The following is a 56,018-nucleotide window of genomic DNA, read 5'->3' on the forward strand; positions in this document are numbered from 1 at the left end:
CCCGCTTTCTCGCAGGTTTTGATCAGCGCGTCCTGCGCCTGATACTGCGCCCACGATGCCGCCATCACGCCCGCGTCTTTTGCGGAGTCGGAATAGCCAATCATCACCATCTGTTTGCCCTGAATAAAGCCGCGATACCAGTCGATATTCAGAAGCTGGCTCATCACGTCGTTGGCGTTGTTCAGGTCGTCGAGGGTTTCGAACAGCGGGGCGACCGGCAGGGCATAGTCGATACCGGCCTCTTTCAGCAGGAGGTGTACGCCCAGCACGTCGGACGGCGTCTTCGCCATGGAGATCACATACGCGGCCACCGATCCTTTTGGCGCATCCACGATCGCTTTACAGGTGTTAAGCACTTCGCGGGTATCGTTGCTTGGTTCCCAGCTGCGCGGCAGCAGCGGACGCTTGGAGTTCAGTTCGCGGATCAGGAACGCCTGCTTGTCGGCTTCGGACCAGCTTTCATAGTCGCCGATGCCCAGATAGCGGGTCATTTCGCCCAGCGCTTCGGTGTGGCGAGTGCTCTCCTGACGCACGTCGATACGCACCAGCGGCACGCCGAAGCACTTCACGCGCCTGAGGGTATCGAGCAGCTCGCCGTTGGCGATAATGCCCATCCCACAGGCCTGGAGCGATTTATAGCAGGCGTACAGCGGCTCCCAGAGCTGTTCGTTCTGGCTCAGCAATCCTTCCGGCTTCGGCAGGCGCTGGCCCTTCAGGCGCGCTTCCAGCCAGGCCTGCGTGGCCATCAGCTGGCCGCGCAGTTTTTTCATCAGGTAGCGATACGGCTCGCTGGCGCCTTCTTCACCGGCCAGCTCGCGCAGTTCCGGCGTGGCTTCGACCATCGACAGCTCGGAGATCAGCACCTGAATATCCTTCAGGAACAGGTCGGTGGCTTTCCAGCGGCTCAGCAGCAGCACGTGGCGGGTAATTTCCGCGGTGACGTTCGGGTTGCCGTCGCGGTCGCCGCCCATCCAGGAGGTGAAGCGTACCGGCACAAAATCAACCGGCAGGCGGTAGCCCAGGTTCTCTTCCAGCTGCTCGTTCAGCTCGCGAAGATAGTTCGGCACGCCTTCCCACAGGCTATTTTCGACGACCGCAAAGCCCCATTTGGCTTCATCGACGGGGCTTGGGCGATGCTTACGAATTTCATCGGTGTGCCAGGACTGGGCAATCAGCTGGCGCAGGCGGCGCATCAGCTGGTTGCGCTCGTAGTCGGCAATGTCCTTGTTATCCAGCTGCTTCAGGCAGTTGTTCACTTCCACCATTTTGTGGATCAGCGTACGACGGGTGATTTCAGTTGGGTGAGCAGTTAATACCAGCTCAAGCGAGAGGGATTCCACCGCTTTTTTGATGGTCGCTTCGTTGAGGTCGGGCTGCTCTTTGAGCTTTCTGAGCGTACGGGCAATCACTTCCGGGTTGCTGGCAGCCTCGCCGTTCGGCGAAATGCTGTGATACTGCTCGGCGGTGTTCGCGAGGTTCAGGAACTGGCTGAACGCGCGGGCGACGGGCAGCAGCTCATCGTTCGACAGGTTCTGCAAGGTGGTAAGCAGCTCCTGACGATTCGCCTCGTTACCGGCACGGGAAGATTTGGACAGCTTGCGGATGGTTTCAACGCGGTCGAGGATATTCTCCCCAAGGGCGTCTTTGATGGTATCTCCAAGCACTTTGCCGAGCATGCTGACATTACTACGCAACGCGGAATATTGTTCGTTCATAAAAACCCAGTCACCCCATCATTTTTGTTTATGCCCAGTCAAAAATCCTTTGGACATTATTTTGTCATCTCCCCTTATAAAGCCACGTAAAACCCCCGTCGTCAATTGCTGCGAAAACGGTTCAGCAATCGAATAAATGCGGGCAATTTACGAAATTTAATTCACTTCGCGCCAGATAAGTAATGCTTATGGAAATGTGATGAAGATCGCGGGGCTGACTGCACATCCTGGCTCCTCCCTTCGAGGAAGGAGCCAGGCTTGCGCTATGGGGAAGGCGAGGATGAAGGCGTAGAAACGACGCCTCCCGTCATTACCTGCTGCACCTGCTGTTTATCCATGTTTACCGCATTCAGCCTGCCGTTAACCGTCGGCTTTAGCGGCGCGCTGGCCTGCACGCTGCCGCTGGCCGTCAGCTGAAGATTGCCATCGCCGCCGATGGGGAGCGCTGGCCATCCCCATTGTTGCAGGACGTTGAGCGGCACGCCGCGGCCGTTCAGGCTGACGGTGGTCTGGCGTTGCGCAAGCTGCGAAACCGTCGCCGTGGCTTCGAGGATCCCCTTCTCGGTAAAGGCGCTCAGCTCGGTGATGTTCACCGTCGCGGCGTTAGCGTTGAGCGCCAGCGACGGTCGGCGCACGTCGACGCGGTTAAACGTCGCCGCCGCGCCGTTCAGCGTCGCGTTGCCGCTCCACACACCCCACTGGCGATCTTTTGCCAGCTGCAGGTTAGCGCCGTATCCGTCCAGAGAGGTGATCTGCCACGGGAATGACGGATCGATGTCGATCACCAGGTTGCGGCTCAGGCCAAATTTTTTCAACGTGACGCTGTTAAGCCATTCGGGAAGCGCGTCCATCCACAGCGTTTTCCAGTTTTCCGGCAGCGTGTATTCCAGCCCGGCGACGGCTACGTCGTCCAGCACCAGCGCCTTGCCGTCGCGCAGCCAGCTGCCGGAAGTGCGCACCATGCCCCCTTCCCAGCGGGAGGTGAACTGGCGCAGCGCAATGCCCTGCGGGGAGAACTCCACGTTGAGGATCGGATCGAAAAGATGCAGCGAACCATAGATAAACTCGCTGGCGTTCATCGACAGCCGCCCTTCGTCGCTCTGCCAGTCGCCTTTGCTGAGCGTGATATTGCGCAGGCTCAGGTCAAGATCGGTCACCGCCCAGTCCGGCCCCTGAAGGCGAGCGTCGGTCACTTCCAGACGGCCAATTTGCAGTGAGGGAACGGTGTTCAGCGGCGCGAAGAAATCCAGCAGCGGCTTATCGCTTTGCAGGCGGATATCGTTCAGGCGCATCGTGTCGATTACCCAGCTTCCGTCGGCGTTGCGCTGGGCCGAACCCGTCAGCGATCCGCGCGCCATGTCGGCGCCGATGGTCTTCAGCACCACCTCTTTGCCGTTCAGCTGGCCTTCAATCAGCACGTTGGTGGCGGGCACGCCGTTGAGCGTCAGTGAACCTGCGCTCATCTGAATTTGCGCATTTTTGCCCAGCACGTTGCCCGCTTCCGGCTGCCATGGGCTCACGCCGCCCGTCACCTTCTGCGCGCTAAGATCCCACTCCGTATTCGGGCTGTTGAAAGCCATGCTGTTGAGCTGGAGACGGTCGGCCTGGAAGGGCAGCGGGGCGGTCTGCGGTGAAAGATTCAGCGTGCCGTCATCGAGAGTGATGGTATCCATATGCAGCGGATCGGTGAGCTGGCGGCTGCTTAAGCCAATATCCACCTTTTTAGCGACCAGCGTGGCGGGCTTGCCGTCGCGCCCAAAGGTGACGTTTTCCAGAATGAGGTGAGATGGTGATGAAAAACGGTGATCCATCAGGTCAAAATTGAGCTCGTAATCGGTATTTACCGTTATCCAGCTGCTGACCTGCGCCGCTCCCCAGCGTGTCTGAATCAGAAAATAGAACGCCAGCACCACGACGAGCAGGGCGATCAGAAGATATACAATAAGCTTTCCAATAAATTTCATGGTCTTCCATCCCGTGAAACGCACATAGGTGAGTTATGCACGATTTATGCGCAATCCTCAAGGCGGGAATGGTGTAAAGAGATGTCGCGGCGGGCATTGACAGCCTGCCGCGATGGCGATCAGCTTTTCTCTGGCGGGAAGACGAGGTTCAGCACGATGGCCGTAATACCGCCAGCGGCGATACCGGAAGAGAGCAGGTTTTTCACCCAGTCAGGGGCAAACTGCAGGATCAGCGGCTGCTGAGACACGCCCAGGCCCACGGCCAGAGACAGCGCGATAATCATGATTGCGCGACGGTTCAGCGGCTCGCGGGAGACGATGCGCACGCCGGACGCGGCGATAGTGCCGAACATGACCAGCGTGGCGCCGCCCAGAACGGGCTCAGGGATGTGCTGCACAAACCCGCTGACCGCCGGGAACAGGCCCAGCACGATCAGCATCAGCGCTACCACAAATCCGACGTAGCGGCTGGCAACGCCGGTCAGCTGGATCACGCCGTTGTTCTGGCCGAAGCACGAGTTCGGGAAGGTGTTGAACACCGCTGAAACAAAGGAGTTCAGGCCGTTTGCCAGCACGCCGCCCTTCAGGCGCTTCATGTAAAGCGGGCCAGATACCGGCTGCTCGGAGACGTCCGACGTGGCCGTGATGTCGCCGATGGTTTCGAGCGAGGTGATCATAAAGACCAGCATCAGCGGCAGCAGCAGGCTCCAGTCGATGCCCAGACCGTAATAGAGCGGCGTGGGAACGGTAATCAGCGCGCCGTTGGTGGGCGCGGTATTTTCCGGCAGCATGCCCAGCGCCCATGCCAGCAGATAGCCTGCCGCCATGGCGATAACCAGAGACGCCACGCGCAGGTAGGGATTGCGCTGGCGGTTAAGCAGGATGATGATCCCCAGCACTACGCCCGCGAGCAGCAGGTTTTTCGGCGCGCCGAAGGTGTGGTCGCTCATCGCCGCATAGCCGCCGCCGATGGACGTTAAGCCGACCTGAATCAGCGACAGGCCGATGATCATCACCACCACGCCGGACACCAGCGGCGTTATCACGCGGCGAGCCAGGTGCAGCACGCGGGAGATGACCATCTCCGTGCAGCTTGCCAGCATCAGGGTGCCGAACAGCGCCGCCATCATGGTCGGAACGTCCGCGCCGCCGGTTTTTAACGCCGTGCCGCCCATGATCAACGGGGCGACAAAGTTAAAGCTGGTGCCCTGAATCGACAGCAGGCCGGAGCCCACCGGCCCCCAGGCTTTGATTTGAATAATAGAGGCAACGCCTGAAGCAAACAGGGACATGCTGATAATGTGCTGCGTATCTTCGGCCGGTAAGCCGAGCGCCTGGCAGATCAGCAGCGCAGGGGTAATAACGGCGACAAACATGGCCAGCAGGTGCTGACACGCGGCGAAAAGCGTTTGAGGAAGCGGCGGGCGGTCTTCAAGGCGGTAAATTAATTCGCTGTTATGCTTCTGCGCAATCGGTTGCGCATCAGAAGACTCGACGATGTTAACGGACATTGGCGGCAATCCCACGGTGGAAAAGCGGGCATTTTAGCTGAGCACCCGGCAAAAGCAAACGATTGCATTTGTAAATTTTACAAATGCCGTTTTCAGCGGTTTTTCAGGCGTTAGAGTAGCGTTCGGTTTCCGGCATCCAGCGCTCAATTAATGCGTTAGCTTGTTCTGGATAGCGTTCATGAATATGGCGGGCAAGGCGCTGAACTTCGGGGATCATGGCCTGATCGCGCAGCAGGTCAGCCACTTTAAATTCGGCGTTGCCCGTCTGGCGCGTGCCCAACAGTTCGCCCGGACCGCGGATCTCGAGATCTTTTTGCGCAATCACAAAGCCGTCGTTGCTGTCGCGCAGCACCTGAAGGCGCATCTGCGCGGTCTTTGACAGCGGCGCTTTGTACAGCAGCACGCAGTGGGAGGCGACCGCGCCGCGTCCTACGCGCCCGCGCAGCTGGTGGAGTTGCGCAAGGCCCAGGCGTTCCGGGTTTTCAATAATCATCAGGCTGGAGTTTGGCACGTCCACGCCCACTTCGATGACCGTTGTCGCAATCAGCAGATGCAACTCGCCCTGCTTAAACGACTGCATAACCGCCTGTTTTTCAGCGGGCTTCATGCGCCCGTGCACCAGGCCAACGTTTAGCTCCGGCAGGGCGATCTTAAGCTCTTCCCACGTCGCTTCGGCGGCCTGGGCTTCCAGCAGCTCAGACTCTTCAATCAGCGTGCAGACCCAGTACGCCTGACGTCCTTCCTGGGTACACGCGTTGCGCACGCGGTCGATGATATCGCTGCGGCGCGTGTCCGGAATGGCAACGGTAGTCACCGGCGTGCGTCCCGGAGGCAGTTCGTCGATGGTGGAGGTATCCAGATCGGCGTAAGCGGTCATGGCCAGCGTGCGCGGGATAGGCGTTGCGGTCATGATCAGCTGATGCGGATGGAAGCCTTGCTGCAGCCCTTTCTCCCACAGCGCCAGGCGCTGGTGGACGCCAAACCGGTGCTGTTCATCGATGATGACCAGCGCCAGACCATTAAACTGTACCTGCTCCTGGAAAATGGCATGCGTACCGACAATCATCTGTACCTGGCCGCTGGCAATCGCCTCCTGCTGGGCGATGCGCGCCTTGCCTTTTTGCTTGCCAGCCAGCCAGCCGACCTCCACGCCGAGCGGGGCAAACCAGCTGCGGAAGTTGTTGGCGTGCTGCTCTGCCAACAGCTCGGTGGGAGCCATCAGCGCCACCTGCTTGCCGTGCGCGATTGCCCGCAGCGCGGCCAGCGCCGCAACCAGCGTTTTGCCTGAGCCGACGTCGCCCTGAACCAGGCGCATCATCGGGACATCCAGCGCCATATCGCGTTCTATCTCTGCGGTCACGCGCGCCTGGGCGCCGGTTGGCTTAAACGGCAGCGAGGCCAGCAGCTTATCCTTGAGCTCGTCACTCGTGCCTAGCGGCTGAGCGTGAAAACGCTGCGCGCCCGCGCGAAGCGCCAGCATGCTCAGGTTATGCGCGAGTAACTCTTCAAGGATAAGCCGCCGCTGGGCCGGATGTTTGCCGCTCTCTAAATCGCTGAGCTGAAGTGACGGCGGCGGGCGGTGCAGGGTACGCAGCGCTTCCGGCAGGCTCATCATGCCCTGCGCCAGCTCGGGTGGCAGCAGCTCGTTGATGGCGCAGGTGTCGAGTAGCTCCAGCGCCTGGTCGGTAAGTTTGCGCAGCGTCGCCTGCTTAATACCTTCGGTCGTTGGGTAAACCGGGGTTAGCGTTTCCTGGAGTTCCGGCATGCTGAGATCGCCCTGCACGCGGTACTCCGGGTGGATCATCTCCGCGCCGTATTTGCCGCGTTTAGCTTCACCATACGCCAGCACGCGGCGCCCGGTAGCAAGACCGTTTTTCATCGCCGCGTTGAAGTTGAAAAAGCGCATCGTGAGAATGCCGGTGCCATCGCTAATCTGGCAGGTCATCATCCGGCGTCCGCCGAAGGTGATGTTGCTGTTCAGCACCTCGCCTTCCACGGTGGCATAAATGCCGGGCAGCAGGTCGCCAATTTTATACAGCTGGGTGCGGTCTTCGTATCGAAGGGGGAGGTGGAGCAGGAGATCCTGCACGGTATGCAGGCCAATTTTAGCGAGCTTGCTGCTTTGCGCCGCGCCCACGCCGGTCAGCGTATTGAGCGGGATGGCATCCAGCAGGCGGCCTTTCATCGCTTATCCTGCGTACTGCATAGTGGCCCACCACGCGGCATCGGCTTCAATCTCGCCCTGCGCGTTCACGTGGGGATACGGCAGTTTTTTCTGCTTCGCAACGCGAGCCAGCACCGGGTAGCCGCCTTCAAACAGCAGGCGCTGCTGCTCATCTTCCGGCAGCATGCTGTTGCTGCGCTCGTACATTCCCGCGTTCTGACGCTGGCGCTGCGCTTCATACAAAATGAGCGCAGAGGCGACCGAAACGTTCAAGGACTGCACCATGCCGATCATGGGGATGATGATATCCCGATCCGCCAGATCCAGCGCTTCCTGCGTGATCCCGGTTTTCTCCTGACCCATCAAAATGCAGGTTGGCCGGGTGTAGTCGATCTCGCGGAAGTCCACGGCTTTATCAGACAGGTTGGTCGCAAGCACCTGCATACCGCGGCCTTTCAGATGCGATACCGCTTCACCGATGGTGTGATGCGTTTTAACAGAAACCCAGCTGTTGCTGCCTGCGGCGGTGGACGCCATGGTGCGCATGCGGGTACCAGGCCAGACGGCGTGCACTTCATGCACGCCGACAGCGTCTGCGGTGCGGACAATGGCAGAGACGTTATGAGGCTTATGGACCTGCTCCATGCAGACCGTCAGGTCAGGCTGGCGCCTGGCGAGCATTTCGCAGATACGTGCATAACGTTGTGCATTCATAAAGCTAGTTTCGGTTTCGGGTGACTTTAATGACGTCCGGCATGACGCGGATTTTGCGCATGATATTCGCCAGATGCACGCGGTCGCGGGCCGTCAGGCGAATAAAGGCGCTGTACACGCGGCCATCTTTTTCTTCCGTATTCAGGCTCTGAATGTTGGACGTGGCCGTGTTGATTGCCGCAGTCAGGTTTGCCAGTGCACCCTGGTGGTTGAACATATCCACTTTGATTTCAGTGATAAATTCCTGCGCCGTCTCTTTATCCCACTCGACCGCCATGAACTTTTCAGGCTCTTTTTGGTAGCCGCGAATGTTGCGGCAGGACTCGTGGTGAATAACCAGGCCTTTGCCCGGACTGACGTGCGCAATAATCGGATCGCCCGGAATCGGACGGCAGCATTTGGCGAAGGTGATAAGCACGCCGTCTGCGCCTTTGATTGGCAGATGGCCATGACCTTGCGCCGCGGCCGGAACGGCGGTTGCCTCGCCCTGCTGCAGGTTCTTAGCAACCACGACGCTCATGGCGTTGCCAAGGCCAATCTCGGCCAGCAGATCGTCCAGCGAGGCGAGCTTCATGCGCTCCAGCTCGTGCTGGATGTTTTCCGGCGGAATCTCTGCCAGCTTGCGGCTGCCGCCCAGCGCGTGGTTGAGCAGTCGACGCCCCAGGCTGACGGAATCATCACGCTTGAGGTTTTTCAGCAGCTGGCGAATTTTGGCGCGCGCTTTTGAGCTGACGACAAAGTTCAGCCAGGCCGCGTTTGGACGTGCGCCCGGCGCGGTAATAATTTCCACCGTTTGACCGCTGGAAAGCGGTTGAGACAGCGGATAAGGCTGTCTGTCGACGCGCGCGCCCACGCAGGCGTGACCGATATCGGTATGCACGGCGTAAGCGAAGTCGACCGGCGTCGCGCCCGCAGGCAGTTCGACGATGCGCCCTTCAGGGGTGAAAACGTAAATCTCATCCGGGAAGAGATCGGATTTTACGCTCTCGATAAATTCAAACGAGCTGCCCGCACTCTGCTGTAGCTCCAGCAGGCTTTGCATCCAGCGCTGGGCGCGGATTTGTGCGGTGGTGCTGCTTTCGCCGCCGTGCTCTTTGTAAGCCCAGTGCGCGGCTACACCCATCTCCGCCATCTGGTCCATGTCTTCGGTGCGAATTTGCACCTCAACGGGCACGCCGTGCGGGCCGATCATCGAGGTGTGTAAAGATTGGTAGCCGTTCGCTTTTGGAATGGCGATGTAATCTTTCACGCGACCTGGACGCGGCTTGTACAGGCTGTGCATCTGGCCCAGTACGCGATAGCAGGTGTCGGAGTCATGAACAATCACGCGGAACGCGTAAATATCCATGATCGAGTGAAAACGCTGCTCTTTAAGCACCATTTTGCAGTAGATCGAGTACAGGTGCTTTTCGCGACCGCTTACGCGGCACGGTATTCCCGCTTCCTGCAAGCGCCCCTCGATTTCAGAGAGGATCTTTTGAATCATCTCTTTACGGTTGCCGCGCGCGGCTTTAACCACCTCTTTAATCACGCGATAGCGGTTCGGGTACAGCGCTTCAAAACCCAGCTCTTCCAGCTCGGTTTTAATGTGATGAATACCTAAACGGTGTGCCAGCGGGCTATAAATTTCGAGGGTTTCACGGGCGATGCGGCGACGTTTATCCGGGCGAAGAGAGCCCAGCGTGCGCATGTTGTGGGTACGGTCAGCGAGTTTGATGAGTATGACGCGGATATCCTGCACCATCGCCATAATCATCTTGCGGAAGTTTTCGGCCTGCGCCTCTTTCTTATCGCGGAATTTCAGCTTATCAAGCTTAGAGACCCCTTCCACCAGTTCGGCAACGCTTTTGCCAAACAGCTGTTCCATATCCTGGTAAGTGGCAGGGGTATCTTCGATCACGTCATGCAGCAGGGCAGCCATCAGCGTTTCGTAGTCGAGTTTCATCTCGGCCAGAATACAGGCCACCGCAACCGGGTGCGTGATATAGGGTTCACCGCTTGAACGTGTTTGGCCCTCGTGAGCGTCACGTGCAACGAGATACGCCTGCTGAAGACGTTTAATCTGGTCTTCAGGCAGGTAGGTTTGAATCAGTTGATTCAGGCTTTCAAACAGATACAAGGGCGACCCGCAGGTTTAATTAACGACGACCTTCAGCAATGGCGGTTACGGCCTGCAGTTCTGCGGCTTCCTGCTCTTGCTGCTCCTGGCGCTCGCGCACGTCGAGGATCTGGTTGTTGATCAGACCTTCTTCGATTTCGCGAAGTGCAATAACGGTGGTTTTATCGTTTTCTTCCGGTACCAGCGGATCTTTGCCGCCTACCTGCATCTGACGAGCGCGACGCGCGGCGACCAGCACCAGGTCAAAACGGTTACCAATTTTCTCTACAGCGTCCTGAACAGTTACGCGTGCCATACTTAAAATGCTCCACAGGTGAAGAAATGACTGGGCATGATACTGAAAGTGGGTTCAGTCTGCCAACAGTTTGGTGATTAATGCGTCATGTCGCTGCTTCTGGCGGCTCATGCGCAGACGTTCTGCACGAAGAATGGTTTTGAGATCGCTCAGCGCGGCATCAAAATCATCGTTCACAATAAGGTAATCATATTCCGCGTAATGGCTCATTTCTGCAACTGCCTGCTCCATACGCTTTGCGATCACTTCTTCGCTGTCCTGACCGCGGCCGCGCAGGCGGCGATCCAGCTCATCTTTCGACGGCGGTAAAATAAAGATACTGCGTGAATCCGGCATTTTCTTACGAATCTGCTGGGCACCCTGCCAGTCAATATCGAGGAACACATTCACGCCGGTTGCCAAAACCTGCTCAATAGTTTCACGCGAGGTTCCGTAGTAATTACCGAAAACTTCCGCGTGCTCAAGAAACGCGTCTCTGCCAATCATCGTCCTAAATTCGTCGTGATCAACAAAGAAATAGTGTTCACCGTGTACTTCACCTGGACGCGGCGCTCGCGTGGTGTGAGAAACAGAAACCTGCGTATCGTACAACGGTTGGGTTTTTAACAGTGCCTGAATAAGGCTGGATTTACCCGCGCCACTAGGGGCAGAAACAATATAAAGCGTGCCTTGAGCCATGAGAGTCTTTTGTATGTGTTAGCGAAGAAGTCCTACATACGGGCTTATTATACACGTCGCCGCTGTGTGACGTAGCCTTTGTCACACTTTTTCCCGTGGATTATTGAATTTTGCGTGCCGTTTTCAGGTTTTACGCGCGGTTTACAGCAACAGAAATAAACCCTGGAAAGCGTCTCGCAGGTCAAAACGTTGCCGTTAGCGCTTTTTCACCCCCCGGCGTATATCTCTTTTAACGCAAAGGAGGGGTAACAATGTGGCGATGGATAAGCGGATTGATGCTGCTGTGGTCTGGGTACGGCGCGGCGGTGTGTCCCGTCTGGTCTCAGGCTAAGGCGGATAAAGAGGTAACGGCGCTAAGCGCACAGATAAAGGGCTGGGACGATAGCTACTGGAAGCAAGGCGTTAGCGAAGTGAGCGACGAGGTTTATGACCAACTCAGCGCCCGGCTGACGCAGTGGCGGCGCTGTTTTGGCCAGGACTCTTCGGGGAATGGTCTTCCGGTTCTGGTGGGCAATATAAAACATCCTATTGCCCATACGGGCGTTAGTAAAGTAGCCAGCAAGGATGCGCTTCGGCAGTGGATGCAGGCGCGCCGCAATCTCTGGGTGCAACCCAAAGTGGACGGCGTTGCGGTCACGCTTATCTACCGTAATGGAACCTTAGCCCAGGCCATCAGCCGCGGCGATGGGATAAAGGGCGAAGACTGGACGGCGCAGGTGCGTTCGATGCCTGCGGTTCCCACTCATCTCAAAGGTATGCTCGGCAATAGCGTGTTGCAGGGGGAGCTTTTCCTCCTGCGCGATAACCATATCCAGCAGCAGATGGGGGGTATGAACGCGCGCGCAAAGGTGGCGGGGGCCATGATGAGGCAAACGGACCGCTCTTTGCTAAGCCAACTAGGCGTGTTTATCTGGGCCTGGCCGGATGGCCCGAAAACCATGGCGCAGCGTCTTGCCGCGCTGTCTGCTGCGGGCTTTGATTTAACGGCCCGCTTCACCCTGCCGGTTCACTCTGTGGATGAGGTCGCAAAGCAGCGCGGGCAGTGGCTAACGTCGCCGTTACCCTTTGTGACGGACGGCATTGTCGTGCGTTCAGAAGACGAGCCCTCAGGAGAACGCTGGCTGCCGGGTGAGGGAAGCTGGGTTGTGGCGTGGAAATATACGCCCGTTTCACAGGTTGCCGAAGTCCGGGACATTCAGTTTGCGGTGGGGCGCACCGGGAAGATTTCCGTTGTGGCGGCGCTTGAACCTGTTCGGCTGGACGATAAGCGCGTGCAGCGGGTCAGCCTGGGATCGGTTGGGCGCTGGCAGCGGCTGGACATTGCGCCGGGCGATCAGGTCATGGTGAGTCTGGCCGGACAGGGGATCCCCCGTCTCGATAAGGTGGTATGGCGAGGGCCCGATCGGCAAAAACCACAGCCTCCGGTATCGCAGTTTCATTCGCTGACCTGTTTTTATGCTTCGCCCGAATGTCTTGAGCAGTTTATTGCCCGCCTGTCGTGGCTAAGCTCAAAACAGGGGCTGGATATCAACGGTCTCGGCGAGTCTGGCTGGAGAGCGCTGCACCAGGCCCACCGTTTCGAGCATATTTTTTCATGGTTACAGCTCTCACAGGAGCAGCTAGCGGCCACGCCGGGTTTTTCTGCGACGCGCGGGCTGGCGCTTTGGCACAGGTTTAACCTGGTTCGCGAGCAGCCGTTTATCCGCTGGATTACGGCGATGGGGATACCGATGACGAAAGCAGCGCTAAGCGCGTCCGGCGCGGAGTCCTGGCAAGCGATGCGCAAGCGTAACAGCGCTGACTGGCAGACCTTACCGGGAACGGGCGAGGAGAAGGCGAGGCAAATTATTAACTGGCTTCAGGATCCTCAAATTGATGCGCTGTCAGCGTGGCTCGCTGAGCAGCACATCAACGGCTTTTAAACTCAGTGGGCGTTGTGCTTGTAGTAAAACACCGGGAGTCCGAGTTTGAGGCGCAGCGCCAGCATACGCGCGGTAAAGCCAAACAGCAGGGTGGAGATGACCACGACGTCGTGGTTGGAAACATAGTGCTGCAGGGCAACGTAGAGCACGGCTGCTGCGAAGGATATGCCTGCATAAAGCTCTTTCTGGAAAACCAGCGGGATGCGTTTGCAAAACATATCCCGCAGCACGCCGCCAAAGACACCGGTAATGACGGCCGCGATGGTGGCGATGACGGGCCCTTCACCCATATCGAGCGCTATCTGTGCGCCGATGATTGAGAAGACGATGAGGCCAAGCGCGTCAAGCACCAGAAACAGGCGTCGCAGGTGAGGCATGACGGGGGCGGCAATCGTGGTTAATACAGCGGCCGTGGCTACGATGATCACGTACTCGGGGTGTTTCACCCATCCGAGCGGATAATGGCCCAGCAGGATATCGCGCACGGAGCCGCCCCCCAGCGCGGTCGCGGTTGCGATAATGATCACGCCAAAGGTGTCCATACGACGACGTCCGGCAGCCAGCGCGCCCGTCATGGCTTCGGCGGTGATGCCAATAAGATACAGAATATGAAGCAGCATATAACCTCCGGTCAGAACGCGGGCAGGTTAGCGATTTGTGCGCAATATCACGATTGAGATTTTCTAAGGCGAGTCAGTTTACCCTATAAATTTTTATCACATAATTCTGGTTGGGCTTGATGGAAGGCGGTTAGAGGGAAAAATGCGTGTCTGAATGGATTAGAAATAATAATGGGTGGCGCAGTCGACACCACCCAAGTGGCATTACTCGATATTCTGGATCTGCTCGCGCATCTGCTCGATCAGAACCTTCAACTCAATCGCAGAGTTAGTCACTTCGGCATTGATAGACTTAGAGGCCAGGGTGTTCGACTCGCGGTTGAACTCCTGCATCATGAAGTCGAGGCGGCGGCCAACGGCCTCTTTTTTCTTCAGGATGTTGTAGGTCTCTTTGACGTGCGCCTCCAGACGATCCAGCTCTTCGGCCACGTCCACGCGCTGCGCCATCAGCACCAGCTCTTGCTCCAGACGGGTGTTTTCCAGCTGAACTTCCGCTTCTTCCAGCTTGGCGACAAGGCGCTCGCGCTGCCATTGCAGCACTTCTGGCATGTGGGTGCGAACTTTCGCCACTTCATTGCTCACGCCCTCAAGACGCTGCTCAATCATCCCTTTCAGCGCCTGGCCTTCGGTTTCGCGGGCGATGATAAAATCGTCCAGCGTGCCGTCGAGAGCGGCCAGGATTTCCGCTGCGATTGCGTCCAGGTCCTGCTCACCGGCCGCCATAACGCCGGGCCAGCGCAGAATATCGACCGGGTTGATTTCACCCTCATCGCTCTGCATTTTGACCCAGTTCGCCGCATTCACGAGCTGTTTAGCCAGTTTCTCGTTGAGGATCAGCTCGCCCTGCGCGCTGGCGTCAGGTTCGAAACGCAGGTTACATTCTACTTTTCCGCGCGTCAGACGAGTACGGATACGCTCGCGTACAACGGGCTCAAGGCTGCGGAACTGCTCCGGCATACGGAAATAAGTTTCCAGATAGCGCTGGTTTACCGAACGCATTTCCCAGGTGGCGCTACCCCAGCTACCTTTGATTTCACGGCGGGCGTAGGCGGTCATACTGCGGATCATAGATGTTCCCGTTTTTAAAGGAGAGATGGAGGGATTATAGCTTTCGGGGGCTTCTCAGGATAGGAATAAGCATCCTTTATCCGTATAATGCGCAGCCACATTCGTTTCAAGCCGGAGAATCATCATGCGTCCAGCAGGTCGTAGCGCCAACCAGGTGCGTCCCGTCACTCTGACCCGTAACTATACAAAACACGCAGAAGGCTCCGTGCTGGTTGAGTTTGGTGACACCAAAGTGCTGTGCACTGCCTCTATCGATGAAGGCGTTCCGCGTTTTCTGAAAGGGCAGGGCCAGGGCTGGATCACCGCCGAATACGGTATGCTGCCGCGCGCCACCCACACCCGTAATGCCCGTGAAGCGGCAAAGGGCAAGCAGGGCGGCCGCACTATGGAAATCCAGCGTTTGATCGCCCGTGCTCTCCGCGCCGCGGTTGACCTGAAGACGCTCGGCGAATTTACCATCACTCTGGACTGCGACGTGATTCAGGCCGACGGCGGTACGCGCACCGCGTCTATCACCGGTGCATGCGTTGCGCTGGCAGATGCCCTGAACAAGCTTGTCGCCGCCGGTAAGCTGAAAACCAACCCGATGAAAGGGATGGTGGCAGCCGTTTCCGTTGGGATCGTTAATGGTGAAGCCCTGTGCGATCTGGAATACGTTGAAGATTCCGCAGCGGAAACGGACATGAACGTGGTGATGACCGAAGACGGGCGCATCATCGAGGTGCAGGGTACGGCAGAAGGCGAGCCGTTCACCCATGAAGAACTCCTCACCCTGCTGGCGCTGGCCCGAGGGGGGATCGAATCCATTGTAACGACGCAGAAGGCGGCGTTAGAAAATTGATTTTAAAGGCGACCAATGAGTCGCCTTTTTTTTGCCTGTAAGACAGAAAAAACAGAGGAGCGAATCCATGAAATCGTATCAGCGCCAGTTTATTGAGTTTGCGCTTAACAAGCAGGTACTTAAGTTTGGCGAATTTACGCTGAAATCCGGGCGCAAGAGCCCCTATTTCTTCAATGCCGGGCTGTTTAATACCGGGCGCGATCTGGCACTGTTAGGCCGCTTCTACGCCGAAGCGCTGGTGGATTCAGGGATTGATTTTGACCTGCTTTTTGGCCCGGCCTACAAAGGCATTCCGATAGCAACGACAACGGCGGTTGCGCTGGCGGAGCATCACGATCGCGATGTGCCGTACTGCTTTAACCGTAAAGAGGCCAAAACGCACGGCGAAGGCGGCAATCTGGTCGGAAGCGAGCTTCAGGGCCGCGTAATGCTGGTGGACGATGTGATCACCGCCGGGACTGCCATTCGGGAATCGATGGAGATTATCCAGGCCAACGGCGCGACGCTGGCGGGCGTGCTCATCTCTTTAGATCGCCAGGAGCGCGGGCGCGGCGAAATTTCCGCGATTCAGGAAGTTGAGCGCGATTACGGCTGCAAGGTGACGTCGATTATTACCCTGAAAGACCTGATTGCCTATCTGGAAGAGAAGCCGGAGAGGGCGGATCATCTGGCGGCGGTACGCGCTTATCGGGAAGCGTTTGGCGTGTGATGTATTTGCCCGGTGGCGCTAGCGCTTACCGGGCCTACGGGATGCGTAGGCCCGGTAAGCCGTCATCCGGCAAAGATTACTGCAGCTGTGCTGCAACCAGCGGCCAGCGGGCGTCAAAATCTTCCGTTGGGCAGTATTTAAATTCGCTGCGCACAAAGCGGGAGAGCATCCCTTCACAAAACGCCAGAATCTGGCTGGCCAGCAGCGTTTCATCAGTAGCGTAACCCTCGCCTTCACGCATTTTCTTCTCACGCAGAACCTGGCGCAGCTGCGCTTCGATCCGTTCGAAAAGCTGGTTAATGCGCCCCTGAAGACGGTCTTGCTCGAACATGAGCGCGTGGCCGGTCAGGATACGGGTCAAGCCGGGATTGCGTTCGCCAAAGCCCAGAATCAACAGCACAATCAGACGCAGACGCGCGGTGGTGTCTTTCTCATCTTTAAGAATCAGGTTGATGCGCGTGATCAGGCTGTCTTCAATAAATTCGATCAGGCTGTCGAACATCCGGGTTTTACTCGGAAAATGACGGTACAGCGCCGCCTCTGACACGCCTACGGAAGCGGCCAGCTTTGCGGTGGTGATGCGCTGACTGCCATCGCTGGATTCAAGCATCAGAGCCAGAGATTGAAGTATTTCTTCGCGACGATTCCTTTTCGCGGTTTGTTTTTCTGCCATGTTACAAAATACCCCTGAAAATAAGCACTGCCAGGCTGGCATCCACACAACGACCGCAAACGACAGTTTGCGGTTTGTTATTGCATTATGGCGCGGTGAGATGCGTGTCTATCGGACGATTATTTGCGTCCGGAATGGCCGAAGCCGCCTTCGCCACGGTCGGTAGCGTCGAAATCTTCTACCAGGTTAAATTCGGCCTGTACCACCGGTACAAAGACCATTTGTGCGATACGCTCGCCGGGCTCAATGGTGAAGCTGTCCTGACCGCGGTTCCATACGGACACCATCAGCTGCCCCTGATAGTCAGAATCGATCAGGCCGACCAGGTTACCCAGCACGATGCCGTGCTTATGGCCCAGCCCAGAGCGAGGCAGGATTACTGCCGCCAGGGACGGGTCAGCAATGTGAATGGCCAGGCCCGTTGGGAGCAGGGTCGTTGCGCCCGGAGCCAGCTCTACGGCGTCATCGAGACAGGCGCGCAGGTCAAGACCGGCAGAGCCGGAGGTGGCATAGGTTGGCAGCGCAAACTGCTTGCCAACGCGCGGGTCCAGAATCTTAACGTCGATTTTTTTCATCATAACGGGTAACGATCTCGTCCAGTAATTGTTGGCCCAGGAGTTCCTTGCGCTCAAGCGGTAAGATTTTATCTCCATCCTGCCAGAAAAGGTGCAGTGCGTTGCTATCGCTGTTAAATCCTTGCGTGGATAGCGATACGTCGTTCGCGCAAATCAAATCGAGGTTTTTGCGGGTACGTTTTTGCCGGGCATATTCTTCCACATTATTCGTTTCGGCGGCAAACCCAACAACGTAAGGCCGGCGGTCTTTCAGTGCGGCAACCCCGGCAACAATATCCGGGTTTTTGACCATTTTTATTGTCAATTCATCGCCTTGCTTTTTGATTTTGGCATCGGCAATGGTTTCGGCACGGTAGTCGGCGACGGCAGCACAACCGATAAAAATGTGCTGTTTTTGAGCATGCGCCTGCACGGCGGCCTCCATCTCCAGCGCAGTGGTGACGTCAATGCGCTGAACGAACGGCGGCGTTGATAGCGAAACCGGGCCGCTTACCAGCGTGACGTTCGCGCCGCGTTTGGCCGCTGCGGCAGCAATGGCGAAGCCCATCTTACCGGAGCTGTGGTTGGTGATATAGCGCACCGGGTCCAGCGGCTCGCGCGTCGGGCCTGCGGTAATCATGATGTTGAGATGTTGCAGATCGTTGACAGGCGAGAAGTGCGAAGCCGCCATGTCAACGATAGTCAGCGGGTCGAGCATACGCCCCGGGCCTACGTCACCACACGCCTGGCTACCGCTGTCCGGCCCCCAAATCAGCAGGCCGCGCGAGGCCAGCGTCTCAAGGTTATGCTGGGTGGCGGCGTTGCGGTACATCTGCTGGTTCATGGCCGGAACAATGGCGACGGGCGCTGGCGTGGCAAGGCAAATGGTAGAGACCAGATCGTTCGCCATACCCGCTGCGACGCGAGCAATCAAATCTGCCGTGGCGGGTGCCAGAATAACCAGATCCGCCCATTTACCCAGCTCGATATGGCCCATTGCGGCCTCTGCCGCGGGATCGAGCAGGCTGTCGGAAACGGGATAGCCCGAAACGGCCTGCAGGCTCAGAGGCGTGATAAAGGCTTTGCCGCCTTCGGTTATTGCCACCCGCACGTCGGCCCCGCGCTCGCGCAAACGGCGCACCAGGTCAGGCGTTTTATAGGCGGCAATGCCGCCGCTCACGCCAAGAACGATTTTTTTACCGGCCAGGCTCATCATGATTCTTTCCTGTTGGGTTTCACCAGAGAGCGGGCATTTTATCACAATCCTAAAAGTGGGGTGGTGCTGTCCGTTATCCACTTTGCGAGGCGTTACGCAAGAACGCGAATTGAAGGTCGAACATCCCGTTAGCGTTGTGGCAGCATGGCGACAGCCATAAGGAGACCGATCGTGGAAGAGACTGTACCGCTGCTGCCGCGCGAAAAAATGCTGCGCTATGGAGTAACGTCGTTGAGCGATGCCGAGCTGCTGGCGTTGTTCTTGCGCACCGGAACGTCGGGCAAAACCGTTTTCGTTCTGGCGCGTGATTTAATTGCGCATTTTGGCTCGTTGCATGGCCTGCTGACCGCCGACATGGAGGCGTTTAAGGACGTTGACGGCATTGGCGTGGCGAAATTTGCCCAGATCAAAGGCATTGCCGAGCTTGCCCGGCGTTTTTATACCGTTCGAATGCAGGAGGAAGACCCGATACTGACGCCGGAAATGACGCGCGATTTTCTGCAAAGCCAGCTGGCAGACGCGGAGCGCGAGATCTTTATGGCGATCTTTCTCGACAATAAAAACCGCGTGCTGAAGCATTGCCATCTGTTTTCAGGTACATTAAGCCACGTTGAGGTTCATCCGCGAGTCATTGTGCGGGAAGCGATAAAAGTGAATGCAGCCGGCGTGATCCTCGCGCATAATCACCCCTCTGGCTGTGCAGAACCAAGTAGAGCCGACAAAGAAATTACCCGGCGCATTATCAAATGCTGCCAAATCATGGATATTCGCGTGCTGGATCATCTGATTATTGGTCGCGGAGAGTACATTTCCTTCGCCGAACAGGGTTGGATTTAGACTATTTCTCGCGATCCATCGGGATCTTTGTCTGTTCGGGACTTGAGCACACCGCCGAGTCAGCGTATACTACGCCACCTTTGAGAATCTCGGGTTTGGCATTTGGGCCTGGCAATCGAGAGTTCAATAGAACTATGCGATGACCGGGCTGTAAAGCCTGACGAGGCGCCGATACCCCATACGAAGCTCGAGCTAATTTGATTTTTGGAGAATAGACATGTCCCGAGTCTGCCAAGTTACTGGCAAGCGTCCGGTGACCGGTAATAACCGTTCCCACGCACTGAACGCGACTAAACGCCGTTTCCTGCCGAACCTGCACTCTCACCGTTTCTGGGTTGAGAGCGAGAAGCGTTTTGTCACCCTGCGCGTATCTGCTAAAGGTATGCGTGTAATTGATAAGAAAGGCATCGATACAGTTCTGGCTGAAATCCGTGCCCGTGGCGAAAAGTACTAAGTACTTAAAGAGGAAATAAATCATGGCTAAAGGTATTCGTGAGAAAATCAAGCTGGTTTCTTCTGCTGGTACTGGTCACTTCTACACCACCACGAAGAACAAGCGTACTAAGCCGGAAAAACTGGAACTGAAAAAGTTCGATCCAGTTGTCCGTCAGCACGTACTGTACAAAGAAGCTAAAATTAAATAATTTTAGCCTTCCTGTACTGAAAAACCCCGCAACTGCGGGGTTTTTTGCATTCTGCATCTCAACGGAGGAACCATGCCTGAATTACCCGAGGTAGAGACTAGCCGCCGTGGCATCGAGCCGCATCTGGCTGGCGCAACAATTCTTCATGCTGTCGTTCGCAACGGTCGGCTTCGCTGGCCGGTCTCCGATGAGATCCATGCCCTGAGCGATAAGCCTGTTCTCAGCGTTCAGCGGCGCGCTAAATACCTTCTGCTGGAGCTTCCTGACGGCTGGATTATCATCCACCTTGGGATGTCCGGCAGCCTGCGTATCCTTACCGAAGAGCTCCCGGCGGAAAAGCACGATCACGTTGACCTGGTGATGAGCAACGGCAAGGTGCTGCGCTATACCGATCCGCGTCGTTTCGGCGCGTGGCTGTGGACGAAAGAGCTCGAAGGGCATAGCGCACTGGCGCACCTGGGGCCGGAGCCGCTCTCTGACGCGTTTAACGCAGAATACCTGCAGCAGAAGTGCGCGAAGAAGAAAACCCCGATTAAGCCCTGGCTGATGGATAACAAGCTGGTGGTTGGCGTGGGGAACATCTACGCCAGCGAATCGCTGTTTGCGGCCGGGATCCATCCCGATCGGCTGGCCTCTTCGCTCTCGCCGCAGGAGTGCGCGCTGTTGGTCAGAGTGATTAAGGCCGTGCTGCTGCGCTCGATTGAGCAGGGGGGAACGACGCTGAAGGATTTCCTGCAAAGCGACGGCAAGCCGGGCTATTTTGCGCAGGAGCTGCAGGTCTATGGTCGAAAAGGGGAGCCGTGCAGGGTGTGCGGAACGCCGATTATTGCGACAAAGCACGCGCAGCGCGCGACGTTCTACTGCCGCCAGTGTCAGAAGTAGGGCCATTGCTGGCCGGGCAGGCGTCGCCCGGCAATCAGACGGCTACTTTAGCTTTTCCATTAACGCCTGGTGAACGTTAGCCGGCAGGAAATGGGTCACGTCGCCCTGGTGCCGCGCAACCTCCTTCACCAGCGAGGAGGAGATGAACGACCACTCTTTCGACGGCATCAGGAATACGCTTTCCAGTTCAGGCATCAGGTGGCGGTTCATGTGCGCCAGCTGCATTTCATATTCAAAGTCCGCCACCGCGCGCAGGCCGCGGATCAGAATGTTGGCCTGCTGGGCGCGAGCGAAGTTGGCCATTAGGTCGCTAAACCCGACCACCTCAACGTTTGGCAGATGCGCAGTGGCATCCGTCGCCAGCTGAACGCGCTCGTTCAGGTCAAACATGGGTTTCTTGGAGGGGCTGGAAGCAATCGCCAGAACCACCTTGTCGAACATGCTCGCCGCACGGGTGATGATATCAAGATGACCGTTGGTGATCGGATCGAAGGTACCCGGATAAATCGCTTTTGTGCTCATGGCTCACGTTTTCTCTGAGTAGCCGCGGCACAGCGCCCACAGCTCGGTGTATTTGTTGAAAGTATACTGGGCATTTACCACTGCCAGTAACCATCCCTGCTTGCCGTCCAGCACGCCGCCGCGCAGCAGCAGCGTTTTCAGAAACGCGCCCAGCGTATGGGTAAAGATTCCGGTCAACGAGGCCTTCTTGCCGCGCTGGTGACGCTCCTGCGCCCACGCGGTGGCGTAGTTAAGCTGCTTGCGCTGGAAGCTGGCAAAGTCGCGGCAGGTCAGGTGAAGCAGGTCGCCCGCGAGCGGGATCACCGCCGCGCCGTCGCTGGCCAGCGATTCATGCACCAGATTATCGTTGTAGCGATAGCGCTCGCGCTCGTAAAGGCGCGTAACGCGATCGGGATACCAGCCGCTGTGGCGCATAAAGCGGCCAAGGAAGTAGTTCCGACGCGCGATGCTGTAGACCGCACCGGGCTGCGGGGCAGCGAGAACCGCCTGAATCGACTGCTTCAGCTCCGGCGTGATGCGCTCATCGGTGTCGATCATCAGGACATAATCGCCGGTGGCGTAAGACTGCGCGCGCTGGCGCTGGATGCCGTAGCCTTGCCAGTCTGTATCGACATAGACGTTTACGCCCGCGGCTCGGGCAACATCTACGGTGGCATCATCGCTGCCGGAATCCAGCAGGACGATCTCGTCGGCCCAGGCGACCGAAGCCAGGCAGTCCGGCAGCAGGTCGGCGGCGTTTTTGGCGATCATCACGACCGACAGGCGCGTAGGCATCAGTGGCTCCGCTGGGGCAGATAGGGTTGCAGCAGCTGCAGCAGGCGGGTCAGCGCGCCCTGGTTCTGGTGCAGCACTTCGACGGCATGGCGGCCGTACCACAGGCGGTAATCTTCGTCGGTGAGAAGGGTAGAAACCTCTTTCACCACTGAATCGGCATCGGTCACGGTAATCAGGCCGTCGGCCTGCTGCAGCTTGGCGCAGATATCTTTGAAGTTGAACGTGTGCGGGCCCATCAGCACCGGGATGGCGTGCGCGGCAGGCTCAAGCGGGTTATGGCCGCCGCGCTCAACCAGGCTGCCGCCCACAAACGCCAGATCGGCAATTCCATAAAGGAGCATCAGCTCGCCCATCGTATCGCCAATCACCACCTGCGTGCTGCCGGAAGGCACTTCACCGCTGCTGCGCAGGGTAAAGCTGAAGCCGCCTTTCTGCACCATCTCACGGGCATCTTTAAAGCGCTCCGGGTGGCGTGGAACCAGAATCAGCAGCAGGTCCGGGAACTGCTCAAGCAGCCTGCGGTGCGCCTGGAGGATAATCTCTTCTTCGCCGTCGTGGGTGCTGGTGGCAATCCACACCTGACGGCGCGGGGCCCACTGGCGGCGCAGCGTTACCGCGCGGGCAGCCAGTTCGGGCGTGACGGAAATATCAAACTTCAGGCTGCCGGTCACCGCCAGCTGGTTGCGTTTGAGGCCAAGGGCGATAAAACGCTCCGCGTCTTCTTCGTTCTGGGCGGCAATCAGCGTGATTTTGCCCAACAGACGACGCATCGCTTTCCCGAGCTTGCCGTACCCTTTCGCCGAGCGCTCAGAGAGGCGGGCGTTGGCAATCACCAGCGGGATTTTACGGGCGTTGAGGGCTGAAATCATATTGGGCCACAGCTCGGTTTCCATCACGATCACCAGCTTAGGGCGAACGGTGTTGAGGAAGCGGTTCATGGCGCAGGGCAGATCGTACGGCAGGTAGACGTGATGGACGTCTTTACCGAATGCGGACATCACGCGTTCGGAGCCGGTAGGCGTCATGGTGGTGACGGTGATCGGCAGTGACGGGTAGCGGTGGCGCAGCGCGCGCACCAGCGGGATCGCCGCCAGCGTCTCACCGACAGAAACGGAATGCAGCAGTATTCCCTCTGGCGCAACCTTGTTTTTACAATATCCATAACGCTCGGCCCAGCGTTTTCTGTAAGCGGGAGCCTTCCTGCTACGGAGGAGCAAGCGCAGCCAGACCAGCGGTTGTATAAGGTAAAGCAAAGTGGTGTAAAGCAATTCCAAGGGTTCTATCCGTTTTTATGTTTCGGCGGGCAAATTCTAAGCATTTAGCGGTACTAAAGCTATCTCTTTGGCTCTGTTGCCTGCGCGGAGGCGTCCAGAGCGGGCTTTGCCGCCAGACACTGGTTAATGGCGCTATACACATCCGCGACGGCGATCCGGCTGATGCCGACGTTTTCATCATCTGACACCAGCACGTGATGCAGGGTGCTGTCCTGCATGGGTGCCGCGCCGTCAACGTACATTTGACCGCCGTACAGCCCAACGGTTGGCGTTTTCAGGGCAACGGCGATATGAAGCGGGCCGGTATCCCCCACCACGAGGCAGGTAAAGCCAGCAATTTTTGCCGCCAGTTGTATAAGGTTAGTCGTTCCCGCCAGATTGTGAACGCGCGCTTGTGGGCTCGGCAGGGCATCAATAATGCGCTGGTTGAGCGCCTTTTCCGCGTTTGCGCCGATCAGCGCGATCTCAAGATCGGCATGCTGCGCTAAGAGCATGTCGATAACCTGAGCGAACTTTTCCACCGGCCAGCAGCGTTCCAGGCTCGATGCACCAGCGTGTATGCCGACAACCCTTTTTTCTGGCCGCTCTGGCGTGAAGGGCGCAGGAATAAACATCTCTTTCGACGGCATATCGATGCCAATCGACTTCAGAAGCTGCGCTTTTTGATCGATGAGATGAATATTGCCCTGCTTTCGGTTATCAAAATGGGCGGACAAAAATCGCGCCAGCGCGAAGTTTTCCTGGCCCTGATAGTCGTTGTAATAGACGTCCTTGAAGATATACGTTGAGCGGCCGAGCGAGGCGGCAATGATGTCGTAAGGCGTGCGGGAGTGAAGGATAAACGTGGCGTCGACCCTGTGCTTGCGCAGGAATCCGGCCAGCTTCAGCACGTCGTTCGCCTTTCCGTTCCAGTAGAAGATATCCGCGAACAGCTCGCTTCCCGCCGCGAGCGCGTCGTTGCGCTGGTTCATTACCAGCAGCAGCTTTGCGTCAGGCCAGCGCGCTTTTAAGGCTGCGATCGCCGGCGTATTGAGGATGAAATCCCCGAGGGCCGTCGTCGAGAAGATCGCGATGGTTTTCAGCTTATCTTCGGGTGAGAAACGCGTGATTTTTTTCACGCTGTAGCCGGTGGCTTTCCACAGCGTCAGAAATACGCCTGCGGCTACCTGTTTTGCAACTTTGCTCATAACTCTCCGTTGCCGTTGTTCAACGGCCCGCGTACCTGTTTAATTATTCAACATTTTCTTTAAGCGCAAGTAACGGCGGCCAAGGCGCCAGCGCAGGCGTAAATCGTGAGCGTTAGTCCAGATGAGTTGCCAAATCCCGCGCTCGAAAAACTCGCGAATCAGGGACTTTTGTTTTTCTTTGTCTTTCATCTCATCGATGGTGTGGATAATGCCCAAACCCTCTTTTGCTATCTGCCAGCGACAGGCTTTGATATCGCGCGTTTTATCGGCATAGCGCCTGTTGATGGCATCCAGCATTTCGAGAATTTTCATATAGTGGTGCGCAGAGCGAATCAACGTGTCGTCGGTATCGGGCTTATGCGAGACGGACTCCGAATGGATGTAATAATCGTAAAACGTCTTCTCTGTGTACTGCACCCGCTCGGCGGCAAGTAAAACTTCCGTGGTCCACGGGATATCCTGGTGGCGCAGGCCGGGCTCAAAGGAAAAGTTCATCTGGCGGATAAAGGCGAGCCGGTAAATGTTCAGCCAGGTGACGTGCAGGAACTTACGCGAATCCAGCGCGCGCTTTAGCCAGACGTGGCCCGGCAGCACCGGCGTTGAAGAGAGCCGGTCGGCAGGGAAAATGGGCTGTGGCTCGCGGCGATCTTCGTAGACATAGCGTCCGTTGCACGTTGCCACATCAAGGCCGTTCTCTTCAGCCATGTTCAACAGCGTGGTGTACATGTCGGGATAAAGCTTGTCGTCGATGTCCGGGAAGGTCACGTATTTGCCCGATGCGACGGCCAGCCCCGTGTTGCGCGCAACCGACACGCCCTGATTGGGCTGGCTAATGACCTTCATATTGCTGAATTTCGTCTGCCATGCTTCCAGGATTGCCAGGCTGGAATCGGTGGAGCCGTCGTTCACCATGATCATTTCGACATCGCTAAGCTGCTGCTGCTCAATACACCTGAAGAAGGCATCGAGAAACTTTTCACCGTTATACACAGCGGCCACGATGCTTAGTAAAGGTGCGTTAGTCATATGAAACCTATTAATAGACAATGGGATCGTCAAGTTAGCGATGAAGGTTGCGATATTCTTCGCATATCGTGTTGACGTCGAATCGCGCAAGCTGGGTGGTGTCGATTGCCGGCGGACAATCGTAGATGCTTCGCATCGTCCGGGCCAAATCGTGGCTGTTCAGCTCGCTCAAGCCCTGCTGCAAAACACCGGTCAAAATCTCGACCGGGCCTCCCGGACAGCGGGTACTGACCACCGCGGTCCCTAAGATGAGCGCTTCTACCAGCACGTTGCCAAAACCTTCGCTGTCCGAGCTGACAACCAGCAGGCGCGCATGCTTAATCCACGGGAGCGGGTTGGTCTGGAACCCTTTGAAAAGCACCCTGTCGCCGACGCCCGAACGCGCGGCCAGTTCCCGCAGACGTGCCTCCTGTTCAGCATTTCCCTGACCCAGCAGCACCAGCGGCGCGCGAATGCCGCTTTCTGCGTAAGCTTCAATCAGGCGGTCGTGACGCTTTGCCGCGTGAAAGCGGCCAACGTGAATAAGATAATCTTCGCCCGCCATTTCGCAGGGTGCCTGCGCGTTTTCCCGGATAGCGTCAAGATCGAACGGGTTGTAAATCGTACACAGCTTTGCTGGCGTAACGTCAAACGCGTCAATCAGATCCTGCCCCACGGCGCGCGACACGCCAACCACGCGCTGCTGCTGATAAACGCGCTTAATTTTTTGCTTTTTAAGCCAGCGGGAGAGCCCGGTTTTGTTGCCGAGGTAGGAGGCGGAGAACACGCCATGCAGGCAAAACCAGAGGTTGTGATGCCTCAGATGCTTGCTGCGCGCCACGATGCGGTCGGTTTTGTGCAGGTTGGATAGCACCAGGTCGAATTTGCCCTCCTGCTCCGCTTCAGCGATGGCGCGGTCCAGCTGCGCGGCCCGACGCGAGAGTTCGGTGAGCTTGCGCCACGGCGTCCGGCAGCGGTCGGCGATAACGCGGTAGTCCAGCCCTTCCGGCAGCGGGTAGGCGCAAACGTCCCTGAGTGAGAAAAGCGAAACGCGGTCGCCTTTACGAATAAAGTTCTCCGCCAGCGTTAACACCACTTTTTCCGCGCCACCGCCGGGCAGGCCATCAATGACGAGCAAAATTCTCATTTTTTCTCCAGAAGTGCCTGATAAAAAGCAACCAGCTCTGTCGACAGGCGTTCAGATGTGCAGCCCATAATGCGCTCCCTGGCGCGTAGCGCGGGATCTGAGCCTAACGCGCGGGCAGGTAACGCCATCACCGCCTGCGTCAGCGCGCTAACGTCCAGCGCGTCGCAGACGTAGCCGTTGACGCCCTGCTGGATAAACTCGGCGCCGCCGCAGCCCGTGCTGGAGATGACAGGCAGGCCGCAGGCCATTGCTTCCAGAATGACGTTAGGGAACGGATCGTAAAGCGTGGGCAGCAGCAGGCCGTCCGCCATCTGGTAAAACGGCAGCGTTTCCTGCTGAACGCCAAAAAAGTGGACTCGCGCTTCGCAGCCCAGCGCTTTCGCAAGCTGCTGGTAGCGTGGCTGGTCTTTATCTTTACCGACGACCAGGAGATGACGATCGGTCGGGGCAATCGCCTGAATCGCGGCGCTCAGGCCTTTGCGCTCAAAGCCGGAGCCGACAAAAATCAGGCAGCTCGCCTTTTCGGGGATGTGCCACTGCTGGCGTAGCGCCTGCAGCGCCTCTTCAGAAGGCGGCAGGAAGCGCTGGCTATCAATGGCGTTATAAATGACCCGGATTTTGTTCTCAGAAATGCCAAAATCCTCAACGATCTCGCGTTTAACCATCTCAGAGTTGCAAATCACGCCGCGTAGCTCGCTGGCGTGATACATCTCTTTTTCCGCCTGAATGACATAGCGGTGATAGCGATCGTTAAGCAGGCGCTTTTGCTGCCATGCGGGCAGAATACGGCAGCGCTGCTCAAGCCATCGGGAGTGAACGCCATCGCCTGCGCGATACAGATCGCAGCCGGGAATTCGCTCGTGGCTTTGAACGAGGTCAAACTGCTCGGCCTGCCATAATTTTCGGGCGGCGTGGGCGAAACCGCGCTCGCGGCTGATTCTGCCCCACTTCATCGGGTTACAGATATGGATGTGCCACTCGGGCTTGACCGGGCCGTCCCACTCGCGGGTAATCACGTTAAGCTCAAGATCCTGAGCGTCCAGCGCTTCGAGCGCGCGCGAAACGAACCGTTCAGCGCCGCCGTCCGGGCGGTACTTTTGTCTGACGATCGCCAGGCGATATTTATTCATGTAACAACCTTTTCGCCGCGTCAATCACGACGGAAGCGGGGATCAAATCCAGATAGCGTTCGCTGGTGCGGGTATCAATGTCGTCGGGATCGGGAAGCTGCCCGTAATCCCCCGCCCAGATAACATCTCCTTTGGCCTGCCAGGGGCGCCAGAACGTCAGCTTAGACGGGCCGAACAGGGCGATGAGCGGCGTTTGCAGCGCGGCCGCCATATGCATCGGGACCGAGTCGACGCCAATAAAGAGTGAAGCATGGTCGATGAGCGCCGCCAGCTGGCGTAGCGTTAGCTGTCCGGCGAGCGTGAGCGTTTTATCGCTTCGGCAGCCGGAAAGGATGGTATCGACCATCTGGCGCTCCTTCTCGTCCGGACCGGATGTGATGACCACGCGATGACCGGCATCGGTGAGCGCCCGGATAACCTCGGCCATTCTCTCTTCCCGCCAGCATTTGAAGAACCAGCGCGACGTCGGCTGAACGACAACATAGCTGCCCGCATTTTCAGGCAGCAGAGACTGACAGAACTGCCAGTCATCTGGCGTATAGGCCATGGTGGCGGGCGCGGTGCGGGCGTCGATGCCCAGCGGAGCAAGAATGGACAGGTTTTGCTCTACGGTATGCAGGCCAGCGTGATCCTCGGTAGAGACGAGATCGGTATGGCAGGCTTTCCACAGCGGATGATTACGTTTCGGGAAGGCAAAGCCAATGCGCCGCGGCGCGCCGGTAAAGCGCGTGATAATGGCGCTGCGCCACTGGTCGGCCAGGTTGAGCACAAGATCATAGCGCTTCTGGCGAAGCTGAGAGAGAAGCTGCCATTCCTGGCTAATCTGGAAGCGGACCCCCTGCTTTTTCCAGCGGCGGTCGATGGCATAAATGTGGTGGATTTCGCCGTAGGCTGACAGCATACTCCGGGTTTCTTCATAGAGAAGAACGTCGATCTCGGCATCAGGGTAGCGTTCTTTCAGTGCATGAACGACCGGTGTAACCAGCAGCATATCCCCATGGTGCCGTAGTTTGATAATCAGAATACGAGAGGGGGTCATCGGTTTCCCGGAGGATGTTTTTAAGGTCATGCTTAACTCTTCGCCTGAGGCCCAATGGTCGATTTTAGGTGATTAGTCTGACTGAGAAAAGCTTTGTGTTACCCTAGCGAGGGGTAGCGTAACACTGTAAGGATGGTCCCAATGACTAAACCGGCGTTTCTGATAACGATTGATACTGAAGGGGATAACCTCTGGCAGAAGCACAGCAGTATCACCACCGAAAACGCGCGCTTCTTACCGCGTTTTCAAGCGCTCTGTGAAAAATACCGTTTTAAACCGGTTTATCTGACCAACTACGAGATGGCGGTCGATCCGTTTTACGTGGAGTTTGCGCGTGACGTCATTGCGCGCGGAACCGGCGAAGTGGGGATGCATCTGCATGCCTGGAACAGCCCGCCGGAAGTGCCGCTGACGGACGACGACTGGCGCTACAAGCCCTATCTTATCGAATATCCCGATGCGCAGATGCGGGAGAAAGTCGAGTTTATGACGCACCTGCTGGAAGACACCTTCCAGACCAAAATGGTCAGCCACCGGGCGGGCCGCTGGGCATTTGATGAGCGCTACGCGCGTTTGCTGGTGGAGCTCGGTTATCAGGTTGATTGTTCGGTTACGCCGAAAGTGGACTGGCGCACGGCAAAAGGCGCGCCGCAGGGGACGGGCGGTACGGACTATCGTCATTTCCCACACCATGCCTACTTTATGGATGAGAACGACATCAGTAAGCCCGGAACCTCTTCGCTGCTCGAGGTGCCAATGAGCATTCAGCACAAGCATTCCGCGCTGATTAATACTCTCAAGCAGGGCTACGACCGCCTGAGAGGTAAAGTTCGCTCGCCTTCCGTCAACTGGCTGCGTCCAGCGGGTGGCAACGTCGACACGATGAAACGCGTCGTTCAGCAAACCCTCGAGCAGGGCAGCGATTACGTTGAATACATGCTGCATTCCTCGGAATACATGCCGGGCGGCAGCCCAACGTTTAAAACCGATGCAGAAATTGAAGGGCTGTATGACGATCTGGACGCGCTGTTCAGCTTCCTGCAAAACCAGTGCGAAGGCATGACGCTGGCAGAGTACTACCAGCGTAAAACGAGCGTGTAGGGGCTATTCTTCGGTAAAGGTGAGGCCTGCGCGGATTTGTATCATGCCCCTGAACGTTTTGCCCAGGGGCATCTTTGATTACCTGGCGGGATGAGGCGTTGCAGCCTCGACAGACAGATCGTTTCTTTTCCCCAAAAACACCATCGCCGTCAAAAGCCCAATAACATAGACAATCAATCCTTCCCGACTGAAGAAAATAACATCGCTTAAGCCGTAGACGATCAGGCTAAGCGTGATAACCATCAGGGTAGAGTTTCGATTTCGCCACGAGCACCAGAGGAGTGCGAGGTAAAAGAGTATGAGTGCGGCCGCGCCAGCAACGCCGCGCAGGGAGTAGTTATCAATTAATTCATTATGCAAGTGAACGTTCATATACGGGACGGAACCACTAAGCGAGCTGTCTTTTTTCGCAAGCTGCTTAATTAACGCATTACGTGCTTCTGCAGATTGCCCCAAAGGAGCCGCCGAACCCGTCTCTGCACCGACCTGGACCATTGCCACGCGGGCACCGACAGAGGTGCGGCTATTATTACTAACCTGAAACTTCTTAATATCGCTTTGCAGGGCGTGCAGGCGCGTCTCCAGCGGCTTGTGGAAGATATAAACCCCCGCCGCTAATAAACAGGACAGGCATAAAATTATCTTTATAAGATGCTGCTTGTTAACGTTGCCGTGGGTAAATGCCAAAAGCAGACACAAAATGGGGTAGCTCAAAATTGCAGCCCGTGTGCCCGTGAAAATAATCGCACTGAACGTCAGGCCAATGGTAAAAGCGAAGAGCACGTATCTGACCCAGCCATGGCGATTTAATACCGCATGGAGCATCAGAATATCGATGACCGTAATAATATAGGCTGCCACCGTTGCCCGATCGAAACCGAGTTCAATTCGCTGTTCCGAATGGAAGTTGTACTGATGGATCGCATACAGGTTGGTTAAAATACCACCGATAATGAAAATGGCGTCCAGCAGCTGAGGGTTATGTCTTATTCTGAAGTTGGAAAAAATAAAGATGAGCACGGCGAACAGCAAAATAATTTTGCCGGATGTTTCATAGCTGTTGTAAACATCCCAATAGGCGCCGTCGTTTTTGAACATCGCAACCCAAATGAGAATGGATCCCGCAAGAAATAACGATGCAAGCGTCGGCATAAGGTTTTCTATAGGCCTGTGGATCCGTTTATAGCATATAAACATCGCCAAAATAGCCACATAACCCGCCGTGTAGAAAATTTTTCGAGGGCGAGCAGAATCAAAAATAAGCAGATACTGAGATGCTAACATCATTAAAAAAGCAATAAAAAGTACCACGTCGAGCGAAAGCTTATCTTTTATTGTTTTCATCAACAACTTCCAGAATTGTAGCGTTAAATTCGCTAATAAAATTTTTATAATCAAAATGTTGAGCGACATGCGTAAATGCGTTTGCACGCCATGTCGCATAATCATCGCCAGCAATTTTTATAACGGCATTCGCGACGGCGTTAGGGTCCATCAGCATCGGGCTCACCATACGGTCCTGCTCTGGAGAATAGACGTCATAGGGGAAATTCACATTTATTCCGGTTAACGTTTTATGCGCTTCCGGAGAGACGTCAGGCACGATGCCTACGCCGCATACGCCGTCTTCAACCACTTCCGGCTGCCCGTCAATCATCGGGAAAATCACCGGCACGCCATAGAACAAGGCTTCCATGCAGGACAGCCCAAAGGGTTCAGTCACAGGCGTACTCAGATAGATATCGATAGCGTTGAAAAAGCCGGTCAAATCGTCCTGAAAGCCTAAAAATTTCACGTGCTTGGTGATGCCGAGTTTATCTGCCAGCTGGCGAAAAGCCTCTTCATCCGGCCCTTTTCCGGCAATATCCAGCGTCACGTCCATACCGCGATCCTGAAGCGTTTTGAGCGCCAGCAGCGCCACGCTGATACCTTTTAGTCCTACGAGGCGGGCAGCGACGCCTAAACGCAGCGGCGCCGTCAGCGTTTTTTCACCCCGGTTTATCCCCGGCGGCGGCTGAATGCGGTTGATCACGGTTTTCACCGGGCAGTCAGGATCGAAGCGCAGCTCCACAACGCGCTTCGAGGCTTTGGCAGCCGAGATACATCCGTCGAGCAGCGCGAAAAACGCCAGATTCTTTTTGCTGTGCGCATACCGCCATGAGCAGCCATGATCGTAATAGATGACTTTTCCCCGCGAAGGTTTTCCTGCAAAACCGGGGATCAGATCCCAGATAATCACCGCATCGGGCTTCGCAAACCACAGTTTTGTCTGTAGCGCGAATTTTCGCATAAAGACGGGGTATTTCACCGTGACAGAATTTATGATTCTGTTAACAAAGGTTATTTTCTTACCCGTTAAGTGCTGCTCGATTTCAGGACCGATATGGTTGCTGATGCAAAAAATAATATCGTCTGCTGAAGTCGCGTCATTGATATATTGCAGGAACAGACGCTCGACACCGCCCATCTTTGCGAGGTTAATAATATGAAGCTTGCGCATCAAAACGCTCCTGTTCCTTTAATAAAATCATAAATTTCCTGCGGCGAAATATCGGACATTAATCCGCTTTTTGAAAGGAGATAATGCTGATTTTGCCCATAGCCGCCAATCAATCCTGGATCTGTTGGCCCGTAAAGCGTGACGTTAGGGCGGCTTAGCGCTGCGCTGAGATGGCTAAGGCCGGTGTCTACCGAAACAATCTGTTTAGCATTTGCCAGCTGCCGCGCAACGTTCTCAAGGCTCATGCGCGGTAAAACCGTCACATTCGCCGCGCCTTCCGCCAGCCGCTTCGCCCGCGCTTCCTCATGGGGTGCGCCCCACGGCAGTCGAATCTCAATATCCTGGTCGGCCAGCAGCTGGATGAGCGCTTTCCAATGGGATTCCGGCCAGTGCTTATCATCGCGCGTGGTGGCGTGCAGGAAGATGAAATACGGTTTTTGCGCGTCTTCGCCTTCAAGCAGGAAACGCTGCGCGATCGCGTAGTCACCCTGCGCGTCCGGTTTTGCATAGCCCAGGCTTTTGGCAAACAGCTCGCGGATGCGTTCTACCGCATGCTGGTCTTTGGCGATGTGGTGCCGACGGCTGTAGAACAGGCTCGCCAGCGGCTCGCGGGCAGTTTGCCAATCCATGCCGTGTTTAACGCCACGCCCCAAACGGGTGACCAGCGCGGCGCTTTTGACCAGCCCCTGCGCGTCGATAATGGCATCGTAATGCTGTAAGCGTACGGCATCGCGAAAGGCCTGGCGCTCGGCTTTGATCGGCGCGGAGAACCACGCCTTGCGCCAGCGGCGGATCGCCACCGGTATCACGCGGTCCACGGCCTCATGCCAGGTGGGGATCTGGGCAAAGCCTTCTTCAACCACCCAGTCAAAGCGAATGCCGGGAATGGCGCGCATGGCGTCCGTCAGCGACGGCAGGGTGTGGAGCACATCCCCCATGGAGGACGTTTTAACGATCAATACCCGCATGCGTTACCCTTCTTCGCTCAACAGCAGTTCGTTAAGCTCTTCGAGGACGCGCTGCGGCGTGATATCGATCAGGCTCTGGTGATAGCCTTCAGCGGCATCGCCTTTACGGACTTTGTGGTAGCCGGTGATCAGGCGAATGACGCGCGCCTTGTGGGACAGCGGCGGCGTGAAGTCCGGGCTGCTTGGGCCGTACAGCGCCACCAGCGGGCGGTTCAGCGCGGCGGCGACGTGCATCAGGCCGGAGTCGTTCGTTACCACGGCTTTGCAGGCGGCAAGCAGAATAACGGCCTGCTCCAGCTGGGTTTCCCCGGCCAGATTACGGCACCAGGCCTGCTGTTCGGTACTTAACGCGGCGAGAATTTCGTTGCCCGCGTCGTGATCCTTCGCGGAGCCAAACAGCACGATCTGGTGGCCCTCGTCGATAAGTTCTTTGGCCAGTTCCGCATAGTGATAGTGCGGCCAGCGCTTCGCCGGGCCGAATTCTGCGCCGGGGCAGAAGCCGATCATCGGGCGCTCAGGGGAAAGACCAAACGCGCTGCAGGTTTGGGATTTTTCGCCGTCGTTAACCTGCAGCTGCGGCCACAGCAGCGGCTGCGGCAGATCTTTCGCGCTGCGCATCACGCCCTTGTCGTAGGCCAGCGCCACATAGCGCTCGACCATCAGCGGCCACGCCTCTTTATCCAGCACGCGCGCGTCGTTCAGCAGGCCGTAGCGCATTTCACCGCGCCAGCCGGTGCGGTGGGGAATGCCCGCAAAGAAGGGCACGAGAGCAGACTTAAAGGAGTTAGGCAGGACATACGCGCGGTCGTAGCGCGCGTCGCGCAGGCTATGCCCAAGCTTGCGGCGTTCGCCAATTTCCAGCGCCCCGTGGCCGAGCGGCATCGGGATCGCTTCGTTGACTTCCGGCATGCGCGACAGCAGCGGACGGCACCACGCGGGTGCCATCACGTCGATGATTGCCTGGGGATAGCGCGCCTTGAGCGTGCGATAGAGACTTTGCGACATCATCATGTCGCCCACCCATGACGGGCCGATCACCAGAATTCTCATACTTACGCGTCGCGATTCAGCCAGGCCATATATTCCGTTACGCCTTCGGCAACGGTCTTGAACGGCTTGTCGTAGCCCGCTTTGCGCAGGTTAGTCAGGTCAGCCTGGGTGAACGCCTGGTAACGGCCTTTCAGCTTATCCGGGAACGGAATGTACTCGATGCTGCCTTTTTTGTGGTACGCCAGCGTCGCGTCGGCCACCGCCTGGAAGGATTCCGCGCGGCCCGTGCCGAGGTTAAAGATGCCGGATACGCCGTTTTCCCAGAACCACAGGTTCACTGCCGCCACGTCGCCCACGTAGACGAAGTCGCGCTTGAAGCCGTCGCTGCCTTCGAACAGTTTCGGGCTTTCGCCGTTGTTCAGCTGGGTGTTCAGGTGGAACGCCACGCTCGCCATGCTGCCTTTGTGGCCTTCGCGCGGGCCGTAAACGTTGAAGTAGCGGAAGCCAACGATCTGCGAGTTCGCTTCCGGCAGGATCTGACGCACGTATTCGTCGAACAGGAACTTGGAGTAACCGTAGACGTTCAGCGGCTGTTCGTATTCGCGGGATTCGATAAAGTCAGAGGAGCGGCCGCCGTAGGTCGCCGCGGAAGAGGCGTACAGGAACGGAATTTCACGCTCCAGGCAGTAGTGCAGGATCTCTTTGGAGTACTGATAGTTGTTGTCCATCATGTACTTGCCGTCCCACTCGGTGGTGGAAGAGCACGCGCCTTCGTGGAAGATGGCTTCGATCTCGCCGAACTCTTCACCCGCCATAATCTGGATAAGGAAGTCTTCTTTATCCATATAGTCAGCGATGTTCAGATCCACCAGGTTCACAAACTTGGTGCCGTCTTTCAGGTTATCCACCACCAGGATGTCGGTGATGCCTTTGTCATTGAGGGCCTTAACGATGTTGCTGCCGATAAAGCCCGCGCCGCCGGTAACGATGATCATAACTGTAACCTTTGAAGTGTGAGTCGGGGACAATCCCGAACGCTAATCTCTTTATCATATCATCACAATGCTCAGGCTTCATTCACCTTCACCGCACAGGGGTACGCGTGATTTATGCTGCAAAAACGACAAGAGATACTGCGTCATCTCGTCATGAAGTATAGGTTTGGGTAATATGTCCCGAAATTTGCCGAGTCTGGAGAATGCAATGCGTGGTGATTTTTACAAACAGTTAAACAGCGACCTCGACACCGCCCGCGCGGAAGGGTTGTTCAAAGAAGAGCGTATTATCACGTCTGCACAGCAGGCGGACATCACCGTTGCCGACGGCAGCCACGTGATCAACTTTTGTGCGAACAACTACTTAGGTCTGGCGAATCACCCAGAGCTGATTGCCGCGGCGAAAAGCGGCATGGACTCCCACGGCTTCGGCATGGCCTCCGTGCGCTTTATCTGCGGCACGCAGGACAGCCACAAGCAGCTCGAGCAGAAGCTGGCCAACTTCCTCGGAATGGAAGACGCGATCCTCTACTCCTCCTGCTTCGACGCCAACGGCGGCCTGTTTGAGACCCTGCTCGGCGCTGAAGACGCGATTATCTCCGACGCCCTGAACCACGCCTCCATCATTGACGGCGTGCGCCTGTGCAAAGCGAAGCGCTTCCGCTACGCCAATAACGATATGGTCGAGCTGGAAGAACGCCTGAAGGAGGCGCGCGCGGCCGGCGCTCGCCACGTGCTAATCGCCACCGACGGCGTGTTCTCCATGGACGGCGTGATCGCCAACCTGAAGGGCGTGTGCGACCTGGCCGATAAGTACGACGCGCTGGTAATGGTCGATGACTCCCACGCCGTTGGCTTTGTCGGCGAAAACGGCCGCGGCTCGCACGAATACTGCGACGTCATGGGCCGCGTGGACATCATCACCGGCACGCTGGGCAAAGCGCTCGGCGGCGCGTCCGGCGGCTATACCGCCGCGCGCAAAGAGGTGGTGGAGTGGCTGCGCCAGCGCTCCCGCCCGTATCTGTTCTCCAACTCCCTGGCTCCGGCGATCGTTGCCGCCTCCATCAAGGTGCTGGAGATGGTCGAGTCCGGCGCTGAACTGCGCGACCGCCTGTGGTCCAACGCGCGCCTGTTCCGTGAAAAAATGAGCGCGGCAGGCTTCACCCTGGCCGGTGCTGACCACGCGATCATCCCTGTGATGCTTGGCGACGCGGTGGTGGCGCAGAAATTTGCCCGCGAGCTGCAAAAAGAGGGGATTTACGTCACCGGGTTCTTCTTCCCGGTGGTGCCAAAAGGTCAGGCGCGTATCCGCACCCAGATGTCTGCGGCGCATTCGCCTGAACAAATTGAGCGTGCGGTAGAAGCCTTTACCCGCATCGGTAAACAGCTGGGCGTCATTGCCTGAGGACGTGTGATGAAAGCGTTATCCAAACTGAAAGCGGAAGAAGGGATTTGGATGACCGACGTGCCGGAGCCGGAAGTCGGTCATAACGATCTGCTGATCAAAATTCGTAAAACCGCCATCTGCGGTACGGACGTTCACATCTACAACTGGGACCAGTGGTCGCAGAAAACCATTCCCGTTCCGATGGTTGTCGGCCACGAATACGTGGGTGAAGTGGTTGGCATCGGCCAGGAAGTGAAAGGCTTTAAGATTGGCGACCGCGTCTCCGGCGAAGGCCATATCACCTGCGGCCACTGCCGTAACTGCCGCGGCGGACGCACGCACCTGTGCCGCAATACCGTCGGCGTGGGCGTGAACCGCACGGGCTGCTTCGCGGAATACCTGGTGATCCCGGCGTTCAACGCGTTCAAAATCCCGGACAACATCTCTGACGATCTGGCCTCCATCTTTGACCCGTTCGGCAACGCGGTACACACCGCGCTGTCGTTCGACCTGGTTGGTGAAGACGTGCTGGTGTCCGGCGCGGGCCCAATCGGCATCATGGCGGCCGCGGTGGCGAAGCACGTCGGCGCGCGTAACGTGGTGATCACCGACGTGAACGAGTACCGTCTGTCGCTGGCGCGCAAAATGGGCGTCACCCGCGCGGTTGACGTGTCTAAAGAGAGTCTGAACGACGTGATGGCCGAGCTGGGCATGACCGAAGGGTTCGACGTGGGTCTGGAGATGTCCGGCGCGCCGCCGGCGTTCCGCACCATGCTGGACACCATGAACCACGGCGGGCGTATCGCGATGCTGGGGATTCCGCCGTCGGATATGTCCATCGACTGGAACAAGGTCATCTTCAAGGGGCTGTTCATCAAGGGCATCTATGGCCGTGAGATGTTCGAAACCTGGTACAAGATGGCGGCGCTGATTCAGTCCGGCCTGGATCTGACCCCAATCATCACCCACCACTTCGGGATTGATGATTTCCAGAAAGGCTTCGACGCGATGCGTTCGGGCCAGTCAGGGAAGGTGATCCTGAGCTGGGATTAAGTAAAAAAAAGCGCCTTCGGGCGCTTTTTTTATGGGCGTGGATCAACGCGATGATGAGGCGCTGTTTCCCCAGCCCTGCCACTGATGCTGGAAATATTTCACCAGCGTACTTTCGCCAATGCTTTCCCCAATCACCGTGAAGAAGCGCGTCGCGTGGACCGGCTCAAGCGGCTGCTTTGGCGCGCAGTTTTTTACGCCGCGGAACGGATTGCGCGGCTGCGTTACCGGCGGCTGCGCATTGCCAGGACGCGACGTATCCACCTGCGGCTCGTTCAGCAGGTCGCTCGGGCGAACCAGCGTAATGTCGGAAGGCAGCGTCGGGAGCATCTGCTGAAGCACGCGAACGGTAGACGGATGCGGGTGGCCGATGGCAATCGCCGAGCCGTTCCGGCGCGCCAGCTGCACCGCGCGGTTAAACTGCACGCGAATATCCGCTTCGTTCTGGGTATCGTCGAGAAACACCTTGCGCTTAATCACCTTCACGCCCGTTCCCTGCGCGGCGCGCATCGCCTGGCTGTTGCCGATGGTCATGCTGTCGAGGAAGTAGAGGTTGTAGCGTTCGAGCGACTGCATCACCTTGAGCATACCGTACAGGCTGGACGTCATCGCGCTGCCCATGTGGTTGTTCAGCCCGACGGCGTAAGGCACTTTGTCGTACGCATCGCGGATGATGCGATCGATCTCGTCGCTGCTCATCTCCGGGCGCAGCGTGTCTTTTTCCAGCGGCTGCTTGCTGAGCGGTGCCATCGGCAGATGGATCAGAACCTCGTGCCCGCTGTTGTGGGCTTTGGTTGCCATCTCGCGGGCGTGCGGGGCATTCGGCAGAACGGCGACGGAGATGGCCTGCGGCATCGCCAGCACCTGATTTTCGTTATGCGGGCGATAACCGAAGTCATCAATCACAATGGCAAGTTTGCCTGCGTAAACCGGTCCAGCCAGCGCCAGAGCGCTGACGACGGAGAGAACAATTCGGCGAAAGTGAAGCAAAACTTATCTTCCCAACCACGGCTGTGGATTGACCGCCTGACCCTGGCGACGAATTTCGAAATAGAGTGACGGGCGGCCCTGACCGCCACTGCTGCCCACAAGGGCGATGGGTTGGCCGGCGCGCACCTGAGTGCCGACGCTGACCAGCGCGCTCTGGTTGTAGCCGTACAGGCTCATATCGCCTTTACCGTGTTCAACCACCACCACCAGCCCGTAACCTTGCAGCCAGTCGGCGAGGATGACGCGGCCATCGGCGATGGCTTTCACTTCGCTACCTTCAGACGCACCGATAACGATCCCCTTCCAACGTAGCTCACCCTGCAGCTGTTCGCCATAGCGATGCAGGATCGTGCCGCGAACGGGCCAGTAGGCCTGACCGCGCGGGGAGCCGAGGCCGCCGGTGCGCGACATCAGGGAGCGTTCGCTTTCGGTTGGCTTATAGGTGGTGCCTTTACGTGAGGCTTCCTGCTGCTTGTTACGCACGGCCTGCGCCTCGCGCGCCTCTTTCTCGGCGCGGGCCCTGGCGGCGGCTTCCGCACGGGCAATGCTGTTACGCAGCTTAGATTCGTTAGCGCGCAGCTCGCTCAGCTGGCTTTGCCCCTGCTGAATGGAGGACTCGAGGCCGGAAAGGGTTTTCTTACGCTCGTTACGCGCCTGTTCGAGCTTCGCCTGCTGGGCCTGCTGCTCGTAGAGAAGCGTCTGCTGCTGGCTTTGCTTCTCTTCCAGCTCGGCTTTTTGGGTGGTGACTTCTTCACGCGTCTGCTTCAGCTGCGCGATGGTCTCCTGGCGGGCCTGGTTGAGATAGCCAAAGTAGGCCTGCAGGCGCTGGCCGCGCTGGCTCTCTTCTCCGCTCAGGATCAGCTGAAGGCCGGTGTGCTCGCCCTGGCGAAACGCCGCGTCAAGCTGCGCCGCAAGCGTGCGCTCCTGCGCGTCCCGCTGGCGCTCGAGTTTGGCAATCGACGCGTTCATGTCATCGATCTGCTTATTCAGCTGGGCGAGGGTGTTTTGGGTTTCACGAAGCTTGCGCGCGGCAGCGGAGATCGCTTCTTCCTGCTGCTTAAGCTGGGCAAGCAGTACCGAACGCTGCTGTTGCTGTTGGCGCACCGCGCGCTCTTTGGCGGCGATATCGGCCTGAATAGATTTAAGCTGGTCGCGGTCGTCCGCGTGGGCGGATTGGGCGCACAGCAATACGCCAGCGCTGAGCGCGCTGGCGTAAAGCAGAGGTCTGACTGATAACCGTAACGGCTTCACGACCCATGTGATTGAAAAAATCGCCTTTCCCCTCATGGGGAGCGATTATTCCACGATGAACAGCGGCTTGCCAGTCATCTCTTTCGGGATTTCCATACCCATCAGCGTCAGCATGGTCGGCGCGATGTCGGAAAGCTTGCCGCCTTCTACCGCTTTCAGTGATTTATCACCGACATAGATCAGCGGAACCGGCAGGTTGGTGTGGGCCGTATGCGCCTGTCCGGTAGACGGATCGCGCATCTGCTCGGCGTTGCCGTGGTCGGCGGTGATCAGCAGCTGGCCGCCAACGGATTCAACCGCTTTTGTCACCTGCTCAACGCAGTTATCCAGCGCTTCAACCGCTTTAACCGCCGCTTCCATCACGCCGGTATGGCCAACCATATCGCCGTTCGGGTAGTTACAGATGATGGTGTCGTACTTGCCGCTTTCGATCGCCGCAACCAGTTTTTCGGTCAGCTCGGCGGAGCTCATTTCCGGCTGCAGATCGTAGGTCGCCACTTTCGGGGAGTTGATCAGAATGCGATCTTCACCTTTGAACGCCTCTTCTACGCCGCCGTTGAAGAAGAAGGTCACGTGCGCATATTTTTCGGTTTCGGAGATGCGCAGCTGCGTCTTGTCGTTCTTCGCCATCCACTCGCCAAAGGTGTTTTCCAGGGATGCTGGTGGATAAGCGCAAGGGGCTTTGATGTCTGCCGCGTATTCGGTCAGCTGGATGAAGTCGAGTTTCACCACTTTTTTACGCGCGAAGCCGTCGAAATCGCTGTTTACAAAGGCGCGGGTAATTTCGCGCGCACGGTCAGCGCGGAAGTTCATGAAGATCAGCGCATCGCCGTCTTCCATTGCCGCATCGGCCTGACCTTCTGCGCGGATAACGGTCGCCTTCACGAACTCGTCGTTTTCATCACGCGCGTAAGCGGCTTCAAGGCCTTCAACGGCGGTCGCGAACTGGAACTCGCCCTTCGCCAGCGTCATCAGGTCATAGGCCTGCTCAACGCGATCCCAGCGGTTGTCGCGGTCCATGGCGTAGTAGCGGCCAATGATGGATGCCACGCGGCCTTTACCCAGCGCGGCAAATTTGTCTTCGAACGCTTTCAGCGAGCCTTCGGCGCTGCGCGGTGGCGTATCGCGGCCATCGAGGAACGCGTGCAGGTAAATTTTTTCAGCACCGCGTTCAGCGGCCAGCTCAACCATCGCCATGATGTGGTCTTCGTGGCTGTGAACGCCACCCGCAGAAAGCAGGCCCATGATGTGAACGGCTTTGCCTGCCGCAACGGCTTTATCAACGGCACCGGTCAGCGTTGGGTTGGCAAAGAAAGTGCGCTCCTTGATTTCCACGTCCAGACGAGTCAGGTCCTGATACACGATACGGCCCGCGCCCAGGTTAACGTGTCCCACTTCGGAGTTGCCCATCTGGCGATCCGGCAGACCCACTTCCAGACCGGAAGCATCAATCAGGGTGTGAGGACGTTTTGCCCACAGCGCATCCATAACCGGGGTTTTGGCGTTAAGAATGGCGTTATCCTGGCTTTCTTCGCGATAGCCATAACCATCAAGAATGACCAGTACCATAGGTTTTTTAGAAACCGACATTGCGACAACCTCATGCTCAAGAGACAAAAAATTTGCGTAATTTTACTACAGCTGAATCGATAAAATAGCCTCGGAAGATCAAAGAAAGCGCGGTCACAAACCGGCTTAGAGGTTATTTTCAGCCATTTTTTTTCGTGGCAGGCCGCAGAAAATGGATTAGCTTTATGACACTGGCTGTATTTGCCACAACGCGCAGGTATACTCCTCTCCTGGTTTTTTTAATCACTTAGTCGGGAGTTAGTACCCCCCATGCAAGAAATTATGCAATTTGTCAGCCGCCACCCGGTTCTGAGCATCGCGTGGATTGGCCTGCTGGTCGCCGTGCTTTTCACCACGTTTAAGGGCCTGACGTCTAAAATTAAGGTGATCACTCGCGGTGAAGCGACCCGTCTGATCAATAAAGAAGATGCCGTCGTGGTCGATCTTCGCCAGCGTGATGACTTCCGTAAAGGGCACATTGCAGGTTCAATTAACCTGCTGCCAGCGGAAATCAAAGCGAACAACATCGGCGAGCTGGATAAGCATAAGGCCCAGCCGATTATCGTTGTCGACGGTACCGGCATGCAGGCGCAGGAATCTGCAAACGCACTGCATAAAGCAGGCTTTGAAAACGTAACGGTACTGAAAGAAGGCATTTCCGGCTGGAGCGGAGAGAATCTTCCTTTGGTTCGCGGTAAATAAGGAGTTCAGTGATGGCCAATATTGAGATCTACACCAAAGCAACCTGTCCGTTCTGCCACCGTGCAAAAGCGCTGCTGAACAGCAAAGGCGTAACGTTCCAGGAACTGCCGATCGACGGTGACGCGATTAAACGCGAAGAGATGATTCAACGTAGTGGTCGCACGACGGTTCCGCAGATTTTTATCGATGCGCAGCACATTGGCGGCTGTGATGACTTGTATGCGCTCGACGCGCGCGGTGGACTCGATCCGCTGCTGCGCTAAGAGACTTTAGGACAATTAAAAAGGGTTTTTCCATGTCAGAACAAAACAACACCGAAATGACTTTCCAGATCCAGCGCATCTACACCAAAGATGTCTCTTTCGAAGCGCCAAATGCGCCGCACGTTTTCCAGAAAGATTGGCAGCCAGAGGTTAAACTTGATCTGGATACCGCATCCACTCAGCTGGCGGATGACGTGTATGAAGTCGTACTGCGCGTGACCGTTACCGCGTCTCTGGGCGAAGAAACTGCATTCCTGTGCGAAGTACAGCAGGGTGGTATCTTCTCCGTTGGCGGTATCGAAGGCAACCAGATGGCGCATTGCCTGGGTGCATACTGCCCGAACATCCTGTTCCCGTATGCGCGTGAATGCATCACCAGCCTGGTTTCTCGCGGTACATTCCCACAACTGAACCTTGCGCCAGTGAACTTCGATGCGCTGTTCATGAACTATCTGCAGCAGCAGTCTGGCGAAGGTGCCGAACAACATCAGGATGCCTGATGAGCACTGTTAATGCGTCAATGACTGTGATCGGTGCCGGCTCTTACGGCACCGCTCTTGCTATTACGCTGGCAAGAAATGGTCACGAGGTGGTCCTGTGGGGCCACGATCCCAAACATATCGCGACGTTACAACACGACCGCTGTAACGTGGCGTTTCTCCCGGACGTTCCGTTCCCTGACTCTCTGCATCTGGAAAGCGACCTTGCCACCGCCCTGGCGGCCAGCCGTAATATTCTGGTTGTGGTGCCGAGCCACGTGTTCGGCGAAGTTCTGCGTCAGATTAAGCCGCTGATGCGCGATGATGCGCGCATCGTGTGGGCGACGAAGGGGCTGGAAGCCGAAACGGGCCGCCTGCTGCAGGACGTTGCTCGCGAAGCGCTGGGAGATGCCATTCCGCTGGCCGTGATTTCCGGACCGACGTTTGCCAAAGAGCTGGCCGCGGGCCTGCCGACGGCCATTTCGCTGGCCTCAACCGACCCGACCTTTGCCGACGATCTCCAGCACCTGCTGCACTGCGGCAAGAGCTTCCGCGTTTACAGCAACCCCGATTTCATCGGCGTACAGCTGGGCGGCGCGGTGAAGAACGTGATTGCCATCGGCGCGGGCATGTCCGACGGTATCGGCTTTGGCGCGAACGCGCGCACGGCGCTGATCACCCGCGGGCTCACCGAGATGTCTCGCCTTGGCGCGGCGCTGGGTGCCGATCCGGCCACCTTTATGGGAATGGCGGGGCTGGGCGATCTGGTGCTGACGTGTACCGACAACCAGTCGCGTAACCGCCGCTTTGGCATGATGCTCGGACAGGGCAGCGATGTGAAAGGCGCGCAGGAGAAGATTGGCCAGGTGGTTGAAGGCTACCGCAATACCAAAGAAGTTCGCGAATTGGCGCACCGTTTTGGTGTCGAAATGCCAATAACCGAGGAAATTTATCAGGTATTGTATTGCGGAAAAAATGCGCGCGAGGCAGCATTGACCTTATTAGGTCGTGCGCGCAAGGACGAGCGCAGCAGCAACTAATCGCAGGGACCCCTGTTAGCGACATGACCCGGCCAGCAAAGAACTGGCCGGGCATTAACACATCGTCTGGAGTAAGCAATGCCGTGTGAAGAACTGGATATCGTCTGGAACAATATTAAAGCCGAAGCCCGGGCTTTGGCCGACTGCGAGCCCATGCTGGCCAGCTTCTACCACGCGACGCTACTCAAGCACGAAAACCTCGGCAGCGCCCTGAGCTATATGCTCGCCAACAAGCTCGCCTCCTCGATTATGCCCGCTATCGCCATTCGTGAAGTGGTGGAAGAGGCGTACGCCGCCGATCCGGAAATGATCGCCTCTGCCGCCTGTGATATTCAGGCCGTGCGCACGCGCGACCCGGCGGTCGATAAATATTCTACGCCGCTGCTGTACCTGAAAGGTTTTCACGCCCTGCAGGCCTACCGCATCGGCCACTGGCTGTGGAACGAGGGCCGCCGCGCGCTGGCCATCTTCCTGCAAAACCAGGTTTCCGTTACCTTCCAGGTGGATATTCACCCGGCGGCGAAAATTGGCCGCGGGATTATGCTCGACCACGCCACCGGCATCGTCGTCGGGGAAACGGCGGTGATCGAGGACGATGTGTCGATCCTGCAGTCGGTCACCCTGGGCGGTACCGGCAAAACCAGCGGCGATCGCCATCCGAAAATCCGTGAAGGGGTGATGATCGGTGCGGGTGCCAAAATCCTCGGCAATATCGAGGTGGGGCGTGGGGCGAAGATTGGCGCGGGTTCAGTCGTGCTACAGCCCGTTCCGCCGCACACCACCGCCGCCGGCGTCCCGGCGCGCATCGTCGGCAAGCCGGACAGCGATAAGCCGTCCATGGACATGGATCAGCACTTCAACGGCATTCACCATACGTTTGAGTATGGTGACGGCATCTGAGATTTTGCCCGGTGGCGCTGCGCTTACCGGGCCTACTTTAATATGGCGCCTGCATACCCCAACTGGCGCCACGCTTCATACACCACCACCGATACCGCGTTTGACAGGTTCATGCTGCGGCTGTCCGGCATCATCGGAATGCGTATTTTTTGCTCGGCGGGCAGGGCGTCGAGAATCGTCGCGGGCAGGCCGCGCGTTTCCGGGCCAAACATCAGATAATCACCTTCCTGATAGCTTACGGCGCTGTGCGCGGGCGTGCCTTTGGTCGTCAGGGCAAACATCCGCTGCGGCTTTTCGGCTTCCATAAACGCGACGTAGTCGTGATGGCGCAGCACCGCCGTAAATTCATGGTAATCCAGCCCCGCGCGGCGCAGGCGCTTGTCGTCCCAGGCAAAGCCCATCGGCTCAATGATATGCAGACGAAAGCCGGTGTTGGCGCACAGGCGGATAATGTTGCCGGTGTTCGGCGGAATTTCTGGTTCGAATAAAACGATGTTAAGCATGCTGCCCCCTTAATTGCGGGGGCAGAATAGCAGAAACGGGTGGGCCTACGCGATGCTCGCGACCTGCGAACGGTAGCGGAACATTTTGTAGAGCGTGGCGGCGGTGGCCAGCAGCGCGGGAACGCTCAGGAACATCAGGATACTGTCCGCCTGCCACTGCAGCGAAAGCAGGTGCGCGCTCGTCAGCGTGCCCGCGACGCCGCCAAAGCGCCCTATGCCCTGCATCCACGCGATGCCCGTGGCGCGGCAGTGGGTAGGATAAAACGTGGCGGCGAGGGTCTGCATGCCGGACTGCGCGCCGTTCATGGTAATCCCCATCACGAAGATCAGACCGCCAAACAGCACGATGTGGTTATGCTCCATGCCCAGCGCGAGGATCAGCAGCATGGTGATGAAAAAGCCGCCGGTCACCACCTTATGCGCTTCCCAGCGGTCCATCATCCAGCCTGCCAGCAGGATCCCGGCGGTGCCGCCGAAGGTGAAGAGGGAGGTCAGCCACGCCGACTCCGCCAGCGGGTAGCCCATGCCGAGCATCAGCGTCGGCATCCAGCTCAGCAGCACGTAGTAAATCACCAGCCCCATAAAGTAGGTGGTCCAGAGCATCAGCGTCCCCGGCAGCCACGGGAAGGTAAATAGCTGCGCCACGCTGCCTTTCGTCTGAGCCGTGCGCGTTTCGGACAGAAAGAAGCCCGTCACCTCCTCGACCGGACTACCGGCAAATCGACTGACGATACGCTTTACGCGCGCACTCTCCTTTCCGCGCTGCACCAGATACTTCACCGACTCCGGCAGCAGCAGCGCCAGCAGCACCGTCAGCACGAGCGGCGCGACGGCGCCGAGCAGCAGCACGCTCTTCCAGCCGTGATGGGGGATCAGCCATGAGGAGATGGCACCTCCGCCCGCCGCGCCGAGGGGAAAGCCGCAGTACATGGTATTAATCGCCATCGCCCGGCAGCGCTGCGGCGCAAACTCCGAGATCAGCGTAATGGCGTTCGGCATTGCCGCGCCCAGCCCGAGGCCGGTCAAAAAGCGCCAGAGGGTGAGGGCGTTCAGGCTTTGCGCCCAGGCGGTTCCCAGGCTGGAGAGGCCAAAAAACAGGCAGGAGAAAACGAGCACGCGCTTGCGCCCGATGCGGTCGGACACCGGCCCGGCAACCAGCGCGCCGAGAGAAAGCCCCAGCAGGGCGGCGCTGAGCACGGGCCCCAGATCCTGCCTGGCGATCCCCCACTCGGCCGAGAGCGTCGGGGCGATATAGCCCATCGCGGCGGTATCAAATCCGTCGATCGCCAGCACCAAAAATCCCAGCACGATCAGCAGCCAGTGGAACCGCGAGAAGGGGCTGTCGTTGATCACCTGCTGGATATCCACCTTGCCTGAATACGCCATACGCTACCCTCTGTTGTTGTGTTTTAAATGTTCTTGTATTTGCCTGTATATACATTTGCGATCGCCGCGAGGATGTCAAATTTAGTTATCTGAAATGTTATGTTGGTGTTATTTTTGGGCAAAAAAAACGCGTTCAGCCGACGGTGAGCTGAACGCGTGAAGCAAAATGGGGAGAGGATTAGGCGGCGCTGCCCTGCGACAGCTGCGCAAGACCGGCAGGCAGCTTGCTCAGCTCCTGCACCAGCGAATCGCGGCTGATGTCGCCGATGGATTTCGCCCCGGTCAGCGTCATCGCCACCTTCATCTCTTTCTCAATCAGGTCCAGCAGGTTTGCCACGCCCGCCTGCCCGGCGGTCGCTAAGGCGTACAGATACGCGCGCCCCAGCAGCACGCTGTCTGCGCCCAGCGCAATCATGCGCACCACGTCCAGCCCGTTGCGAATGCCGCTGTCGGCCAGAATCGTAATATCGCCCTTCACCGCGTCGGCAATCGCCGGTAATGCGCGGGCCGAGGAGAGCACGCCGTCGAGCTGGCGGCCGCCGTGGTTAGAGACCACAATGCCGTCCGCGCCGAAGCGCACCGCGTCGCGGGCGTCTTCAGGGTCGAGGATCCCTTTGATCACCATTGGGCCGTCCCAAAATTCGCGGATCCACTCCAGGTCTTTCCAGGAAATCGACGGATCGAAGTTATTCGCCAGCCAGCCGATGTAATCCTCCAGCCCGGTCGGCTTGCCGAGATAGGCGGAGATATTGCCCAGATCGTGCGGGCGACCGTTAAGGCCGACGTCCCACGCCCACTGCGGGTGCGTCACCGCCTGCCAGTAGCGGCGCATGGCGGCGTTCGGGCCGCTCATGCCGGAGTGCGCGTCGCGATAGCGCGCGCCCGGCGTCGGCATATCGACGGTGAACACCAGCGTCGAGCAGCCCGCCGCTTTGGCGCGCTCTAGTGCGTTGCGCATAAAGCCGCGGTCGCGCAGCACGTACAGCTGGAACCACATCGGGCGCTTAATGGTGGGCGTAACCTCTTCTATCGGGCACACGGAAACGGTGGAGAGCGTAAACGGTATCCCTTTGGCATCCGCGGCGGTGGCTGCCTGCACCTCACCCCGGCGGGCGTACATGCCGCACAGGCCGACGGGGCCGAGCGCAACGGGCATCGAGAGCGTTTCGTTGAACAGTTTTGTCTCAAGGCTCAGGTCGGACATATTCTTCAGCACGCGCTGGCGCAGGGCCACGTCCGACAGGTCTTCCACGTTGCGGCGCAGGGTATGCTCCGCGTAGGCTCCGCCGTCGATATAGTGGAACAGGAACGGCGGTAAGATGCGCTGCGCCGCGGCGCGATAGTCACTGGCTGCTGAAATAATCATGCGTTGTTCTCCCTGGAAATATCACTGTCACCGGGCAGACGGGTAATTCGCGCCTGTCGTGCCTGGTCTTCATCAAATCGTTTAATGGTGGTGTGCACAAAGCCGAGGTGCGCCATCATCGCTTTACGCGCGGCGTCGGCGTCACCACTCAGAATGGCGTTAAGAATCGCCTCGTGCTGTTCGGTCAGGCGCGCGAACACGGGCGGGACCAGATACATGCGCTGGCGGCTCTGCTTCACGGAGGATTGCAGCAGGTCGAAGAAGCCGCGCATGGTTTGCAGCAGGACGATGTTGTGCGACGCCTCGGCAATCGCCAGGTGGAAGCGTACGTCCGCCTGCGACGCAATGTCCGGATCGCTGCTTTGCGTGGCCTCGAAGCAGGTTTTGAGCTTCTCTTTATCGGCGTCGGTGGCGCGCATCGCCGCGTGCCAGGCGGTGCTGGCCTCAATGGCGTGGCGGGCTTCAAGGATGTCGAAGCTGTAGTCCGGGTCGTTCTCCAGCAGCGTTTTCAGCGGCTGAACGATGTTTTGCTCGGACCAGTCGTCGTGCTGCCAGCGCACAAAGGTGCCGCCGCCGCGGCGGCTCACCAGCAGCCCTTCGTTGACCAGCGTGGCGAGCGCTTCGCGCAGGGAATTGCGCGATACGCCGAGCTGGACGGCAAGCTGGCGCTCGGCGGGCAATTTCATGCCCGCCTCCAGCTGTTGTTCTTCAATCAGCGCCCGCACGCGAGAGGCAATCTCGTCGGACAGGCGCCTGGGCATCACTATCATGGAATCATCCAGGTCAAGACATAGGCCTGCAGCGTGGTGATGACGCCCACCATGCAGGTAAATATCAGGCTGTGTTTTACGGTAAAGCGGAACAGATCCGACTCTTTGCCGACCAGGCCAACCGCCGCGCAGGCGATAGCGATGGACTGCGGAGAGATCATCTTGCCGGTCACGCCGCCGGTGGTGTTAGCCGCAACCAGCAGGACGTCCGAGACGCCAATTTGCTGCGCGGCGGTGGCCTGCAGCGCGGCGAACAGCGCGTTAGACGAGGTATCCGAGCCCGTCAGGAACACCCCCAGCCAGCCGAGGAACGGCGAGAAGAAGGTGAATGCGTGTCCGGTATGTGCCAGGGCTAAAGCCAGCGTCGACGACAGGCCGGAGTAGTTCGAGATAAACGCGAACGCCAGCACCATGCCGATGGAGTAGATGGGCAGCGCCAGCTCTTTCAGCGTGCTGGCAAAGGTCTGTACCGCGGCAGCAGGCTTCATGCGCAGCCACACAACGGAAAGGATCGCCGCAAACAGGATGGCCGTGCCGGTGGCGGAGAACCAGTCGAACTTGAACACCGCCGCATACGGCGTGGCGTCGTGAACCACCGGCGGCATGCGCGCGACCATCTTGTCGAGGAACGGCACGGAGACGTTGATCACCATGTCGTACAGCGCGCCGCCCGGGGCGAACAGCGCCTTAAACGGCGGGACGCTCCACAGGGTGACGGTGGCGGTCAGGAACAGGAACGGCGACCATGCGCGGACGATTTGCCCGGCCGTGTAGCCCGTGCGGGCAAGGGTCTGATCGACGTGGGACGCGCCCATATCGGCAAAGCGGAAGATGCGCACCGGCTGCCAGCGCTTCAGGAACAGCGTCAGGCACACCAGCGACACCAGCGATGAGATAATGTCCGGCAGCTCGGGGCCGAGGAAGTTGGAGCTGAGGTATTGGGCGATGGCGAACGAGCCGCCGGCGACCATCACCGCGGGCCAGGTCTCCTTCACGCCGCGCCAGCCGTCCATAATCGCCATGATCCAGAACAGCACGATAATGGTCAGGAACGGCAGCTGGCGGCCCACCATCTGGCCGATCTCGAAGCTGTCCAGCCCGGTTACCTGTCCGGCCACCAGAATCGGGATACCCATCGCGCCAAACGCCACCGGCGCGGTGTTCACAATCAGGCACAGCCCGGCGGCGTACAGTGGATTAAAGCCCAGCCCGACCAGCAGCGCGGCGGTGATCGCCACCGGCGCACCGAAACCTGCTGCACCTTCGAGGAACGCGCCGAAAGAGAAACCGACAATCAGCATCTGCAGGCGCTGGTCCGGCGTGATGGAGAGAATCGACGAGCGGATGATGTCGAACTGGCCGGTTTTCACCGAGATTTTATAGACAAACACCGCCGCAATGATGATCCACGCAATCGGCCACAGGCCGTAGAAAAAGCCATACACGACCGATGCCAGCGCGCGGTCGACCGGCATTTTGTAGAAAAACAGCGCCACCAGCAGCGCGATCGCAACGGTATAGGTTGCGGCAAGATAGCCCTTCAGCTTGAGCTTAATCAGCGCAAAGAAGAAGAACAGGATCGGTAGCGATGCGATCAGGCTCGACAGCCAGATATTTCCGGCCGGATCGTAGTTTTGTTGCCAGAGGCTCATTGCAGGTCTCCTGAGGACCCCACGTCGCGATCGGCGGTGAGTCTGTGCTCATCTCTGCGTCACACGCTGTGTAAAAGTGGTCCTGCCAATATTGTATTGTAGGGTGAATGACAATGAATGGTTAATCAGATGTTATGGATGGGCAATGGTTTTGTGAGTGGAATTAATGGAAGTGTGAACCAGGGGAGGGATGAATGGGGGATTGGTTGGGCCAATTTTGGGTTGGGTATGGCCTGATGCCCTCACCCCGGCCCTCTCCCACGGGGAGAGGGAGAAAACCGTACAGTTCCCTCGCCCCTTTGGGGAGAGGGCGAGGGGAAAAGGATCAGAATGCCGTCTTACAAAAGCCCGTCATCTCTTTCAGATCCATTTCACGTCCCAGCTCGGTCATCGGGTGAACCACCACCAGACCGCGGACGCTTTTCTTCAGCTTGCCCATGTCGGCCTGCTCTTTTTTGGTGATCGCGCGGCGGTGCGGCATGTTCATCAGCTTTTGCGCTTCTTTGCTGAGCTTCTGGCCTTTCACCTCGCGCAGGCGCTCGATTTCCGCTTCCAGCGTAGCGGTCTCTTTTTCCAGCTCGGCGTACTTCTCGGCGGAATCGACCAGCGAGAGACCGGCCATCTGGTGGCGGACCAGATCCAGACGGTCGCTCAGGCGTTTAATTTCGTTCTTTTCGACTTCTTTCATGACAAATGACTCTAAATCGGGGGAATTTACAGGAAGGATACACCAATGTGCGCAGGCTTACTTCTGAAACGCTTTTTTTAAGCTGATCCGTGAAATCAGCTCAGTCAGGGAAAGGACCATCGTGGAACGGACAACCTGTTGATAACGCAGCCTCTGCATCGCATACAGCTCCGGATCGCTGCTGTCAAAATGGGGAGCGGGGGGCAGCGCGGAAACGCAGTGCAGTTCGCCGAACGGACCGAGAATTTCATCATCGGTAAAGGCATATTCATTACCGTCATGATTTAACTCTTCGCGCAGCGCCATCAACAGCTCGGCGTCTTCGTACTCCGGCCTGCTCAGCACGCCAAGACCGTAGATCAGCTTCAGGCGAACGGACAAATCGCCCAGCGGGCCATCTCCGTCCAGCAGCGGCTCTACGGCATATTTTACGGCGTAATCGTCTTTGCGAAATACCTGAAGCACCAGGATGTTTACCGCCTCGGTCAAAAGCTCGACGGCGGCAATCAGGAAGCTTCGTACGGTTTTGCCAGCATTCAGACGCTCAAGCACACGATTTTCAAAGGCCTGGGTTTCTTCCATTATTGCCTGCATATCTGACAATCTGTAATTAGGGCGCAGGATCTCCTGCGCCGCATTCTGCATCATTTGGTGGCGTTATAAGCGTTAACCGCCTCCACAACCACGTTACTGTTGGCATCCAGACCGGAAACCTGCGCCAGCGCAGCCTGTGGACCGTCATCGCCAATCATCTGGGCCAGCTCTTGCGCCTGCGGGTCCTGCTCGCTGCGGTAGTGCATCGCGGCGGCAATGCCTTTCACCAGGTTGGCGTGCGGCAGGCCGTACTCCAGGGTGCCCAGCAGCGGCTTGATCAGGCGATCGCCCGCGCTCAGCTTGCGCAGCGGCTGACGGCCAACGCGCTCAACGTCATCTTTCAGGTACGGATTTTCAAAACGACCGAGGATTTTCTGGATGTATGCCGCATGTTTGTCAGCATCAAAACCGTAGCGTTTGATCAGCACCGCGCCGCTCTCTTCCATTGCCCCTTTAACCACGGCGCGGATTTTCTCATCGAGAATCGCGTCACGGATGGTCTGATGACCGGCCAATTTTCCGAGGTACGCGGTTATAGCATGACCGGTGTTCAGGGTGAAGAGTTTGCGTTCGACAAATGCCATCAGGTTATCGGTCAGCTCCATTCCAGGAATGGTCGGCAGCGCGCCTTTAAACTGAGTTTTGTCGACAATCCATTCGCTGAAGGTTTCCACGGTGACTTCCAGCGGATCGTGGGTCGCCGATTCAGAAGGCGGCACGATGCGGTCGACGGCAGAATCCACGAAGCCGACGTGTTCTTCAACCCAGGCTTTGTCTTCGTCCGCGACGGCGGCCATCACGTGGCCCTTCAGCTGCGTGGTGCCGCGCACCATGTTCTCGCAGGCGATAATGTTCAGCGGAGCGTCGTTGCCCTGCGCTTTACGCTTTGCCAGGCCTTTTGCCACGGCCGGGGCGATGCGCTCAAGCACCACGGGACCGACGGCGGTCGTGACCAGATCAACGCTTGCGATCAGGTCGACCACGTCATCGCCGATGCTGCTGACGGCGTTCACGCCGGATACGGTTTCAACCTGCTCGTTTTCACCCACCACGTGAACCTGATAGCTATGACGGGCATTCAGGGCGTCGAGCACCACCTGGTTCACGTCGGCGAACGTCAGCGTAATGCCCGCGTCTGCCAGCAGCTTGCCGATAAATCCACGACCGATGTTACCTGCGCCAAAATGTAATGCTTTCATAGAATTAACCTTCATCAATGTTGTGACCCGAGAGGGCTGGGGTGAGGCTTTTCCCTCACCCTAGCCCTCTCCCCTGAGGGGAGAGGGTAGAGAACTTACTTGTTAAGCAGTGCGAGCACTTCTTCCACGCTGGTGGTGTTGGCCAGGCGCTCGATGACGGTGTCGTCATCCAGGGCGTTGGTCAGGCTGGTAATCACCTGGATGTGCTCGTTGTTGCGAGCGGCGATACCAATCACCAGGCGGGCAATATCGTCTTCTTCTTCACCGAAGCGAACGCCCTGCGGATACTGGCAGAACACGACGCCGGTCTTCAGCACGCGGTCTTTCGCTTCAACCGTGCCGTGCGGAACCGCGATGGATTCGCCGAGGTAGGTTGGCGTCAGTTTCTCACGTTCCAGCATCGCATCAACGTATTCAGGCTGAACGTAGCCGCCTGCAACCAGCTGCTCACCGGCAAAGCGAATCGCGTCTTCTTTGTTGGTCGCGGTGCGGCCGAGGAAGATATTTTCCGCGCCGAGCCTGAAGAGGTGCGCATTGCTCTCGTCAAAGCTGTCCTTCAGGCTATCGCGCACTTTTACTTCGTTGTCTTCGTGACGCTGCGCGGCAACCAGACGCTCGGTCAGGCTGGAGTACAGGCCGCTGTCGAGGAAGTTAGTCAGCGAGATGTGCTGTGCCTGCGGAACCTGACGCATGGCGCGCTCGGTCAGATCGCGGTGGGTGATCACCAGGTCAACGTCCGACGGCAGGCTGTTGATCGCGCTGTTGGTCACGGAGATGTTGGTGAGGCCCGCATCCTGCACTTTCTTACGCAGCACGCCCGCACCCATTGCGCTGGAGCCCATACCGGCGTCGCAGGCCACGATGATTTTGCGCACGTGGCTCAGGTCGTTAGAGACATCGCCAGCCGCCAGCGGGGTCTCGCCTTTGGATTCTGCTTTCATGTCGTGCATACGGCGGGTTGCCGCTTCAATGTCGTCGTCTTCTTTCACCTTGCTGGTTTTCAGCAGGATGGCAGACACAACGAAGGAAACCGCCATTGCCGCACAGATAGCCGCGATGTTCGCGAAGTACGCGCCTTTCGGCGTCATCGCCAGCACCGCCAGGATGGAGCCCGGAGACGCAGGAGAGACCAGGCCGCCGCCCAGCACGCTCAGGGTGAACACGCCGGTCATACCGCCGAGGATAACGGCCAGGATCAGACGTGGGTTCATCAGCACGTACGGGAAGTAAATTTCGTGAATACCGCCCAGGAAGTGGATGATCGCCGCGCCGCCCGCAGACTGCTTCGCGCTGCCGCGACCGAAGAACATGTACGCCAGCAGTACGCCCATACCCGGACCCGGGTTCGCTTCAATCAGGAAGAAGATGGACTTGCCGAGATCGTGAGACTGCTGAATACCCAGCGGCGAGAAGATGCCGTGGTTGATGGCGTTGTTGAGGAACAGGATTTTCGCCGGTTCAACAAAGATAGACGCCAGCGGCAGCATGTCGTGCGCCACCATGAAGTTAACGCCCGCCGCCAGAATTTTGGACAGGACTTCAACCGCAGGGCCAATGCCGAGGAACGCCAGAATCGCGAGGATCATCCCGATGATGCCCGCAGAGAAGTTGTTCACCAGCATTTCGAAGCCGGACTTGATCTTGCCATCCACCCAGACGTCGAACTTCTTAATTGCCCAGCCGCCCAGAGGGCCGGCAATCATCGCGCCGAGGAACATCGGCATATCCGCACCGACGATCACGCCCATGGTGGTGATTGCACCGACCACGCCGCCGCGGTCGCCGCCGACCAGACGACCACCGGTATAACCGATGAGCAGCGGCAGCAGATAGGTAATCATTGGGCCAACAAGTTTCGCCAGCGTTTCGTTAGGCAACCATCCTGTTGGAATGAACAACGCAGTGATGATACCCCACGCGATAAACGCGCCGATATTTGGCATCACCATATTGCTGAGGAAGCGACCAAAGCTTTGCACTTTGATCTTGAAATCGGATGACATAAAACACCCCTTCTTTTGTTTACGCTTAGGCCTGCGGCCCGAGGTTTATTGTTAACGTGCGGCGGCAGAGGTAGCCGGGCCCTGTTCTGATGCTGTGAAATCTGGCACTGAATTGTTCAACTGTCCAGACAGCCAAAATTTGTGTGATCTCAATCACGTAAATGTAGGGTATCTGGTTGTTAATGAAGTGATCGTCATCACAAAACGGGTGTATGAAAAGAGAGCGCTGCGCAAAAAAAAGACGCTATCGGGGCTATTTTGTGATTTTAGTCACACTATATTGTGTGCTGTTTGTTTCTGTATTGTGATGATCTTCACAAAATATTTTAATGCGGATTTCTCCTGATGTGACGGCTAACAAACTCTTCCATGCCAACGAAGGAATGCGAGCCGCGCACCTGCCTTTTTTCCCGGCATGATCCATACTGACCACTTTGTGGGCATCCAGGAACAGGCAATGAAACTTAT

General features: G+C 57.6%; 54 protein-coding genes (2 of these 54 only partly in view). 16 read left to right on the plus strand and 38 right to left on the minus strand.

The genetic code is table 11. The features are described 5' to 3' along the window. The 8 genes from ppc to gmk form a co-directional block, all read right to left on the minus strand. Nucleotides 1-1,715: the 5' portion of a phosphoenolpyruvate carboxylase gene (gene ppc / locus AB8804_RS09705; RefSeq protein WP_371185403.1), read on the minus strand. 937 nt of this gene lie to the left of the window's left edge; 1,715 of the gene's 2,652 nt are visible here — the first part of the coding sequence; the start codon lies at nucleotides 1,713-1,715; the stop codon falls past the left edge of the window. A 263-nt stretch (nucleotides 1,716-1,978) separates the two neighbouring features. Next, on the minus strand, nucleotides 1,979-3,679 hold the full coding sequence (locus tag AB8804_RS09710) for an AsmA family protein (RefSeq protein ID WP_371185405.1): 1,701 nt from the start codon (nucleotides 3,677-3,679) through the stop codon (nucleotides 1,979-1,981). Between the two features lie 119 nt (nucleotides 3,680-3,798). Continuing rightward, nucleotides 3,799-5,190 (minus strand): NCS2 family protein, encoded by a 1,392-nt coding sequence (locus AB8804_RS09715; RefSeq protein WP_371185407.1) that lies wholly within the window; start codon nucleotides 5,188-5,190, stop codon nucleotides 3,799-3,801. Between the two features lie 103 nt (nucleotides 5,191-5,293). Then, a complete protein-coding gene (gene recG, locus AB8804_RS09720) occupies nucleotides 5,294-7,375 on the minus strand; it encodes an ATP-dependent DNA helicase RecG (protein ID WP_371185409.1) in 2,082 nt (693 codons plus the stop codon). 3 nt (nucleotides 7,376-7,378) lie between these two features. Beyond that, complete coding sequence (gene trmH, locus AB8804_RS09725) at nucleotides 7,379-8,068, minus strand: tRNA (guanosine(18)-2'-O)-methyltransferase TrmH (RefSeq protein WP_112011882.1); 690 nt, start codon at nucleotides 8,066-8,068, stop codon at nucleotides 7,379-7,381. Between the two features lie 4 nt (nucleotides 8,069-8,072). After that, entirely contained in the window at nucleotides 8,073-10,187 is a 2,115-nt protein-coding gene (gene spoT / locus AB8804_RS09730) for a bifunctional GTP diphosphokinase/guanosine-3',5'-bis pyrophosphate 3'-pyrophosphohydrolase (protein ID WP_371185411.1), read from the minus strand. Nucleotides 10,188-10,206: 19 nt separating this feature from the next. Beyond that, nucleotides 10,207-10,482: a DNA-directed RNA polymerase subunit omega gene (rpoZ, locus tag AB8804_RS09735; protein ID WP_000135058.1), complete on the minus strand. Its 276-nt coding sequence runs from the start codon at nucleotides 10,480-10,482 to the stop codon at nucleotides 10,207-10,209. Between the two features lie 54 nt (nucleotides 10,483-10,536). Next, nucleotides 10,537-11,160, minus strand: a complete 624-nt coding sequence (gene gmk / locus AB8804_RS09740; RefSeq protein ID WP_371185413.1) for a guanylate kinase — start codon at nucleotides 11,158-11,160, stop codon at nucleotides 10,537-10,539. A gap of 251 nt (nucleotides 11,161-11,411) precedes the next feature. Between gmk and ligB the strand changes: the two genes are divergently transcribed. Continuing rightward, nucleotides 11,412-13,082, plus strand: a complete 1,671-nt coding sequence (gene ligB, locus AB8804_RS09745) for an NAD-dependent DNA ligase LigB (RefSeq protein ID WP_371185415.1) — start codon at nucleotides 11,412-11,414, stop codon at nucleotides 13,080-13,082. Nucleotides 13,083-13,084: 2 nt separating this feature from the next. On the opposite strand, the gene AB8804_RS09750 is transcribed toward ligB, so the two are convergent. Then, nucleotides 13,085-13,702, minus strand: a complete 618-nt coding sequence (locus tag AB8804_RS09750; RefSeq protein WP_371185417.1) for a trimeric intracellular cation channel family protein — start codon at nucleotides 13,700-13,702, stop codon at nucleotides 13,085-13,087. A 204-nt stretch (nucleotides 13,703-13,906) separates the two neighbouring features. After that, nucleotides 13,907-14,770, minus strand: a complete 864-nt coding sequence (locus tag AB8804_RS09755; protein ID WP_371185419.1) for a YicC/YloC family endoribonuclease — start codon at nucleotides 14,768-14,770, stop codon at nucleotides 13,907-13,909. A gap of 124 nt (nucleotides 14,771-14,894) precedes the next feature. Between AB8804_RS09755 and rph the strand changes: the two genes are divergently transcribed. Continuing rightward, nucleotides 14,895-15,611, plus strand: a complete 717-nt coding sequence (gene rph / locus AB8804_RS09760) for a ribonuclease PH (protein ID WP_112011887.1) — start codon at nucleotides 14,895-14,897, stop codon at nucleotides 15,609-15,611. A gap of 67 nt (nucleotides 15,612-15,678) precedes the next feature. After that, nucleotides 15,679-16,320 (plus strand): orotate phosphoribosyltransferase, encoded by a 642-nt coding sequence (gene pyrE / locus AB8804_RS09765; RefSeq protein WP_371185421.1) that lies wholly within the window; start codon nucleotides 15,679-15,681, stop codon nucleotides 16,318-16,320. Nucleotides 16,321-16,396: 76 nt separating this feature from the next. On the opposite strand, the gene slmA is transcribed toward pyrE, so the two are convergent. The 3 genes from slmA to coaBC form a co-directional block, all read right to left on the minus strand. Further along, on the minus strand, nucleotides 16,397-16,993 hold the full coding sequence (gene slmA, locus AB8804_RS09770) for a nucleoid occlusion factor SlmA (RefSeq protein WP_371185423.1): 597 nt from the start codon (nucleotides 16,991-16,993) through the stop codon (nucleotides 16,397-16,399). A 119-nt stretch (nucleotides 16,994-17,112) separates the two neighbouring features. Further along, nucleotides 17,113-17,571, minus strand: coding sequence for a dUTP diphosphatase (gene dut, locus AB8804_RS09775; RefSeq protein WP_146745779.1), 459 nt, complete (start codon nucleotides 17,569-17,571; stop codon nucleotides 17,113-17,115). Further along, nucleotides 17,549-18,760, minus strand: coding sequence for a bifunctional phosphopantothenoylcysteine decarboxylase/phosphopantothenate--cysteine ligase CoaBC (coaBC, locus tag AB8804_RS09780; protein ID WP_371185599.1), 1,212 nt, complete (start codon nucleotides 18,758-18,760; stop codon nucleotides 17,549-17,551). Before coaBC ends, dut begins: the two co-directional genes overlap by 23 nt. Nucleotides 18,761-18,907: 147 nt before the next feature. Here coaBC and radC point away from each other — a divergent pair, with 147 nt between their 5' ends. The 4 genes from radC (at nucleotide 18,908) to mutM (ending at nucleotide 21,126) form a co-directional block, all read left to right on the plus strand. After that, nucleotides 18,908-19,600, plus strand: coding sequence for a DNA repair protein RadC (gene radC / locus AB8804_RS09785; RefSeq protein WP_371185425.1), 693 nt, complete (start codon nucleotides 18,908-18,910; stop codon nucleotides 19,598-19,600). A gap of 217 nt (nucleotides 19,601-19,817) precedes the next feature. Next, nucleotides 19,818-20,054: a 50S ribosomal protein L28 gene (gene rpmB, locus AB8804_RS09790; protein ID WP_013511031.1), complete on the plus strand. Its 237-nt coding sequence runs from the start codon at nucleotides 19,818-19,820 to the stop codon at nucleotides 20,052-20,054. Nucleotides 20,055-20,076: 22 nt separating this feature from the next. Continuing rightward, nucleotides 20,077-20,244: a 50S ribosomal protein L33 gene (rpmG, locus tag AB8804_RS09795; protein ID WP_003024094.1), complete on the plus strand. Its 168-nt coding sequence runs from the start codon at nucleotides 20,077-20,079 to the stop codon at nucleotides 20,242-20,244. A gap of 72 nt (nucleotides 20,245-20,316) precedes the next feature. Beyond that, nucleotides 20,317-21,126 carry a bifunctional DNA-formamidopyrimidine glycosylase/DNA-(apurinic or apyrimidinic site) lyase gene (mutM, locus tag AB8804_RS09800; RefSeq protein WP_371185438.1) on the plus strand — a complete coding sequence of 270 codons (810 nt, stop codon included), beginning with the start codon at nucleotides 20,317-20,319 and terminating at the stop codon, nucleotides 21,124-21,126. A 42-nt stretch (nucleotides 21,127-21,168) separates the two neighbouring features. Here the strand turns inward: mutM and coaD are convergent, their stop codons facing one another. Genes coaD through rfaQ form a run of 8 tightly spaced genes read right to left on the minus strand, consistent with a single transcriptional unit; the run spans nucleotide 21,169 to nucleotide 29,234 of the window. Beyond that, nucleotides 21,169-21,648, minus strand: a complete 480-nt coding sequence (coaD, locus tag AB8804_RS09805; RefSeq protein WP_371185440.1) for a pantetheine-phosphate adenylyltransferase — start codon at nucleotides 21,646-21,648, stop codon at nucleotides 21,169-21,171. A 3-nt stretch (nucleotides 21,649-21,651) separates the two neighbouring features. Then, nucleotides 21,652-22,422: a glycosyltransferase family 2 protein gene (locus tag AB8804_RS09810; RefSeq protein ID WP_371185442.1), complete on the minus strand. Its 771-nt coding sequence runs from the start codon at nucleotides 22,420-22,422 to the stop codon at nucleotides 21,652-21,654. Next, nucleotides 22,422-23,696, minus strand: a complete 1,275-nt coding sequence (gene waaA / locus AB8804_RS09815) for a lipid IV(A) 3-deoxy-D-manno-octulosonic acid transferase (RefSeq protein ID WP_371185444.1) — start codon at nucleotides 23,694-23,696, stop codon at nucleotides 22,422-22,424. The genes AB8804_RS09810 and waaA overlap by 1 nt, the downstream gene beginning before the upstream one ends. Before the next feature lie 59 nt (nucleotides 23,697-23,755). Next, on the minus strand, nucleotides 23,756-24,883 hold the full coding sequence (locus tag AB8804_RS09820) for a glycosyltransferase family 9 protein (protein ID WP_371185446.1): 1,128 nt from the start codon (nucleotides 24,881-24,883) through the stop codon (nucleotides 23,756-23,758). 39 nt (nucleotides 24,884-24,922) lie between these two features. Continuing rightward, a complete protein-coding gene (locus AB8804_RS09825; RefSeq protein WP_371185448.1) occupies nucleotides 24,923-25,909 on the minus strand; it encodes a glycosyltransferase in 987 nt (328 codons plus the stop codon). Between the two features lie 34 nt (nucleotides 25,910-25,943). After that, nucleotides 25,944-27,035, minus strand: coding sequence for a glycosyltransferase (locus AB8804_RS09830; RefSeq protein WP_371185450.1), 1,092 nt, complete (start codon nucleotides 27,033-27,035; stop codon nucleotides 25,944-25,946). Next, nucleotides 27,032-28,165 carry a glycosyltransferase family 4 protein gene (locus AB8804_RS09835; protein ID WP_371185452.1) on the minus strand — a complete coding sequence of 378 codons (1,134 nt, stop codon included), beginning with the start codon at nucleotides 28,163-28,165 and terminating at the stop codon, nucleotides 27,032-27,034. Before AB8804_RS09835 ends, AB8804_RS09830 begins: the two co-directional genes overlap by 4 nt. Next, nucleotides 28,158-29,234: a putative lipopolysaccharide heptosyltransferase III gene (rfaQ, locus tag AB8804_RS09840; RefSeq protein WP_371185454.1), complete on the minus strand. Its 1,077-nt coding sequence runs from the start codon at nucleotides 29,232-29,234 to the stop codon at nucleotides 28,158-28,160. The genes AB8804_RS09835 and rfaQ overlap by 8 nt, the downstream gene beginning before the upstream one ends. A gap of 111 nt (nucleotides 29,235-29,345) precedes the next feature. Between rfaQ and AB8804_RS09845 the strand changes: the two genes are divergently transcribed. Beyond that, on the plus strand, nucleotides 29,346-30,305 hold the full coding sequence (locus AB8804_RS09845; protein ID WP_371185456.1) for a polysaccharide deacetylase family protein: 960 nt from the start codon (nucleotides 29,346-29,348) through the stop codon (nucleotides 30,303-30,305). 78 nt (nucleotides 30,306-30,383) lie between these two features. Here AB8804_RS09845 and AB8804_RS09850 read toward each other — a convergent pair whose 3' ends face one another. From AB8804_RS09850 to rfaD, 5 genes are read right to left on the minus strand one after another with little or no spacing between them, the layout of a single operon-like run. Next, on the minus strand, nucleotides 30,384-31,649 hold the full coding sequence (locus AB8804_RS09850; RefSeq protein WP_371185458.1) for an O-antigen ligase family protein: 1,266 nt from the start codon (nucleotides 31,647-31,649) through the stop codon (nucleotides 30,384-30,386). Then, on the minus strand, nucleotides 31,630-32,805 hold the full coding sequence (locus AB8804_RS09855; RefSeq protein WP_371185601.1) for a glycosyltransferase: 1,176 nt from the start codon (nucleotides 32,803-32,805) through the stop codon (nucleotides 31,630-31,632). Before AB8804_RS09855 ends, AB8804_RS09850 begins: the two co-directional genes overlap by 20 nt. Beyond that, the gene (rfaC, locus tag AB8804_RS09860; protein WP_371185460.1) at nucleotides 32,805-33,773 is read right to left on the minus strand and encodes a lipopolysaccharide heptosyltransferase RfaC; all 969 of its coding nucleotides are present in this window, start codon (nucleotides 33,771-33,773) and stop codon (nucleotides 32,805-32,807) included. The genes AB8804_RS09855 and rfaC overlap by 1 nt, the downstream gene beginning before the upstream one ends. Nucleotides 33,774-33,776: 3 nt before the next feature. Beyond that, nucleotides 33,777-34,823: an ADP-heptose--LPS heptosyltransferase RfaF gene (gene rfaF, locus AB8804_RS09865; protein WP_371185462.1), complete on the minus strand. Its 1,047-nt coding sequence runs from the start codon at nucleotides 34,821-34,823 to the stop codon at nucleotides 33,777-33,779. A gap of 2 nt (nucleotides 34,824-34,825) precedes the next feature. Continuing rightward, a complete protein-coding gene (rfaD, locus tag AB8804_RS09870) occupies nucleotides 34,826-35,758 on the minus strand; it encodes an ADP-glyceromanno-heptose 6-epimerase (protein WP_371185464.1) in 933 nt (310 codons plus the stop codon). A gap of 208 nt (nucleotides 35,759-35,966) precedes the next feature. Between rfaD and kbl the strand changes: the two genes are divergently transcribed. Together kbl and tdh are read left to right on the plus strand one after the other, a co-directional pair. After that, entirely contained in the window at nucleotides 35,967-37,163 is a 1,197-nt protein-coding gene (kbl, locus tag AB8804_RS09875; protein ID WP_371185466.1) for a glycine C-acetyltransferase, read from the plus strand. Between the two features lie 9 nt (nucleotides 37,164-37,172). Beyond that, entirely contained in the window at nucleotides 37,173-38,198 is a 1,026-nt protein-coding gene (gene tdh, locus AB8804_RS09880) for an L-threonine 3-dehydrogenase (RefSeq protein ID WP_371185468.1), read from the plus strand. 42 nt (nucleotides 38,199-38,240) lie between these two features. Here the strand turns inward: tdh and AB8804_RS09885 are convergent, their stop codons facing one another. From AB8804_RS09885 to gpmM, 3 genes are read right to left on the minus strand one after another with little or no spacing between them, the layout of a single operon-like run. Beyond that, nucleotides 38,241-39,185 carry a divergent polysaccharide deacetylase family protein gene (locus AB8804_RS09885; protein WP_371185470.1) on the minus strand — a complete coding sequence of 315 codons (945 nt, stop codon included), beginning with the start codon at nucleotides 39,183-39,185 and terminating at the stop codon, nucleotides 38,241-38,243. Nucleotides 39,186-39,188: 3 nt separating this feature from the next. Next, a complete protein-coding gene (gene envC, locus AB8804_RS09890; RefSeq protein WP_371185603.1) occupies nucleotides 39,189-40,448 on the minus strand; it encodes a murein hydrolase activator EnvC in 1,260 nt (419 codons plus the stop codon). Nucleotides 40,449-40,481: 33 nt separating this feature from the next. After that, nucleotides 40,482-42,026 carry a 2,3-bisphosphoglycerate-independent phosphoglycerate mutase gene (gene gpmM / locus AB8804_RS09895; RefSeq protein ID WP_371185472.1) on the minus strand — a complete coding sequence of 515 codons (1,545 nt, stop codon included), beginning with the start codon at nucleotides 42,024-42,026 and terminating at the stop codon, nucleotides 40,482-40,484. A gap of 249 nt (nucleotides 42,027-42,275) precedes the next feature. Here gpmM and AB8804_RS09900 point away from each other — a divergent pair, with 249 nt between their 5' ends. From AB8804_RS09900 to cysE, 5 genes are all read left to right on the plus strand, one after another. Then, nucleotides 42,276-42,707 carry a rhodanese-like domain-containing protein gene (locus tag AB8804_RS09900; protein WP_371185474.1) on the plus strand — a complete coding sequence of 144 codons (432 nt, stop codon included), beginning with the start codon at nucleotides 42,276-42,278 and terminating at the stop codon, nucleotides 42,705-42,707. Nucleotides 42,708-42,718: 11 nt separating this feature from the next. After that, nucleotides 42,719-42,970 (plus strand): glutaredoxin 3, encoded by a 252-nt coding sequence (grxC, locus tag AB8804_RS09905; RefSeq protein WP_080329847.1) that lies wholly within the window; start codon nucleotides 42,719-42,721, stop codon nucleotides 42,968-42,970. Between the two features lie 32 nt (nucleotides 42,971-43,002). Then, nucleotides 43,003-43,470 (plus strand): protein-export chaperone SecB, encoded by a 468-nt coding sequence (secB, locus tag AB8804_RS09910; protein ID WP_343648522.1) that lies wholly within the window; start codon nucleotides 43,003-43,005, stop codon nucleotides 43,468-43,470. Beyond that, nucleotides 43,470-44,489: an NAD(P)H-dependent glycerol-3-phosphate dehydrogenase gene (gene gpsA, locus AB8804_RS09915; RefSeq protein ID WP_371185477.1), complete on the plus strand. Its 1,020-nt coding sequence runs from the start codon at nucleotides 43,470-43,472 to the stop codon at nucleotides 44,487-44,489. Before secB ends, gpsA begins: the two co-directional genes overlap by 1 nt. Before the next feature lie 78 nt (nucleotides 44,490-44,567). After that, entirely contained in the window at nucleotides 44,568-45,389 is an 822-nt protein-coding gene (gene cysE, locus AB8804_RS09920; RefSeq protein WP_008502718.1) for a serine O-acetyltransferase, read from the plus strand. A 32-nt stretch (nucleotides 45,390-45,421) separates the two neighbouring features. Here the strand turns inward: cysE and trmL are convergent, their stop codons facing one another. From trmL to AB8804_RS09965, 9 genes are all read right to left on the minus strand, one after another. After that, the gene (gene trmL / locus AB8804_RS09925) at nucleotides 45,422-45,892 is read right to left on the minus strand and encodes a tRNA (uridine(34)/cytosine(34)/5-carboxymethylaminomethyluridine(34)-2'-O)-methyltransferase TrmL (RefSeq protein WP_371185480.1); all 471 of its coding nucleotides are present in this window, start codon (nucleotides 45,890-45,892) and stop codon (nucleotides 45,422-45,424) included. A gap of 45 nt (nucleotides 45,893-45,937) precedes the next feature. Then, entirely contained in the window at nucleotides 45,938-47,278 is a 1,341-nt protein-coding gene (locus tag AB8804_RS09930) for an MFS transporter (RefSeq protein ID WP_371185482.1), read from the minus strand. A gap of 178 nt (nucleotides 47,279-47,456) precedes the next feature. Beyond that, nucleotides 47,457-48,644, minus strand: a complete 1,188-nt coding sequence (gene lldD, locus AB8804_RS09935) for an FMN-dependent L-lactate dehydrogenase LldD (protein WP_371185485.1) — start codon at nucleotides 48,642-48,644, stop codon at nucleotides 47,457-47,459. Further along, the gene (lldR, locus tag AB8804_RS09940) at nucleotides 48,641-49,414 is read right to left on the minus strand and encodes a transcriptional regulator LldR (RefSeq protein WP_371185488.1); all 774 of its coding nucleotides are present in this window, start codon (nucleotides 49,412-49,414) and stop codon (nucleotides 48,641-48,643) included. Before lldR ends, lldD begins: the two co-directional genes overlap by 4 nt. Beyond that, nucleotides 49,411-51,066, minus strand: a complete 1,656-nt coding sequence (lldP, locus tag AB8804_RS09945; RefSeq protein ID WP_371185491.1) for an L-lactate permease — start codon at nucleotides 51,064-51,066, stop codon at nucleotides 49,411-49,413. Before lldP ends, lldR begins: the two co-directional genes overlap by 4 nt. Before the next feature lie 325 nt (nucleotides 51,067-51,391). Next, entirely contained in the window at nucleotides 51,392-51,754 is a 363-nt protein-coding gene (locus AB8804_RS09950; protein WP_371185493.1) for a YibL family ribosome-associated protein, read from the minus strand. A gap of 57 nt (nucleotides 51,755-51,811) precedes the next feature. Beyond that, nucleotides 51,812-52,402, minus strand: a complete 591-nt coding sequence (gene mtlR / locus AB8804_RS09955; protein WP_371185495.1) for a mannitol operon repressor MtlR — start codon at nucleotides 52,400-52,402, stop codon at nucleotides 51,812-51,814. Beyond that, nucleotides 52,399-53,547, minus strand: a complete 1,149-nt coding sequence (gene mtlD / locus AB8804_RS09960) for a mannitol-1-phosphate 5-dehydrogenase (protein WP_371185497.1) — start codon at nucleotides 53,545-53,547, stop codon at nucleotides 52,399-52,401. Before mtlD ends, mtlR begins: the two co-directional genes overlap by 4 nt. Before the next feature lie 95 nt (nucleotides 53,548-53,642). Then, on the minus strand, nucleotides 53,643-55,550 hold the full coding sequence (locus tag AB8804_RS09965) for a PTS mannitol transporter subunit IICBA (protein WP_371185499.1): 1,908 nt from the start codon (nucleotides 55,548-55,550) through the stop codon (nucleotides 53,643-53,645). Nucleotides 55,551-56,007: 457 nt separating this feature from the next. Here AB8804_RS09965 and AB8804_RS09970 point away from each other — a divergent pair, with 457 nt between their 5' ends. After that, nucleotides 56,008-56,018 carry the 5' end (the start) of a glutathione S-transferase gene (locus AB8804_RS09970; RefSeq protein WP_371185501.1) on the plus strand. The gene runs 598 nt beyond the window's last position, so 11 of the gene's 609 nt are visible here — the first part of the coding sequence; its start codon is at nucleotides 56,008-56,010; the stop codon falls past the right edge of the window.

The sequence above is a fragment of the Enterobacter sp. KBR-315C3_2022 genome, assembly GCF_041399425.1.
Taxonomy (GTDB): Bacteria; Pseudomonadota; Gammaproteobacteria; order Enterobacterales; family Enterobacteriaceae; genus Enterobacter.

What these genes read in the sequence shown, in the direction of transcription:
- cysE (WP_008502718.1), top strand. Translation starts at nt 44,568, where the DNA reads ATGCCGTGTGAAGAACTGGATATCGTCTGGAACAATATTAAAGCCGAA.
- rfaF (WP_371185462.1), bottom strand. Translation starts at nt 34,823, where the DNA reads ATGAGAATTCTGGTGATCGGCCCGTCATGGGTGGGCGACATGATGATG.
- lldD (WP_371185485.1), bottom strand. Translation starts at nt 48,644, where the DNA reads ATGATTATTTCAGCAGCCAGTGACTATCGCGCCGCGGCGCAGCGCATC.
- AB8804_RS09845 (WP_371185456.1), top strand. Translation starts at nt 29,346, where the DNA reads ATGACTAAACCGGCGTTTCTGATAACGATTGATACTGAAGGGGATAAC.
- AB8804_RS09900 (WP_371185474.1), top strand. Translation starts at nt 42,276, where the DNA reads ATGCAAGAAATTATGCAATTTGTCAGCCGCCACCCGGTTCTGAGCATC.
- coaBC (WP_371185599.1), bottom strand. Translation starts at nt 18,760, where the DNA reads ATGAGCCTGGCCGGTAAAAAAATCGTTCTTGGCGTGAGCGGCGGCATT.
- tdh (WP_371185468.1), top strand. Translation starts at nt 37,173, where the DNA reads ATGAAAGCGTTATCCAAACTGAAAGCGGAAGAAGGGATTTGGATGACC.
- AB8804_RS09825 (WP_371185448.1), bottom strand. Translation starts at nt 25,909, where the DNA reads ATGACTAACGCACCTTTACTAAGCATCGTGGCCGCTGTGTATAACGGT.
- rpoZ (WP_000135058.1), bottom strand. Translation starts at nt 10,482, where the DNA reads ATGGCACGCGTAACTGTTCAGGACGCTGTAGAGAAAATTGGTAACCGT.
- rfaC (WP_371185460.1), bottom strand. Translation starts at nt 33,773, where the DNA reads ATGCGGGTATTGATCGTTAAAACGTCCTCCATGGGGGATGTGCTCCAC.
- AB8804_RS09755 (WP_371185419.1), bottom strand. Translation starts at nt 14,770, where the DNA reads ATGATCCGCAGTATGACCGCCTACGCCCGCCGTGAAATCAAAGGTAGC.
- kbl (WP_371185466.1), top strand. Translation starts at nt 35,967, where the DNA reads ATGCGTGGTGATTTTTACAAACAGTTAAACAGCGACCTCGACACCGCC.
- grxC (WP_080329847.1), top strand. Translation starts at nt 42,719, where the DNA reads ATGGCCAATATTGAGATCTACACCAAAGCAACCTGTCCGTTCTGCCAC.
- secB (WP_343648522.1), top strand. Translation starts at nt 43,003, where the DNA reads ATGTCAGAACAAAACAACACCGAAATGACTTTCCAGATCCAGCGCATC.
- trmH (WP_112011882.1), bottom strand. Translation starts at nt 8,068, where the DNA reads ATGAATGCACAACGTTATGCACGTATCTGCGAAATGCTCGCCAGGCGC.
- rfaD (WP_371185464.1), bottom strand. Translation starts at nt 35,758, where the DNA reads ATGATCATCGTTACCGGCGGCGCGGGCTTTATCGGCAGCAACATCGTT.
- radC (WP_371185425.1), top strand. Translation starts at nt 18,908, where the DNA reads ATGGCGACAGCCATAAGGAGACCGATCGTGGAAGAGACTGTACCGCTG.
- AB8804_RS09950 (WP_371185493.1), bottom strand. Translation starts at nt 51,754, where the DNA reads ATGAAAGAAGTCGAAAAGAACGAAATTAAACGCCTGAGCGACCGTCTG.
- lldR (WP_371185488.1), bottom strand. Translation starts at nt 49,414, where the DNA reads ATGATAGTGATGCCCAGGCGCCTGTCCGACGAGATTGCCTCTCGCGTG.
- AB8804_RS09850 (WP_371185458.1), bottom strand. Translation starts at nt 31,649, where the DNA reads ATGAAAACAATAAAAGATAAGCTTTCGCTCGACGTGGTACTTTTTATT.
- AB8804_RS09710 (WP_371185405.1), bottom strand. Translation starts at nt 3,679, where the DNA reads ATGAAATTTATTGGAAAGCTTATTGTATATCTTCTGATCGCCCTGCTC.
- AB8804_RS09810 (WP_371185442.1), bottom strand. Translation starts at nt 22,422, where the DNA reads ATGCCTACGCGCCTGTCGGTCGTGATGATCGCCAAAAACGCCGCCGAC.
- rph (WP_112011887.1), top strand. Translation starts at nt 14,895, where the DNA reads ATGCGTCCAGCAGGTCGTAGCGCCAACCAGGTGCGTCCCGTCACTCTG.
- coaD (WP_371185440.1), bottom strand. Translation starts at nt 21,648, where the DNA reads ATGAGCACAAAAGCGATTTATCCGGGTACCTTCGATCCGATCACCAAC.
- gmk (WP_371185413.1), bottom strand. Translation starts at nt 11,160, where the DNA reads ATGGCTCAAGGCACGCTTTATATTGTTTCTGCCCCTAGTGGCGCGGGT.
- mtlR (WP_371185495.1), bottom strand. Translation starts at nt 52,402, where the DNA reads ATGATGCAGAATGCGGCGCAGGAGATCCTGCGCCCTAATTACAGATTG.
- AB8804_RS09820 (WP_371185446.1), bottom strand. Translation starts at nt 24,883, where the DNA reads ATGAGCAAAGTTGCAAAACAGGTAGCCGCAGGCGTATTTCTGACGCTG.
- rfaQ (WP_371185454.1), bottom strand. Translation starts at nt 29,234, where the DNA reads ATGACCTTAAAAACATCCTCCGGGAAACCGATGACCCCCTCTCGTATT.
- AB8804_RS09930 (WP_371185482.1), bottom strand. Translation starts at nt 47,278, where the DNA reads ATGGCGTATTCAGGCAAGGTGGATATCCAGCAGGTGATCAACGACAGC.
- rpmG (WP_003024094.1), top strand. Translation starts at nt 20,077, where the DNA reads ATGGCTAAAGGTATTCGTGAGAAAATCAAGCTGGTTTCTTCTGCTGGT.
- trmL (WP_371185480.1), bottom strand. Translation starts at nt 45,892, where the DNA reads ATGCTTAACATCGTTTTATTCGAACCAGAAATTCCGCCGAACACCGGC.
- gpmM (WP_371185472.1), bottom strand. Translation starts at nt 42,026, where the DNA reads ATGTCGGTTTCTAAAAAACCTATGGTACTGGTCATTCTTGATGGTTAT.
- dut (WP_146745779.1), bottom strand. Translation starts at nt 17,571, where the DNA reads ATGATGAAAAAAATCGACGTTAAGATTCTGGACCCGCGCGTTGGCAAG.
- AB8804_RS09715 (WP_371185407.1), bottom strand. Translation starts at nt 5,190, where the DNA reads ATGTCCGTTAACATCGTCGAGTCTTCTGATGCGCAACCGATTGCGCAG.
- recG (WP_371185409.1), bottom strand. Translation starts at nt 7,375, where the DNA reads ATGAAAGGCCGCCTGCTGGATGCCATCCCGCTCAATACGCTGACCGGC.
- mutM (WP_371185438.1), top strand. Translation starts at nt 20,317, where the DNA reads ATGCCTGAATTACCCGAGGTAGAGACTAGCCGCCGTGGCATCGAGCCG.
- slmA (WP_371185423.1), bottom strand. Translation starts at nt 16,993, where the DNA reads ATGGCAGAAAAACAAACCGCGAAAAGGAATCGTCGCGAAGAAATACTT.
- lldP (WP_371185491.1), bottom strand. Translation starts at nt 51,066, where the DNA reads ATGAGCCTCTGGCAACAAAACTACGATCCGGCCGGAAATATCTGGCTG.
- AB8804_RS09855 (WP_371185601.1), bottom strand. Translation starts at nt 32,805, where the DNA reads ATGCGCAAGCTTCATATTATTAACCTCGCAAAGATGGGCGGTGTCGAG.
- AB8804_RS09830 (WP_371185450.1), bottom strand. Translation starts at nt 27,035, where the DNA reads ATGAGAATTTTGCTCGTCATTGATGGCCTGCCCGGCGGTGGCGCGGAA.
- ligB (WP_371185415.1), top strand. Translation starts at nt 11,412, where the DNA reads ATGTGGCGATGGATAAGCGGATTGATGCTGCTGTGGTCTGGGTACGGC.
- rpmB (WP_013511031.1), top strand. Translation starts at nt 19,818, where the DNA reads ATGTCCCGAGTCTGCCAAGTTACTGGCAAGCGTCCGGTGACCGGTAAT.
- mtlD (WP_371185497.1), bottom strand. Translation starts at nt 53,547, where the DNA reads ATGAAAGCATTACATTTTGGCGCAGGTAACATCGGTCGTGGATTTATC.
- AB8804_RS09750 (WP_371185417.1), bottom strand. Translation starts at nt 13,702, where the DNA reads ATGCTGCTTCATATTCTGTATCTTATTGGCATCACCGCCGAAGCCATG.
- AB8804_RS09835 (WP_371185452.1), bottom strand. Translation starts at nt 28,165, where the DNA reads ATGAATAAATATCGCCTGGCGATCGTCAGACAAAAGTACCGCCCGGAC.
- AB8804_RS09965 (WP_371185499.1), bottom strand. Translation starts at nt 55,550, where the DNA reads ATGTCATCCGATTTCAAGATCAAAGTGCAAAGCTTTGGTCGCTTCCTC.
- gpsA (WP_371185477.1), top strand. Translation starts at nt 43,470, where the DNA reads ATGAGCACTGTTAATGCGTCAATGACTGTGATCGGTGCCGGCTCTTAC.
- pyrE (WP_371185421.1), top strand. Translation starts at nt 15,679, where the DNA reads ATGAAATCGTATCAGCGCCAGTTTATTGAGTTTGCGCTTAACAAGCAG.